The organism is Streptomyces sp. Root1310, assembly GCF_001426425.1.
In the GTDB taxonomy this organism is placed as follows: domain Bacteria; phylum Actinomycetota; class Actinomycetes; order Streptomycetales; family Streptomycetaceae; genus Streptomyces.
Genome location: NZ_LMEQ01000023.1, coordinates 55803 through 111970, shown reverse-complemented (window position 1 = coordinate 111970; position 56168 = coordinate 55803). Strand labels below are relative to the sequence as shown.

Genomic DNA, 56168 nt, shown 5'->3' with positions numbered 1-56168 from the left:
GCGGTTGCGTGTCGCGTCCGTGGGCCGTTGGTCACTTCCGGTGGGCCGTTGGTCACCTCACCGGTCCGGTCGGCCCCAGGACCGGGGCCCTGCGGCCGGCGGCCCGGTCGGCCGACCATGGCCGACCGGGCCACCACCGCCGCGTCATGTGGCGCCGGAGCCCTGTGCCGCGCTGCCGGGGCCCGTCTCGGGAGCCGACCGCGCGTCTCCGCCGCGCCATGGCGGGGCCGTCGTCCGGTCCACGTCGTCCCGGACGCGGGCGGCCGCCTTGTCCGCCTGGCGGCGCAACCGGTCCTGGAGCCGGTCGACGACCTCCGTGCCCGTGGCCTCCTCGGCCGTCGCCACCACCTGACGTCCGGCGATGCGAAGGTCGGCCGCGGCCGACCAGGGACGGCCCGCGTGAGGGGTGGCCGCCCGCTCGAGGTGCACCTCGCCGGTGACGGCCGGCAGTCCCGGCCTGCCGACGACGGCGTCGATCTTCGTACGGGCGTAGGCCAGGGTCTCGTCGTCCACGGCGCCGTCCGAGCGCAGCAGGACCCCGGGGGTCGCCTCGGTGTGGTCGCTGGTCATGTGCGGTCCTTCCTCGGGGGATGTCAGGGACGCGGCGCGCTGCACGCGGCGGCGTCGGGGAGCCACAGGTCGGGGCCAAAGACCTCGTAGCGGATACGGCGGGCGGGAACGCCGGCACGGAGCAGCCGGTCGCGTGCCACCCGCATGAACGGCAGCGGGCCGCACAGGAACACGACGACGCCGTCGGGGAGTTCGATGTCGCTCAGCTCCATCGGGCCCGTACGGGCGTCGGGTTCCTCCGGCCCGGGGCGCTCGTACCAGAAGACGGTGCGCGCACCCGGCAGTTGTCCGGCGAGGTCGTGCGTGTCGGCGCGCAGGGCGTGCTCGCCGGGGGAGCGGTCGGCGTGCAGGACGAGCACCGGGCGGGTCGAGCCGAGGGCGGCGAGGTGGGCCAGCACGGCGATCATGGGGGTGCAGCCGATGCCCGCCGAGACCAGGGCGAGCGGGGCGGCCGAGTCCGCCCGGTCATCGAGGAACACGTCGCCGAACGGCGCCGACAGCAGCAGTTCGTCCCCCTCGCCGACGCTCTCGTGCAACAGGGTGGAGACCTCGCCGTCCGGCCCGCCGGCGTCGCCGGTGACCCGCTTCACGGTGATCCGGCGCAGTCCCCCGCCCGGTGCGCAGGACAGGCTGTACTGGCGCAGTTGGTGCACCCCGTCGGGCAGTTGCACGCGGACGCTCACGTACTGTCCTGCGCGGGCTCGCGGAGCCGGTTCGCCGTCCGCCGGGCGGAGCACGAAGGACACCACGTCGGGTGTCTCGGTACGGCGCTCGACGACCGTCCAGGGCCGCCAGATCCCGCCGGGCTGCACGCCCGCGTCCTGGTAGAGGAGGGCCTCCCGGCTGATCAGGGCGCCGGCCATCAGCCAGTACACCTCGTCCCAGGCGGCCGCCACCTCCGGGGTGACCGCGTCGCCGAGGACCTCGGCGATCGCGCCGAACAGGTACTTGTGCACGATCGTGTACTGGTCGTCGGTGACGCCGACGGCCGCGTGCTTGTGGGCGATGCGCGACAGCAGCGCGTCCGGCCGCGCGGTGGGATTCTCCAGCAGCGCGGAGGCGAATCCGGCGATCGAACCGGCGAGGGCCCGGCGCTGGGCGCCGCTCGCCTGGTTGCCCCGGTTGAACATCCCGTCGAGCAGTTCCGGCCGGTCGTGGAACATCGTGGCGTAGAAGCGGGCGGTGATCTCGTCGAGCGCTCCGGCCACGGCGGGCAGGGTGGCCCGTACGAGGGCGGCGGACTCCGCGGACAGCATGGAACCTCCTGGGAGGAGCGGGTAACTGGGAGAAAGGAAGGGAGAGGCGGACTCGCGGTCAGGCCGTGTCGGCCGGAGCGGTGCCGCCGGTCTGCGTGCCACGGCCGTAGTAGGCGGTCCGCATGAGCTCCCGCATGTCGTCGAGCATCGGCATCCGCGGGTTGGCGGGCGCGCACTGGTCCTCGTAGGCGTTGAGGGCCTGTCGGGGCAGAGCGTCGAGGAAGGCACGCTCGTCGACGCCCAAGGCCCGGAACGTGGGCTCGATGCCCAAGGTGTCCCGGAGCCGTTCCACCGCCGAGGCGAGTGACTCGACGCCCTCGGCCGGGGTGGCGGCGGGCAGGCCGAGGGTGCGGGCGATGTCCTGGAAGCGTTCGGGGGCGCGGTAGCTCTCGTACTTCGGCCAGCCGGTGAGCTTCGTGGGGGCCGTGCCGTTGTAGCGGATGACGTGCGGCAGCAGCACGGCGTTGGTACGGCCGTGCGCGAGGTGGAAGGTGGCGCCCAGGGTGTGGGACATGGCGTGGACGATGCCGAGGAAGGCGTTGCCGAAGGCCATGCCCGCGATGGTGCCGGCGTTGTGCATCTTCTCCTGGGCGTCCGGCCGGGCCGCGCGGTCGTTGACCGCCGCCTCGATGTTGTCGAAGATCAGCCGGATCGCGTGCAGGGCGAGGCCGTCGGTGAAGTCGTTGGCGTAGACGGACACATACGCCTCGATGGCGTGCGTGAGGGCGTCGAAGCCGCTGTCGGCGGCCAGCGCCCGGGGCAGCGCGGTGGTGAGGAGCGGGTCGATGATGGCCACGCTCGGAGTGAGCGCGTAGTCGGCCAGCGGGTACTTCTTGCCGGTGGCCGGGTCCGAGATGACGGCGAACGGAGTGACCTCGGCGCCGGTGCCGGACGTGGTGGGGATGCACACCAGCCGGGCGAACCTGCCCAGGACGGGGAAGCGGAAGGCGCGCTTGCGGATGTCGGAGAACTTGTGCCGCATGTCGGCGAAGTCGACGTCCTTGCCCTCGGCCTGCTGCTCGTACAGCAGCCACATCACCTTGGCGGCGTCCATGGGCGACCCGCCGCCGAGGGCGATGATCGTGTCCGGGCGGAAGTCACCCATGAGGCGGGCGCCGCGCCGCACGGAGTCGATGCTCGGCTCGGGCTCGACGTTGTCGATGACCTGGACGGTGACGGGCTCGCGGCGGCGCCGCAGCACGCGCTCGACCCGGTCGACGAGTCCGAGGCGGGTCATCGTCGCGTCGGTGACGACGGTGACCCGGTGGACGTCCGGCATCGAGGCGAGGTAGCGGATGGACTGCGGCTCGAAGTAGATCTTCGGCGGCACCTTGAACCACTGGAGGTTGTTGCGCCGCACCGAGACGCGCTTGACGTTCAGCAGCTGGGCCGCGGACACGTTGTTGGACACCGACGTGCTGCCCCAGGAGCCGCAGCCCAGCGTCAGCGACGGCAGCAGGCTGTTGTAGATGCCGCCGATCGCGCCCTGCGAGGACGGTGCGTTGACGATGATCCGCACGGTCTTCATGCGCTGTCCGTACGACTCGGCCAGTGCGAGGTCCCGGGTGTGGATGACGGCGGTGTGCCCCTGGCCGTGGAAGGCGACCATGTCGGCGGCCAGGTCGAACCCCCGCTGTGCGGAGTCGGCCCGCAGGACGGCGAGGACCGGGCAGAGCTTCTCGCGGGTGAGCGGCTCGTCGGGGCCGACCCCGGCCACCTCGACCAGGATGACGGAGGTGTCGGCGGGCACGCTGAAACCCGCCTGTTCGGCGATCCACGCCGGGCTCCGCCCGACGGCCGCGGCGTTGACCTTGGGCTCGCACCCCGCGCCCGCGGCGCCGACGGGGAACAGGAAGGTCTCCAGCTTCGCCTTCTCCTCCGCGGTGGCCACATGGGCGTGCAGGGCCCGGAACTCGGCGAGGACCGCGTCGTGGATCTCCGTGTCCAGGATGACCGCCTGTTCGGAGGCGCAGATCATGCCGTTGTCGAACGACTTGGACAGCACCAGGTCGTTGACGGCCCGGCGCACGTCCGCGCTGCGGTGGACGTAGGCGGGGACGTTGCCGGCGCCCACCCCCAGCGCGGGCTTGCCCGCCGAGTAGGCCGCCTTGACCATGGCGTTGCCGCCGGTGGCGAGGATCAGCGCCACGCCCGGGTGGCGCATCAGGGTGCCCGTCGCCTCGACGGACGGCGTCTCGATCCACTGCACACAGTGCTCCGGCGCCCCGGCGGCGACCGCCGCGTCCCGCACGATGCGGGCCGCCTGCGCGCTGCACCGCTGGGCGGAGGGGTGGAAGGCGAACACGACCGGGTTACGGGTCTTCAGCGCCATCAGCGCCTTGAAGATCGTGGTGGAGGTCGGGTTGGTGACGGGTGTGATCGCGCACACCACGCCGACCGGCTCGGCCACCTCGGTCAGGTCCTCCAGGTCGTCGCGGGCGATGACGCCGACGGTCTTCAGCGGGCCCATGCTGTGCGTGACGTACTCGCAGGCGAACATGTTCTTGGCGGCCTTGTCCTCGAAGACGCCGCGCCCGGTCTCCTCCACGGCGAGCCGCGCGAGTTCGGTGTGCTGGTCCAGGGCGGCGACCGAGGCCTTCTTCACGATGTGGTCGACCTGCTCCTGATCGAGCGCTTCGTAGTCGGCCAGCGCCTTGAGCCCGTTCGTCACCAGGCGGTCCACCGCGATGGCGATGTCGGACGGCGCGGCGGCGGGGTCGGCGGCCGAGGTGCGGTCGTGGTGGCGGGTCATGGGGGCGAGCCTCCGTCGTCGTTGGGGCGCCGCACGGGGTGGCGGCCCGGGGCGGGAGCGGCACTCGGGACCGGTGCCGCCTCCACCCGGAGCGTCTCTCGTCAGACGGGTCCCGCCCCAGGTCCCGTCGGTCCCTCCCTGGGGCCGACCGGCCCTGAACCGGGGCGGACGGTCAGCCTGTTGACGACGCCCACCACACCGTCCACCCGGTACGTCAGCCGGATCGCGAGCGGAATGTCGTCGCCGCTGTCCAGGTCGCCCTCCAGGGTGACCATGCCGTCCCGGACCCTGACGGACGCGCCGTGGACCGGCCGGCCCACGGCACGGGCCAGCACCTCGTCACGGACCTCCCGGCGGATCTCGTCGTCCGTGCGCAGGAAGACCCGCAGCAGATCGCGCCGGGTGGCGATGCCGATCAGCCGGTCCTCCTCGTCCACGACCGGGAGCCGTTCGACGCCGTGCCGCTCCATCACCCGCGCGGCATCCGCGACGCGCTGTTCCGGATGCACGGTGACCGCGGGCGTCGACATCAGCTCCTGTGCCGTGACGGCGCCCCCGGTGCCTGCCGAGTCGGCGCGACGGGCGGAGCGGCCGAGCGGCGGCAGCCGGAACCGCCGAGCCCGGGCGGCCGGGGGCCCGGCCGCCTGACGCCTGATCAGATCGGTCTGCGAGATCACTCCGACGACCTTGTCGTCGTCGTCCACGACGGGCAGTCCGCCGATCCGATGCCGGTCCAGCAGCCGTACGACGTCCTTGAACGGCGTCTCCCGGTGTGCCTCGACGACGTCCTGGGTCATCACCTCACCGACGATGCGGGCCATGCCGGCCACCTCCCTCGCTCTCCGCTCACCTGCTGTCGCTCGTTCCCGTCCCGGACAGCGCGGCGCGTCCGGCCTCCAGCCGGGCGACCGGGACCCGGAACGGCGAGCAGGAGACGTAGTCCAGTCCCGCCGCGTGGAAGAAGTGGACGGATCCGGGGTCGCCGCCGTGCTCGCCGCACACGCCGATCTTCAGGTCGGGGCGGGCGGCGCGGCCCTCGTCGACCGCGATGCGGACCAGCCGACCCACCCCGTCGCGGTCGAGGGTCTCGAAGGGGGAGGCGGCGAAGATGCCCTTGTCGAGATAGGCGGAGAAGAACGCCGCCTCGACGTCGTCGCGGGAGAAGCCCCAGGTCGTCTGGGTGAGGTCGTTGGTGCCGAAGGAGAAGAACTCCGCCTCCTCGGCGATCCAGCCGGCCGTGAGCGCGGCCCGGGGCAGCTCGATCATGGTGCCGACCGGGCAGTGCACGGGCACGCCGGACTCCTCGGAGACCTCGGCGAGGACGCGCTCCACCTCCTCGCGTTCGATGCGCAACTCCTCGACGGCGCCGACCAGCGGCACCATGATCTCCGCCCGGGGGGAGCCCCCGGCCCTCGTCCGTGCCACGACCGCCTCGGCGATCGCCCGCACCTGCATGGCGACCAGTCCCGGGACCACCAGGCCCAGCCGCACCCCGCGCAGGCCGAGCATGGGGTTCTCCTCGTGCATACGGCCGACGGCGTCGAGCAGTTCGGTGTCGTGCGGGTCGGGCACCGCGCCCCGGGCCTCGGCGGTGGCGAGGCGGACGGCGAGGTCGGTCCGGTCCGGGAGGAACTCGTGCAGGGGCGGGTCGATGAGCCGGATCGTGACCGGCAGACCGTCCATCGCCTCCAGGATGCCGACGAAGTCCCGGCGCTGGAGCGGCAGCAGCGCGTCCAGGGCCTTCTCGCGCTCGGTCTCGTCGCGGGCCAGGATCATCGCCTCGACCAGCTTGCGGCGCTCGCCGAGGAACATGTGCTCGGTGCGGCACAGACCGACGCCCTGTGCGCCGAACCGCCGGGCGCGGGCCGCGTCCTCGGGGGTGTCGGCGTTCGCCCGCACCTCCAGCCGCCTGGCCCCGTCGGCCCGTTCCATCGCGCGGGCCACGGCCTCGACCAGCCCGGCCGACCGTTCGCCCCGCTCGAAGTAGCGCATCACCGCGGAGTCGACGAGCGGCGCCGCGCCCAGATAGACGGCTCCTCCCGAGCCGTCGACGGACACGACCGTGCCCTCGTCGACGACGGTGTCGCCCACGGTGAAGCGACGCGCGGCGGTGTCCACGGTGATCTCCTCCGCACCGCACACGCACACCGTGCCCATGCCCCGGGCGACCACGGCCGCGTGGCTGGTCTTCCCGCCCCGGCTGGTCAGCACCGCCTGCGCGGCGATCATGCCCGGCAGGTCGTCCGGGGTGGTCTCCTGACGCACCAGGACGACCTTCTCGCCCGCGCCCGCCCGGCGGACCGCTTCGGCCGAGTCGAACACCGCCGCGCCCACGGCCGCGCCCGGTGAGGCGGGCAGTCCGTGCGCGAGCGCCTCGCCGACGGCGGAGGTGTCGAACCGCGGGAACATCAGCCGCGCGAGGCCGTCCCCGTCCACCCGGGCCAGGCCCTCGTCGGCGGTGATCAGCTTCTCGTCGACGAGTTCGGCCGCGATGGCGAACGCGGCCTCCGCGGTGCGCTTGCCGACGCGGGTCTGGAGCATCCACAGCCGGCCCCGCTCGATGGTGAACTCGATGTCGCACAGATCCCGGTAGTGCCTCTCCAAGACCTCCATGTGAGCGCGCAGTTGGCCGTAGGAGACCGGGTCCAGATCCTCCAGCGCGGTCAGCGGCACGGTGTTGCGGATCCCGGCGACGACGTCCTCGCCCTGCGCGTTCGCCAGGTAGTCGCCATACAGGCCGGGGCGCCCGGTGGCCGGGTCGCGGGTGAAGGCGACGCCGCTTCCCGAGTCGGACCCGAGATTGCCGAAGACCATGGTCTGCACGTTGACCGCGGTGCCCAGGTCGTCGGCAATGTGCTCGCGGCGGCGGTACAGCCGGGCGCGCTCGCCGTTCCAGGACTCGAAGACGGCGAGAACCGCCCGACGCAGCTGCTCCGCCGGGGACCGGGGGAAGTCCTCGCCGGTCTCCCGCCGGATCAGGTCCTGGTACGTGCCGACGAGCCCGGCCAGGTCCGCCGCGCTGAGCCCCAGGTCGTTCGTCGCCCCCCGGGACCGCTTGAGCGCGGCCATGGCGTCCTCGAACAGAGAGCCGTCGACACCCATGACGGTGCTGGCGAACATCTGCACCAGGCGGCGGTAGGAGTCCCAGGCGAAGCGTTCGTTCCCGGAGACCTTCGCCAGGCCGAGCACGGACTCGTCGTTCAGGCCGATGTCGAGGATCGTCTCCATCATGCCGGGCATGGAGAAGCGGGCCCCGGAGCGGACGGACAGCAGCAGCGGGTCGTCGGCCTGACCGAGCCGCCGGCCCGCGGACCGCTCCAGCGCGCCGAGGTGCTCGGAGATCTCGCGGGCCAGGGTCTCCGGCTCGGCACCGGTGGCCAGGAAGGCCCGGCAGGCCTCGGTGGTCACGGTGAAGCCGGGGGGCACGGGCAGGCCCAGCCGGGTCATCTCGGCCAGGTTCGCGCCCTTGCCGCCGAGCAGGTCGGCCAGGTCACGGCCGCCCTCTGCGAAGTCGTACACGTAACGCGCCATGACACCGGTCTCCTCGGTCGGGCGGCTGGCTGGATACCTCACCAGCGTCCGGCCGCCGGGACCGGGGACGGCAGGTGCCGTCGGTCCCCTCCACCGGGCCGGTCGGCCCAGGCGGTGTCGCCCCCGGGCACGGCCGTGCCCCGGACGGCCCGGCGCGGCACGAGCCGTGCGACGACGCCCGGTCCGGGCCGGGACCACCGACCGGTCGGGGAGACCCCGAAGCGGAGTCCCGGGCGCGCGCGTCTGGATCTACTACCGCGCGCCCGTGCCGACCACTACCGTGAGCCATGACCGGGCCGGTGGGTGTCCGTGCGGCGAGGGGACCTGGAGGACTACCGGTGGGAAGCCCCGAGGAGGCTCGCGTACGGCTGCCTCAGCTGCGGCTGGACGAGCTGCTGGAGGAACTGCAGGCACGGCTGGACGCGGCCCGTGGCACGCGAGACCGGGTGCACAGCCTGCTGGAGGCGGTGATGTCGGTCGGCCGGGAGCTGGATCTGGAGCAGGCCCTGCACCGGATCGTGGAGGCGGCCGCGGTGCTGGTCGACGCGGAGTACGCGGCGCTGGGCGTGATCGGCCCGGACGGCAGGCGTCTTTCGGCCTTCCACACGGTCGGGGTGAGCGAGGAGCAGATCGCCGCCATCGGCCCGTACCCGGAGGGCCACGGGATCCTGGGGGAGCTGATCCGGCACCCCGAGCCGCTGCGGCTGGCGAAGATCTCCGACCACCCGGCCTCGTACGGCTTCCCGGCGCACCACCCGCCGATGAACACCTTCCTCGGCGTCCCGATCCGGGTGCGCGACCAGGTCTTCGGCAACCTGTACCTGACCGAGAAGCGGGGCGGGGGGCAGTTCGACGAGGAGGACGTCTCGGTCACCCTCACGCTGGCGGTGGCGGCCGGCGTCGCCATCGACAACGCGCGTCTGTACGAGGAGTCCCGGCTGCGGGAACGCTGGCTGCGGGCGAACGCCGAGATCACCCACAGCCTGATGTCCGGGAGCGACCGGGCCGAGGTCCTCGCCCTGATCGCCGAGCGGGCCGGTGAGATCACCGGATCCGCCCTGGCGGCGGTCGCGCTGCCCATGAAGGACACCGCGTCACTTGCCGTGGAGATCGCCGTCGGGGTGGACTCCGAGGCGCACCGGGGACTCGTGCTGCCGATGGACAGGAGCCTGATGGGGCTGGCCTTCGCCGGCGAGGCCCCCGTCACCAGCGAGGACGTCGCCCATGACGAGCGCATCTCGCGGGAACCGCCGCGATTCGGGGGACTCGGCCCCGCTGTCGCCATGCCCATCGGCACGGGCGAGGCGGGCGCGCGAGGCGTCGTGCTGCTGGCGCGCGAAGCCGGTCGGCCGGGGTTCACGGTGACGGAGACCGAGACGCTGCAGAGTTTCGCCGCGCAGGCCGCGGTCGCGATGGAGCTGGCGGAACGCCGCCAGGACGCGGCGGCGGTCGCGGTGCTCATGGACCGTGACCGGATCGCTCGTGATCTGCACGACCTGGCCATCCAGCGGCTCTTCGCCACCGGCATGACGCTCCAGAGCGCCGGCCGCTTCATCGAGCACGAGGAGGCCGCCGAGCGCGTGGTGCGCGCGGTCGACGACCTGGACGAGACGATCAAGATCATCAGGTCGACGATCTTCGGCCTGCGTACCCGCGAGGGCGCGGGGGAAGCCGGCCTGCGCGCGCGTGCCGTACGGGTGGTCGGGGAGGCGGCGCCGGTGCTGGGCTTCGCCCCCAGCGTCCGGATGGAAGGCCTGCTGGACACCGACGTGCCCAAGGAGATCGCCGATCACGTCGTGGCGGTGCTCTCCGAGGCCCTGACCAACATCGCCCGGCACGCCCACGCGGACCGCGCCGACGTACTCCTGGCCACGGACGGACGGGAGATCCGGCTGTCGGTCACGGACAACGGGGTGGGCATCCCCGCCGACGGCCGCCGCAGCGGACTGCGCAACATGGCGGAGCGCGCCGAGCAGCTGGGCGGCCGACTGGAACTGGCGGAGCCCGCGGGCGGCGGCACCGCGCTGGTGTGGCGGGTGCCGGCGTGCAAGGCGTAGGCCACGGGGCGGGCCGGAGGCACGGGCTGCCGGGCACGGGCGGGCGTCAGCCGGCGGCGGCGTCCAGTGCAGACTGGAGCGACTCGCGGTAGCCGTCGCTGGTGTACGTGGCTCCGGAGACGGTGTCGATGTCGGCGCTCTGGGCCGTCAGCGCCTCCCTGGTCAGCTGCGGGATGGCGTACGCGTTGATCTGCTGGTCCCTTGGGTTCTCCTGGGGGTAGGTGACCGCGGTGACGTCGGTGAGCCTGCCGTCCTTGAGCGTGACGCGGACCTGGACGGGGCCCCAGCGGGTCTGGACGGAGTCCCCGGTGAGGGTCCGGGTTCCCGTGGCCGCGGATCCGCTCGACCCGCTCGTTCCGCTCGACCCGCTCGTTCCGCTCGACCCGCTCGTTCCGCTCGACGCGCTCGAACTGCTGGAGGGCGCGGGGGAGGACGCCAGTCCCGCGACGGCCGGCGTCGTGTGCGGCTTCAGCGACAGCAGCAGCACCATCCCGGAGACGGTCGCGGCGCTCGCCAGCACGATGCGGCGCAGCGGACGGTTCTTCTTCAACGTGTGCAAGACGGCCTCACAGCTCGAAGGACTCGTGGTGGATGCGGTGGTCCGGTACCCCCGCGGCGCGCAGTGCCTCGTAAAGGTCCCGCGCGAACCCGTGCGGGCCGCACAGGTACACGTCGTGGGCGTCCAGGTCGGGTACCTCCGCGCGCAGGGTCTCGGCCGTGAGGTCCGGCCGTCGTCCGTGCGGGCCGTTCAGCGCGTACAGCACCTTCGCCCCGCGCCACCGCGCGACGGTCTCCAGCTCGGCGCCCAGCGCCAGGTCCTCGGCCGTGCGGGCACGGTAGAGGAGGGTGACGTCGCCCGGCAGCGTCTCGAACAGGGCCCGCAGCGGGGTGATGCCGACGCCGCCCGCGACGAGCAGGGACTTGTGCGCGCTCTGCCGGTCCGCGGTCAGCGCCCCGTACGGCCCCTCCGCCCACACGCGGGTACCCGGCCGCAGCAGGCCGACGGCGGCACTGTGGTCGCCGAGCGCCTTCACGGTGATGCGCAGCAGGTCGGGGCGCGGCGGCGCCGACAGGGAGTACGGCGTGGACGTCCAGCGCATGCCGTCGGTGAGGAACCGCCAGCGCAGGAACTGCCCCGGCCGCGCGCCCATCTCGTCCAGCCGCCGGCCGCGGACGACGACGGAGTACACGCCCGGCGCCTCCCGGTGCACGGAGTCGACCCGCAGCCGGTGACGCAGGTTGAGCCGTACCGGAGCGAGGATCCGGAACCACACCACCAGGGCCGCGACCCCGAGGTACAGCGTGTACCAGGCGGCCTGCGCGGGCCGGCTGCCGACGAGGTCGGACCCCAGGGCGAGCTGGTGGCCGAAGGCGAGGAAGACCGCGGCGTACGTCAGCAGGTGCGTGTAGAACCAGAACTCGTGGCTGACCCGGTGGCGCACCGCGCGGGCCGAGGTGATCCCGACCGCGAACAGGATGACCGTGCCGGCGGTGGCCTTGAGCATCTCCGGATAGTCCAGGACCACCGTGAGCGTCTCGTCCACGAACGACGAACCGTCCTGGGCGGCGTACCCGAGCAGGATCAGCACGACGTGCGCGACGAGCAGGCAGATCGTGTAGCGGCCCGCCATGGCGTGCCAGCGCGTCACCCGGTCCGTCCCGATGCGCCGTTCCAGGAGCGGGACGCGGGCCATCAGCCCGACGAGGACGGCACAGGCGTACCCGCACAGCAGTCCCGCGATTCGCCCGGCCCCCGTCAGCCAGCCCGCGGCGCCCACGACCGACCCGGTGTCGAGCCACCACAGGGCGATCACGGCGACGGCGCCGCCCCACAGCAGGGCGAGCACCGGTCCGACGGGGGAGCGCCGTGGGGCGGGAGGCGCCGGGGCCACCCTTCGTCGCGCGTAGGCCGTCGTCATCCGCATGTCCCTTCGCCGTCCGTACGACCCCCGTTCCTCGGCCGTCCGGGACGACACTGTGCCGCCGCAACCTCTGAGCCGGCTCTCAGCGCCCGGTGGCCGGGGGCGGTCCCGCCGCAGGTGGGAAGGGCCGCCGAGGCGACCGGCGCCGAGAGGCGCACGGCGCACTCATAGGGAACTCAGAGGTCGAGAAGGCAGCCCCCGTCACGCAGAGACCGCATCCTGGTAGCTGAGATGAACACTCCCCGCCCCCGCGGCTCCGGCCGCCCCGTGCTGACCCGGACCGACGGTGCCCCGCTCCGGGTCCTCGTCGTCGACGACGACCCCGACCTCGCCGAGGTGCTCTCCGGCGCCCTGCGCTACGACGGCTGGGAGGTGCGCACCGCCGGTGACGGCGTCTCGGCCGTCGCCGCGGCACGCGAGCTGCTGCCCGACGCCATCGTCCTCGACGTCATGCTCCCGGACACCGACGGCTTCGCCGTGCTGCGCTCGCTGCGCGCCGTGCGGCCCGACGTCTGTGTGCTCTTCCTGACCGCCAGGGACGCGGTCGAGGACCGCATCGCGGGCATCACGGCGGGCGGCGACGACTACGTGACGAAGCCCTTCAGCCTGGAGGAGGTCGTCGCCCGCCTGCGCGGACTGCTGCGCCGGGCCGGCATGGCCCGGCAGCTGGCGGACGGACCGCGGCTGACCGTCGGCGACCTGGTCATGGACGAGGAGGCCCGCGAGGTCACCCGCGGCGGCGAACTCGTCGAGCTCTCCCCGACGGAGTTCGAGCTGCTGCGCTTCCTCATGCGCAACCCGCGGCGCGTCCTCAGCAAGGCGCAGATCCTCGACCGCGTGTGGTCCTACGACTTCGGCGGGCAGGCCCATGTGGTCGAGCTGTACATCTCCTACCTGCGCAAGAAGGTGGACGCGGGGCGCCCGCCCATGATCCACACGGTGCGGGGCGCCGGATACGTGCTCAAGCCGGTGGCCCGGTGAGGGCGCTGGGGAGAGCGACGGCGGGGCTGCGACAGCGCCCCGCACGACGTCCTCTCCGGCGCGCGGCGGGGCGATGGGCGGCCCGGCTGCCCCGGCCGCACACCTTGCGGGCCAGGCTCACCGCCGGCCTCGTGGTGCTGCTCGCGGTCAGCTGCGCGGCCGTCGGGGTGGCCGCGGTGGTGGAGCTGAACGGCTTCCTCACCGGCCGCCTCGACCAGCAGCTGCACGACGCGGGCGAACGTTTCCCGGCGAGCCTGGAGCACGGCGGGACGCTGCCGTCCGATCACGACGGCGACCAGGACGGGGGCGGCGACAAGGACGGGGACGGCGACACCCGCAGGCAGACCGTCGGCACCTTCGGCGCCCGGCTCGTCGGCGACACGGTCACGAACGCCGCGGTGGTCGGCTCCGGCCCCGGCGCGGGCACGGGCGCGCTGGACGTCACGCTGGGCGCCGCGGACCGCAGGACGCTCGCCGCGGTCCCGGCCGACGGCAGAGGACACACCGTCGAACTCTCCGCGCTCGACGACTACCGCGTGATGGCGGTCCGGGGCAGGGACGGCGATGTCCTGATCACCGGACTGCCCACGGAACCCGTCGAGGCCACCGTCCACCGGCTGGAACTCGTCGCCGCGGTCGTCTTCGGCGCCGCGCTGGCCCTGGCCGGCTTCGCGGGAGCGGTGTGGGTGCGCTGGTCGCTGCGACCGCTCAGCAGAGTGGCCGCGACCGCCACGAAGGTCAGCCGGCTGCCGCTCTCCAGCGGCGAGGTGGGGCTCTGGCCGCGCGCGCCCGAGGCCGACCCGCGCAGCGAGGTCGGACGGGTCGCCGACGCCTTCAACACGATGCTCGGTCACGTCGAGGACGCGCTGACCAAACGGCAGGCGAGCGAGGAGCGGCTGCGCAGTTTCGCCGCCGACGCCAGCCATGAGCTGCGTACGCCCGTCGCGTCGATCCGGGGGCACGCGGAACTGGCGCTGCTGCACCCCGGACCGGTGCCGCCGAAGGTGGCGCGGGCCCTGGAACGCATCGAGGCGGAAGCGGCCCGCATGGGTGAGATGGTCGACGACCTGCTGCTGCTGGCCCGCCTCGACGCGGGCCGTCCCCTGGAGCGCCTTCCCGTCGACCTGACCCGCCTCGTCCTGGACGCCGTCACGGACGCGCAGGCCGCGGGCCCCGGACACCGCTGGACGCTGGAGCTGTCCGAGGAACCGGTGACGGTGACGGGTGACGCCCACCGGCTCCATCAGGTGCTGGCCAACCTGCTGGCCAACGCCCGCCTGCACACACCCGTCGGCAGCACGATCACGATCTCGCTGGAGACCGAGGACGGCACGGCGGTGCTCAAGGTCCACGACGACGGCCCCGGCGTCGCCGCCGACGTCCGCCCCAGGGTCTTCGAGCGCTTCACCCACGGGGACCGCCGCCGCGCGGAGGGCGTGGAGAACGGCACCGGCACCGGCACCGGCCTCGGCCTGTCGATCGTGGCGGCGGTGGCGGAGGCCCACGGCGGCGGTGTCGCCCTCGACAGCGCCCCCGGCTCGACGACCTTCACGGTGCGGATACCCGTCGGCAACGGCTGACCGCAACTCGATCAGCCCTGAAGGCGCTGGATGGGTGCGGCCCGGCGGCGGCTGGGGCAAGGGACACGACCAGGGCGCCGACCACGGCCACCGACGCGCACGTACGTCCCGCCGCCGTCGCCGCGCCGTGGGCCGTCGACGGCGACCCGCAGGCCGCGGGTTGATCTCCACCCCGTCTGACGGTCACTCATCGACGGTTCCCGTTCGGCGCAGTGACCACAAGGATGTTCCGGCCCCTTCTCCTTCGATCGGGCCCGGGCATCCGTGCGTCACGGAGTGTTCTCGACGATCCTCTTGTTCTCGGCATCGACCAGGTGATTCCCGGCGACCAGGTCGTTGATGCCCTCTTCGTCGACCTCCGTTTCGAGCACGGACTGCCCTTCCCCGCTCTGCACAATGACGTTCGCGCCCTCTGTGGGGCGTGAAACCGACACGATTCTCCCCGTGTCGTCGTGGACGATTGAAACCCGCACAGTTGCCATGTCGCTTCGCGCCTTTCAGCCGGTCAGAAATCCTCAGAGGGACTCGACCTGGGCGAGGATGTGAACATTGACAGAGTTGAATGCTGCATTGTTCTGCACGTACACCTTGTAGGCTTTTGTGCCATCGACATGTTCGTATGCCTCGCCCTGCGAGAGCGTCGCTTTCCCCAGAGGAGTGGGGAAGCCTCCGACTCCGTAAACCACGATGCTGTAGTGCACCGAGTCCTGGGCTGTGTAGCCGTGGTTGAACCAACTGCCGGAGCCATTGGGGCCGATGGTCAGCCAGCCAACATCAAGAACCGCCATTTCCTTATTCCCTTCCGGTATGTCTGAGGGTCAGTTTCCATCGTCACTCCGGACGCAGCGGTACGCCACTTGGGTGTATCCCATTCACTAAAGGCTTCGTTGGTCCGCGCCGCCCGTAGTCCGATGGGAACGTCGAACCGAACTCCCGTGGCCTCATCCGCCGGCGGCGACCGTCGCCGAGTCCAGCGATACGGCAGGCTCGCCTCGTCGGACACGAGGCGGCCGCACTGGCCGCAGTCCTGAACGCGTGGCTGCGAACGGCAGTCGGGCCGTTGCTCACCAATCGCGGGTGGCGATCAGCTCCTCCACGTCCGCGTCCGCGAACCCGTAGGCCGACGCGACGAACCAGAAGTCCTCGGCGATCTCCTCGCGCGCCACCGTCTCGATCTCGCTCCCTGCCGCCTCGAACTCCGCCTCCAGCAGGTTGAACTCCTCAGTCGCGGCCTGTGTGAGCACGTACAAGGCCGCCAGATCCGACGGCTGCTCGGCCTCGATCCGCTCGCACAGCCGCAGCAGAATCGCCTTGCCCTGGTCGACGACGTGATCGGGGAAGTACGAGTCCGCGTACAACGGCCGCAGAAACGTCCGCCCCGCTACCTGCTCGTTCGTGATCGGCACAGCCGCCCCCAGCCCCGTAGATGAACCGACGCGCCGATCATGCACCACACCACTGACAAGTGACGCTGCCCATGCGTGCCCGGACAAGCCGCGACCAGCACTTTCGCAACAGGCCCTGATCCCGCCTGCCGTCGCCGGCACCTCCCCGGGTCGCGTCCGCGAGCGGACGGGCTGACGCAGCGTGGGTCGTGGCAGGCCTCTCAGTTCTCGATGAAGACGAGGTCCTCGGGCGGACGGGTCATCCGCACCTTGCTGTCGATGACGTCGACGACTTCGTTGAGGCCTGTGGTGGGGTGGCTGGTGGAGATGATCCAGAACTCGTCCGCGGCCTGGTCGAGGAAGGCCGGGAAACCGGTCAGGTCCGGGGCGTCCGGGTCGCCCAGGTACAGGTAGTCCACCAGTCGCCGGAACAGCTTGGGCAGGATCACGACGTCGTCCTGGAGGGAGTCGATGCCGGTGACGGTCGCGCCGTCCAGCGTGTCGTCGTCCTTCCACAGGCCCTTCCTGGGTACGGCCTCCTGCGCCAGGCGCACCGCGGCGGTCAACTCGTCGCGCAGGTCGGGGAAGAGGTTCGTGTAGTACGTCGGGTAGGCCAGGCCCTCCGCGAGCGCGTGGTGATTGAACGTGGTGCGCAGCAGCGCCTCGTCGACGTGGATCTGCGTGCCGCTGGTGCCCGGGGGCGTGCCCTTGCCGACGAGGGCGATGCAGCGCTTGTCGCGGGCCGCACCGCGGGTGAGGATCCAGCCGGGCCGGGTCGTGGGAGTGGCCGCGGTGACGGTCTCGTCCTCCGAGCGCTCTACGGTGGTGAAGCCGAGCCAGTTCGTGAGCTCGTTGCGGGCGGCACGGCCGTGGAGCCACGGCTGGTGCACCTCGGGGTTGCCGTTGCGCGTGTAGTGGGTCTCCAGCGTGTCGATGGCGTCCAGCCGCAGCTTGGCCTTGCCTGCTCCGTTGTGCTCGACCTTGTGGGGGCCGGGGACGAGGTTCCACTCCTCCTTCTTGTCCGGCATGAAGTGAATGGTGTCTCCATCCGACCGGCCTCCGATGAGGTGGTACGAACCCTTGATCAGCAACATGGGCATGACGATGCGGCTCCCTCGCGACGGGCACGAACACCGAACAGATTCTCACTCAGCGTTACAGGCTAGGGGTGTTTGATACACAGCGGGTGAAACCACGCAGGGTGTTCGCTCGTTAAGGCCCTTGCGGATCCGGGGCCTTCGCTCGGCAACCACCGCCAGGACGGCAGCACCCACCCCACGGGGCCACCGGGGGTCCGCCGACCGGGTGGTGGGCGGCTGCCGGATGGCGCGGTTGGTGAGGATCACCCCGATCCGGCCGTCGAGCAGTTCCGGATCACCTGGGTGCGGGGCTCGGGGACGAGGTCCGCCAAAGCGGCCGCCTGCGCGGGGGAAGGGGTACGGAAGGCGGCGCGCTCGGGCCGGCGACCCAGTCAACGGTCGTGCGGGACACGCCGTGGAAAAACGTGGGTGGCGCTTGTCGATCCCTCCCCGTCCCGTTCGACATCCTGATGGAGGACGCATCGCCCTATGGGGATGCGACAGGACCTGATGAGGGAACTCATGGATCAGCTGCTGCGAGTGCAGAACTTCACGATCTCCAGCGATGGTGTCGCCGCCGGCGAGGACCAGAGCCTGGAGCGGCCTTTCGGCCATCACATCGATCCGGGAAAACTCTTCGCCTGGGCCGGCGCCACGGCGAGCTGGCCCAACCGCACCGAGCCCGGAGGAAGCCGGGGCCTGGACGACTACTTCACCCGGGACTTCAGCCACCATATCGGCGCCGAGATCATGGGCCGCAACAAGTTCGGACCCCAGCGCGGCCCCTGGCACGACCACGAATGGCGCGGCTGGTGGGGTGACGAGCCGCCCTTCCACACGCCGGTGTTCGTCCTGACCCACCACAAGCGTCCGTCCTTCACGCTCGGTGACACCACATTCCACTTCGTGGACGGCGACCCCGCCACCGTCCTCGCGCAGGCGCGACAAGCCGCCCAGGGCATGGACGTCCGGCTCGGCGGCGGCGTGAGCACCGTCCGGCAGTTCCTCGACGCCGACCTCGTCGACACCCTCCATGTGGCCGTCGCGCCGGTGAAACTCGGATCCGGGCTACGCCTGTGGGACTCGCCCGACCAGCTGCTGGACCGGTTCCACATGGAGGTCGTGCCCAGCCCGAGCGGTGTGACGCACCACCTCTTCTGGCGCAGGTGACACAAGAGGCGACGCGGGACCGTCCATACGCCGACGCGAGCGTTCCCGGCGACCACCGGCCGACAGCGTAGCGACTGCGCCGGTGGTGCAACGCGCCCGCACGACGACCTGCTGCGGCAGACGCTCCCAGGCGCCGTCGGCCGGCCCGGGCGGTGGCGTTCACAAAGGGTCTTCCAGGGGCCGTACTTCCCTGGAGGACCCGCCACCGCACGCCGTCCCCAGCCCGTGCAGGATCCCGTCGATTCCCCTGCCGGTGATCCCGCCATCGGCCGCAACGGCCCCTGCTCACCGGCAGAAGCGGCCGCAGCGCTTCCCGCGCGAGTGGGACGGCAGGGTCTGCGTCTACGCGGACCGCCAATTACCTTGGCCGAAGCAGGCATTGGCACTCCTCGGCCACAGGATTCCCTTGAGCCGCTTTCCGCGCAGCGCCCACTCTGATGACTGGCTTCCGCTCACCAGGCCGGAAGTGTCGTCAGTGTTCAGGGGAGGATGCCACCCATGCGAAGACACCACGCCTTCTGGGCCGTGGCAGGAGCGGCCGGACTGCTCGCGGGCGCGATCACGCCCGCCGCGGCCGGTTCCGGATCGCAGGTCACCGCACCGGAATCCACGCCCGTGCGGAGCGGTACCGGTACCGGCACCGGTGCGACGAGTACGCAGACCGTCACCCTCATCACCGGTGACACCGTGTCCCTCAGCGCCGGCCCGGACGGCAGGTACGCCGTCGACGTCCGGCGCGGCAAGGGCCGCGAGACCGCCACCTTCCTGTCCGGCGAGAAGGACGGCGAGGTCAGTGTCCTGCCGTCGGACGCGATCCCGCTCGTGAACGCGGGCCGTCTCGACCCGGCCCTCTTCAACGTCACCCGGCTGGTGAAGCAGGGGTACGCCGACGCGAAGACCGGCGACACCCCGGTGATCGCGACGTACACGAAGGGCGACGCCACCCCCGACGGCGCTCGCCGCATACTCAGGCTGCCCGCGATCGGCGGCGCCTCGCTCAGCGCGAAGAAGTCGACCGCCTTCTGGACGGACATCGCCCCCGCCCTCGGCACCGAACCGACCACGAAGGCCGCACGGCAGCTCGGCGAGGGGATCGGTCGAGGCGTCCCTCGACGTCAGCGTGCCGCAGATCGGCGCGCCGGAGGTGTGGAAGTCGGGCTACGACGGCAACGGCGTCAAGGTGGCCGTCCTGGACACGGGCGTGGACGCCGGTCATCCGGATCTCGCCGGGAAGATCGCCGCGTCGACGAGCTTCGTGCCGGACCAGGCGGTGCAGGACGGCCACGGTCACGGCACCCACTCGGCGACCGCCTGGAGGATCCGAAGGTCCTGTCCCGCGCCTACAGGATGGTCGAACTCGGCGAACAGGCAAGGGTGTTGCCGTCCGTGCCGCTCAAGCTGCTGGTGGTCGACGGATGCCGGGCGCTGCTGCCGCTGACCGCCTCCGCGGCCGGCGGCTACTGTGCCGTCGTGGTGTGGCACTCGGCGGTGACCGAGGCCCTGCAGAAGCTCTTCGAACTGGCCTGGCGGCAGGCTGCGCCGCTGGGTCAGGCGGCCGACGACGGTGGACTCTCCGAGAGCGAGAGGACGTTGATCCGGCTGCTGGCGGCCGGAATGAAGGACGAGACGGTGGCTCGCCATCTGGGCGTGAGTCTGCGGACCCTGCGGCGGCGGGTGAGCGAGCTGCAGGAGCGGCTGGGCGCGGCGAGCAGATTCCAGCTGGGGATGCGGGCTTCCCAACGGGGCTGGGTGTAGCAGCGGTACCGGCCCTGCCCCGGCTGGACCGCCCGCACGCGGGAACGGCCACGCGGGAGTGCTTGCGTGCCCCCGTCCCGCTCGTACGGCACCGTGCCTATGCCGTCGGGTCCGTGGCGCATGCCGAGATCATGTCCGACTGCCGACCGCGGCAGTCGGCTGCTGCCTGCTGCCTGCTGGCTGTCGGCGAGGGCGGTAGGACGCCGTGCACGATGGCGGGAAGAGGCGGGAAGAGGCGGGACGCGGCGGGGAGGGGCGGGGTCAGGCGCTGCGCGGCCGTCGTCCGTGTCCGGTCGTCTTCTTGGCTGCGGCGGTCTTCTTGGCCGGCTGCTTCTTCCCCGCCGTCTTCTTGGCCGCGGTCTTCTTCGCGGCCGTCTTCTTCTTCGGCAGCTCGTGGACGTCGGCGTCCTCGCCGCGGGAGGCCTTCGCCTTGGACACCGATTCCTCGAGCGCGGCCATCAGGTCGAGGACCCGGCCCGGCTTCTCCGGCTCGGGCATCTCGGGCAGCGGCTTCTCCTCCCGCTTGGCTTCGATGATCTTCTCCATGGCCTCGGTGTACGTGTCCTTGAAGTCGTCGCCTTCGAGGTCGTCGCGGGACATCGACTCCATCAGGGCGAGCGCGCCCTCGATCTCCTGCTCGGAGACGTCCACCGGTTCGGGGAGGAGCTCGGAGGGGTCGCGGATCTCGTCGGGCCAGTGCATCGCGTGCAGGACGATCGCGTCGCCGCGGACCCGGAGCATGCCGAGCCGCTCGCGCCCGGACCACGCGTATTTGGCGATGGCCACCTTCGACGAGCGGGCCAGGGCCTCGCGGAGCAGCTTGTAGGGCTTGGCCGCGACCTGGCCGTCGGGGGAGAGGTAGTAGCCCTCGCCGATCCGGATCGGGTCGATGTCGTCCGCGGCGACGAAGGCGTCGATCTCGATCGCCTTCGCTGTCGGCAGCGGCAGGTCGCGCAGTTCCTCGTCGCTGATGGCGACGACCTGGTCCTTGGCGTACTCGTAGCCCTTGCCGATCTCGGTGTTCGACACCTCGCGGTCCTCGAGCTCGCAGATCTTGCGGGTACGGATTCGGCCCATGTCCTCCAGGTGGTACTGGTGGAACTGGATCGAGTGGCTCTCGGTGGCGGACTGCACGCGGCAGGGCACGGTGACCAGGCCGAACGAGATGGCGCCGGACCAGATGGTTCGGGGCATGGCAGACCTCCGCGACAGGCCCCGAGCACTTCGAGCCTACGAGGGGCGCCCGCGGTCCGCACCAGCTGCGCCCGGGCAGTCCGCGTGGTCTCCCCGTGGGGAGCCGGGAGCCGGGAACCGGAGGCGAGGCGGGGTTTCGCCGTCCGCGGTGGGGCGGCAGCGCTAGGGCAAGGGGATCCGCCGGGGGCCGCCAACCGGGTGGTGGGCGGGGGCGGTCGCGGGATCGCCATGCCCTGGAGGTTCGGTTGGCGAGGATCACCAATCCGGCCGTTGAGCAGTTCCGGATTACCTGGGTGCGGGGCTCGGGAACGAGGCCCGTACGAGCGGCCGCCTGCGCGAGGGATACGGGAAGGCGGCGCGCTCCTGAGCCCCCGTGCACGGCGGTGCGTCGGGGGCTCAGTGCGCCGTCGGCCATCACCTCCGCCCCGGCGAGCTCCTGCACACCGTCCGCCGCGCGTCCGCTGCGAAGTCGATGGCTCCACCGAGTTGCTGCTGCCGTCGCCGGTGGAGCCGTCCGAGGACGAGACCCAGGGCGCGCCGGCGCCGGCCCGCGGGCCGCCGGGGCCGTCGTCGGCCTGGCGCGTCGATTTCCGGGTCATCTGCGACGGCAGCCGGGGGCTCGGCGGCGGAGCCATGCCCGTCCCCTCCCTGATCGGCGGCGGCGTGTTCACCGACGAGGAGGCCAGGGCGATCCGCGAGGCGATCGGCGGCGCCAGAATTCGGGAGCCCTTCGCCGTCAGGCCGGACGGCCGAGCGCGCCGGCGATGATCGCTTCGAGCTGCTGCGCCACCTGGTCCAGCGGGTCCATGCTGCGCTTGGCGCGGCACATGGCGATGGCGCCTTCGACGGACGCCACGATCAGGGCCGCAAGGCCCGGCGCCTGGCCGGATTCGGCGCCGTGCGTCCGCAGCGCCTCGGTGAGCAGCCGCTCCCAGTCCTCGAACGCCTCGGCCGCCGCGGCGAGCGCCGGCGGGGTCTCGTCGGTCTGCGGCTCCTCGACGGACACGGCCAGCACGGGGCATCCGGCCCGGAAGTCGCTCTCGACGACGATGCCGCGCCACAGCGACAGGAAGGCCCGCAGCCCGGGGACCGGGCCCGCTTCCAGTTCCTTGCGCAGGACGCGGGCGACCGACCCTCCCGCATGGCGCACGGCCTCGGTGGCCAGCTGCTGCTTGCCCCCGGGGAAGTAGTGATAGGTCGAGCCGAGCGGGGCCTGCGACTGGTCGCCCCGCACCTGAGGAACAAGCCAGGCGCCCGCGTCCTGGTCGTCGCCCGCGGCAGCATCGGCCTGTACGTCTGCGACATCGCCTCCGCCCTAGGCGCCTCCGAGGTGCTGTACGTCGACCCCGACGCGACACACCGCGAGATCGCCCGCGGCTACGGTGCAGCCACCGCCGAGACCCTCGAGCCCGTCCCGCACGGCTTCGACATCGCCGTGGAGGCCACCGGCCGCGTCGACCAGCTCGCCCTGACCATCAAGTGCCTCGCCCCGGAAGGCATCTGTGAGTCCGCCGGCAACCACTTCCGCCCCGGCGAGCTCCCCCTGCTCGACATGTACCTCACCGGCGTCACCCTGCGCATCGCCCGCGACAACGTCCGCGACCACATCCCCCACGCGCTGGCCCTCGCCGCCTCCGGCAAGGTCGCCCCCGAACGAGTCGTCTCCCACGTCCTCGGCTGGGAACAACTCCCCGACGCACTGCCCGAGAAGCACCTCAAGCCCGTCTTCGTCCGCGCCGACACCTGAACCGATCCGGATCCGGATCCCGAGCCCTGCCCGCCACGCCACGCCACACCACGCCACGCCCCGACCGAGACCCCGACATCGGAAGGCGGGTCTTCGGTGATGCCATCCCTCCGGTGGGTCCCTCCGGTGGGTCCCTCCGGTGGTGCCGTCCCTCCGGTAGTGCTCCCGCCGGTGGCCTGTGCGGGTTGGGCGCAGGGCATCCGCCTCGTACCGGTGCTTATCAGTTCCGGCAGAAGGCCCTTCTGATCAGCACCGTTGCGTGTATTTCAATGAGCAAGGCCGAGATGATCCGTGCAAGGAGCAAGTCGGATGAGTTGCCGAGTTCCGGCCGTCCCGGATGCTGTGGCAGGACGGGGCCGATCGGCCTTTACTGGAAGGTGAGGATCAGCGGAACAGGCGACCGAATCAATTCGCCCGACGCCGGATGCTTCGCCAAGGCAGGAGGTCGTGCCATGGACCCGCCTCTGCGAGAGCGCGACCTACCGCACCTCGTGGTCGACCGCCCGGACCGGCTGCGCGGCCGGGTCTTCGTCCTCGACGACCAGCCGATGCTGGTCGGGCGGGACTCCGACTGCCAGATCCAGGTGGGCGATCCGGGCGTCAGCCGACGGCACGCGGTGGTGTGGCGGGCCTCGGGCCGGACCACCGTCGAGGATCTGGCCTCCACCAACGGCACCATGTTGAACGGTCACCCGGTGCTCGGGCAGCAGGTGCTGCACTCGGGCGACGTGCTGGATTTCGGGCCCTTGGAGGTGCATTACGAAGAGCTGCGCCCCGCCGACCGGACCGTTCAGACCCCGAGGCCCGGAGCCGGCCGGACCCCGGCCGGTACCTCGGACACCATGCCGGGCTGGGGCCCCGGCTCTGCGCCCGGGCCCACGCCTCACGGCGCTCCCGCCGCAGGGCCGCCACCCTCCGGGCCGCCGGGCCGCCCGGTACCGCGCGAGGCGGGCCGTACGCCGCCCGGCGGCGAGCGGCGGTTCGACGTCGGGGAGCAGCAGGCCGACTGGCTGAGCAACGTCGCCGGGAACCAGTACAACTACGTTCAGCAGGCGCAGCGCGAGAGCTTCTTCAAGGAGATCGCTGCGACCCGTACCAGGGCGCGACACCTGATCATGCTCGGCTTCCTGCTCTTTCTGGTCGGGGTCGGGATCTACGGCTGGGTGGTCATTCGATTCATTGCCAGGACCAACGACGATATTTCGTCGGGGAGTTCGGACTTCGACTCCTCCCCGGAGCTGCTCGGACCGAAGGTGGCCGGGGTGCCGGTAGGGGCGGTCGGATTCGCGATGGCGGCTATCGGGATGGTTCTGACGGTCATCGGGATCGTTCTGCACATCGTGACGACGTCCCGGCGCCGCCGCTTCGAGGATGCCGAACGGCAGGCGTCCTGGCGGCAGCGGTGAGGAGATGGGGAGCCATGGCCTTCAACATCGGCAACCAGCAGGGCGGCGTGGTCAACAACGTCGCCGGGAACCAGACCGTTGACGGTGGCCAGTCGGCCGTCTTCACGGCGGGCGGGCAGGAGGTGCGCGGCCTGGTCCGGGATCTGAGGGCGTCGATCGAGCGGACGGCGCTGCCGCCGGCAATCGAGCCCGAGGTGCGGGCCGAGCTGGACTCGTTGGACGAGGAGGTCGCCCGGCCGGAGCCGGACCGGGAGGCAGTGGCGGGCCGCCTCGGCCGGATCACCCGGCTGCTGTCCTCGGCGGGTGCGCTGGCCACGGCCGGCACCGCGCTGATCGGGCCGCTCGGAGCGCTCGCGGGCTGGCTCGGCGCACTCGGCGAGCCGATCTTGCGGGCGATCGCAGGCTGACGGGAGAAGGCTGACGGAGAGGGCCTTGACCCAAGGCCGGGTAGTTGGCGTTTCCGTAGGTGACGCAAGTGGGGCTGAAGACCGTGTCCCGGTCGCCGATTGCGCAGGACCGGGGCGCTGGACGGCGGCCGTGCCCAGCCGGCCCTCCCGCGCAGTGGGCAGGGGAGTGGCCGGACACACGTCTCCAGGCTCTGCGCATGCTCTGCGCCACGCTGTGACCCGTGTGGTCGGGCCTGTCGCCGGAGGCGCTGGAGGCGGCAAGCGCCCGCCGGCAAGCGAGTCCCGGCCGGGGTGGGCTGGCGTGCGCGGCCTTCCGGCGCCGGCCCGGCGGAAGGCGGGCGTCAAGCCGCTGCCGCGCGAGGTGGACGACAAGCTCGTGCCGCTCTTGTGGCGCGAGGCGGTCTCCGCCCATCCTGAACTGCCGCAGGGCGCGGAGGACCGGGACGCGTACGTGGTGTGCATGCTGGAGCCGTCGCACCGGGACCCGACGTGACGGACGCACGGCCGGTCCGACCCGCGGCCCGCTTGTTGGAGGGCCCCCGAGTGGGACGCCGTGTGCGGGGGACGGCCTGGCGGCCCTGAGCGTGGACCTGCCTGTAGTTGCCGATCGTTCCCGTACGACCGAGACCGGCCCCGTTCCTTCGATCGGGGCCGGTCTCGGTGCGTCAACCGGCGAGGGCGGCCAGGTTGCCGGGCACGTAGGATCCACCCTGGTTGTTGAGGATCACGCCGAGCCGGTTGGTCGCGTTGATCATGGCGACGAGGGAGACGAGAGCGATGGCCTGCTCCTCGTCGTAGTGCTTGCGCACCCGTGCCCAGGTCTCGTCGGAGACCCCCGCATACCCGTCGATGATGCGGGTGCCCTCTTCAGTGAGGGCCAGCGCGGCCCGCTCGGCGTCGGTGAACACGGTGGAGTGCCGCCAGGTGGCGACGAGGCTGAGCCGGGCCGCGTCCTCGCCGGCCGCGGCGGCGTCCTTGTTGTGGATGTCGACGCAGAAGCCGCAGCCGTTGATCTGGCTGGCTCGCAACTGCACCAACTCCTGGGTGGCGGCAGCAGCCGGAGTGCTATGCGCCTGCATGCTCCCAACGGGGATCGCCAACGCCAAGAGTGCCCCAACCGCACCGTCTGGCCTGCGCGTGGCAGCCACGGCTAACAACACATTCCTTCTGACGTGGCGAGACAACTCAAGAAACGAAACCGGGTTCGAGATCACCGACGGTATTTCGTATCGCCGGACGAGCGCGAACGACACCGCCGACAATTGGCACGTTACGCCCGGAACTTACAAGTGTTTTCGCGTGCGCGCCATAAACGGTGATGGTCCCTCAGCTTGGTATCCCGGCGGTACATACGTCTGCGGTACAACGCCGCGCTGAAAGAGCTAAGTGGCGTGGCTGAGGCCGGTGGGGGCGCAGCGAGGCACGCGCGCGCCTGGTCGGTCGGCGAACCCGCCGTCGTGGCCGGCTGTCGTCGGCTGAGGAGCAGACAGGCCCCGCATCGGATCCGGAATGACGACCGGGATCGCTGTTTGAGAGAGTGAGAGGCGAACTTGTCAAGCCCGGCCATAGTGGCTGACACCAACGCCTGACACCAAACAGCCTCGGACAGCGACGGTCGGTGCCGAACCTTGGTGGACGGTCAGTCGGGGACCACGGCCGGTTGACCAACTCGCCGACCCGCATGATCGACCTGATCAGGATGAGCACTCCCAAAGTCTCGGCCCATGCACGGGGCGCAGCCCTCTTGCCGGCCAATGACCGGCGCCTTGACGGAGGGGCCTGGTCGAGAAGTTCGGCGACATGGCCGGTCACTTGGATCACCTACGGGCTACTAGCGGCAGTGGGTCCGGTCACTCTCCACCACCAACGGTGGATTCGAGATATCAACGAGTAGTAGCCCAATATTCGACTCAAAGTTATTCTCCTCGGGGAGGCACTGAAGAGCAGCTCGGAGCGATTCACGCCGCTGTGAATCCGCCCACAAAGCCAGCCAATTTGTATGGCTAGCTCCTCGAAGTAGATAAATCCGGTACTGACCGAGTATCTTTCCTCGTCCCACCTTCGGATCTGTTGAAGGTAAGCACGAACGCCGTCATTCTCCCACGACCGAAGCGCGGCGTATCCTATGGTGGTCGGCATGATGTCGGCGATCTTGACCACCCCGCGGCACCAGTTGTGACCTACTGCATTGAAGTAATCCAGGTACTGAATCAGGTCTAACTCTTTATCGGTACCAAGCATGCTCGCGTCGTAGCGAAATCTATCATGGTCTATATCCATGAAAATGGACGTCAGTGCCCTGCTGCCGTAAAAGTCGTTCGTGCAATTTCTGATAAATTCAGCCCTTTGCGTGAGGCGAGACGCTCTACTGTTTAAAGCCCATGTGGCGACGGTAATACCAGCTGCCACAATTGCCACAGTCGCTTCAGCTTGCACAGCTTGGCCACCCCTGGGTTAGAAAAACGTCCTGCCTGCCAAAATAGCGGAGCATGTTGATTCAAGAAGCCAGAAATCGCAGAGACCTGGTACGGCCCGAGCTGAGAGCTGCACTGGCAGGGCAACTCGTATCTATTCGCTCGCGACCGGCAGCGATGCCAGCAGGATGCCGTGATGGCCACTCCGTTCGTCAACATCCAAGGGAGGGCCGAGGACGGTCCGCACCCCTGTCCCTGCTGCGGCTTCCTGACACTCGGCGAGCGCAGCAACTTCGAGATCTGCCCGGTGTGCTTCTGGGAGGACGACGGGCAGGACAACCACGATGCTGACCGAGTTCGAGGCTGCCCCAACAGCCGGGGGTGCTTGCGACGAGCGACGTACTCAGTTCGTACGTGCCCCGCTTCCAAATGAACACCCCACGATCTGCATCAACGGCGCCAGGCGACAACGGATCCCAGCGAATGGAGCTGGACCACGGACCGCCACGCGAACATGAGTCCGAGCCAGCCCCACGGAGGAGGGATCGAACCCTTAAAGCGGTGCTCTGAGAAGCCGTGCCGCACTCGGCGCGCGGTGGCTGTCATCATCATTGGATGGCAGGCAGGCAGCTTCCGGCGGATTGGACTCTGGAGGAGATCCGTAAGGTCTCCGGCGACTGGGAGGCCACTCCTCTCGACACCGATCGAGTCGTGACGGGCTGGCCGGCACAGGGCGAGCGGCTCCACCCCGAAATCGTCCTGGGATGCCACGGGCTCTGTCTGGTGAAAGCCGTCAACGATGACGACTGGTACATGGGCAGTATGAACGACGACGGCAGTGTCACCTGCTGGAGCGCCTATGGCGACCTCCACGAGGCACTTCGCGGCTTGTAGCCCGACGACACCTGTACCCGCCCGGACGCCAACGCCCGTCTCAGTTCCCGTCTCATTCAGCACCGTTCACGGCCGTTCAGACCGGACCGGAGGCGGTAGGCGCCCAGACCCGGCCGCCCATGAACGCAGGTGAACCGGCCCGTCCGGGGCTCCCGGGACCACCACCGCAGTTGGAAAGCGTGTTCGCAGGCACACAGCGACCTACGCTCCGGCGGGTCAGCCCTGCGACTCCAGGCCGGCCGGGTCGCTCGTGTCCTGTACAACCTTGGGGATTACGGCCGTCAGCCACCTCTCGGCGTCCGTCCACCCGGAGGACGCGTCGAGCGGTGTGAGGCCGAGCATGAAGGACCCCCGGAACACCGTGGGGGCCCGTACGTGTAATGCTCCCTGCCCGAGGTCCGCGGCGGCGGCTGCCATTCCGCGTGTCGAAGTCTCGCCGAGAGCGGTGCGTCACAACCCCGCCACCTAAAGACTGCGAACACCACTCACCCCGGGCCTGATCTCTCCATTACTCGCAACGCTATCGCTGGCACTCCAGATGCCCAGCCCGCTCGCTGCGGTACAGCAGCGAAGTACAGCAACCCCAGCAACCGTCTGTGCCCAGTAGCGGCTCCGTATGGCCGTGACGCGACCGGTGCGACCCTCAGCGACCGATCTCTGTCGAGCTACGGATCAGAAGGTTGCAGGTTCGAATCCTGCCGAGTGCACAGCTGACCAGAGGCCCTGGGGATCACTCCTCAGGGCCTCTGGCTTTTGCGTTGACGGCAGTGTTTGACGGCAACCGCCTCAGCCGACGGGAAGTGCTCTGGCCGGCCACTGCTTGAAGAAGCGGGGATACCCGCACCCGGCCGGAGCGTGTGCGTCAGACGGTCGCGGCCAGCCAGCCGATGGTTTCGGTGGTGTGCTTGCCGTCGCTCTTGGCGGCACCGGCGTACACCTCGTTCAGGCGGATGAGGAAGCCCGTGTTGGTGACGTCATGGACGCGGATGCCCGGCGTCTCCGGGCCGTTGAAGGTCTGGGTCAGCGGGAAGACGACGACATTGGAACCCGGCGGGAAGGGGCTGGGGAACGTGACGCGCGTGAAGGTCGAGGTGTTACCGCCGCTCGTCTCGATCGGGTCGTCAGACCTCAGGTCGATCTTGCCGGTCTGGATGAAGCTCATGGTCGACTTCCTTCGTGTGAGGGGTGCGATTGCCTGGCCGTCTTCGGCGGCTGACGGGAGGCTTGTCACCAAATCGGCCCTATATGCCGAAGTCCTGCGAACGAGTGATCGCATTTCGGACAGCAGCGGCCGTGTGCTTCCTTGCTGATTCATGGGTTGAAGGCGGCTGCACAGCTGCGAGGGCTCCGGCCGAGCCATCGTCATCGTCCGGATCGTTGCCATCACCCCTCAGGGCATCACTCACCCGGTTGAAGGCAGTGCGCTGCGAGTCGAGCCGACGAAGGTGTAGATGTCCAGGGTCACGCGGATCGAGCTGTGGCCGAGGACTTCCATGATCATGCGGGCGTCGGGGCCTTCCTTGCGGAGGCAGATCGTCCCCTCGTTGTTGGCGTTCTTCTTCGGCTGGGCCATCAGGCGGCTTCCTGTTCGGTGCGGAGGGAGTTGTACCAATCCACGGCGGCTTCGCTGATGCGTCGGCAGCGGCCGATCTTGAAGGAGGCGAGTTGGCGGGAGCGGATCAGGTCGTGGACCTTCCAGCGGCTGATGTCGAGACGCTCGGCGGCCTGGTCCACGGTGAGTACGGCCGTCGTCGTGCAGGCAGCAGCCCTTCTCGTTTGGCGCGTTGGGAGTGAGCGATGTCGTGACGGACCTGTGCGGCTAGGCCCCGGCGTGCGCGTTCCACAGAACGGCGCCGGTGTAGTCGTAGCCCGCCGGGCGGAGTGGAGTGCCGAGTTCGGGAGCGTCCTGGGGGTGGTTCTCGCCGCACGCGCAGGGGCAAGGCTTGCCCGCGTCGGTCGTAGGGCGGTTGTGGACGGGGCCGAAGCACGGGGCGGTCCCCGAAGCCCTTCAGTGCGAGGTCCTCGAACCGTGGGCCCGGGAGATCGGGTTCGCACGGCCGGGGTCTCGGCATGGTCAGTGCGATCGCCCACCGCGTCGTGATCCACGACAGCTACGGCGGCACACGGTGACCGCGGAGCTCTTCACGGACGTACGCCGAGGAGGACACCCATGCTGAAGACGACGACCAGCCCCGGTTTCTGGTGCGAGTGCTGGACGGAAAGGCTAAGTCAGTGAGCAAACCGTCCCCCCACTGATCGCAGCTTCCCAAGCTGAGAGCTCGGCCGACCGCCTCGATCGTTGGACGCTTGCACATGATCTTCCTTGACATGTTCCTGCACCCCGTGAGGGAATCGCTCCTTCATTCGAACGCAAGGGGGACAATCGATGCAGGGTTACGCAGCAGCACCGCTCTCGCCGCCGGAGACCTACTTCCAAACAGCGGCTTTCTGTCTCCTCGTTGCCATCGTGCTCATCTGGGCCGGCCGGACCCAGCGCCGAACCGGCCGAGGCATCTTCCGGCCGGACAGACCGGTGGAGATAGGCGGCACTTTGGTGCCAGAACAGCAACCGAGCAAGAGCAAGCGGGCCGCGGGCCGTGCGTATCTCTTCTTCGGCTGGTTCCTGGTTCTCGGCACAGTCGTCAACCTGATCAACGGTTTCAGATCGGCTCGAGGCGGGGGCTGAGGCTCAGGCGGATCTCTTGGGCTCACGACAGATCGATGGCTCCTCCTGCATGTCTACACCGCTAACTCCAGCCGCTGGCCCCATGCAGCGTCATGGGCCAGGCCGGCCACGTCCGTCGCATTGAGGCCCGTTCACCGCTGTTCAGGCGAGGCCTGCAGCCGTCCTCATCACGGCAGCCAGCCGCCCATGAACCCAGGTGAATGCCCCCGCACGCAACCCGACACCCCACCACCACAGTTGGAAAGCGCGCGGCAGCGGCACTGTCAGAGCCCGGGCTTACCGTCCAGGGCATGGCAATCAGACCATCAGCACGTTGGTGTGCGCGCGTGGACGAAGAGGCAACAGAGATCGCGGCGGGAACCCGCTCACCGAGCGATGCCTTCCTGTCGGAGCTCTTCCCGGAGTCGCTGCTTGCGTCGACCGATGAGGCACTGCGCGCGTTCGAGTTGGATGTGGAGGTGCTCCGGGACCAGGACGACGAGCAGGTCTTCGAGGCGATCAAGCGGGTCGTTCTGGTGTCGAACGAGATCAACGAGGAGCACGACGGTGCTGGCTACGAGACCCAGGAGCGTGAAGAACTGTGCCTCTACATCGATCAGACCTTGATGGAGCACGGCATCGACGTCCCGGCTCTGGCAGCCGGGCGAGGCATCAGCCGTACCGAGATCACCGATGACTGGCGGGACTGGTAGCCCGTTGCTGTACAGCAACGAAGTACAGCAACCCCAGCAACCGTCAGCGACCGACCCCGGCCCGCACGACCCTCCCCGCAGCCCGTATGACCTCCAATGACCGATCTCCACAGAGCTACCGATGGGAAGGCTGCTGGCATCCACGGCTGACGTCAACGACGCCGGACGAGGACGTACACCGGCGACTCGGCCCGGCTTGCGGGTTCTGGAGGCGGTGACGTGCCGGGATTGGCTTCTCGAAGGTGCCGCCAGTGTCCGGTGCTCCCGTCATTACCTGGGATCGGCATGTAGGCGGCGTTGTGCGGGAGGAGTCGGGCCTGGCCGTCCACGCGCTTGAAGTGCTTGACCGTGGCCTCGCTGTCCAGCATCGCCGCCACGATGTCGCCGTTCTTGGCGACGGACGACGGACGACGGACGACGGTGGACGGTGACCCGGTCGCCGTCGCTTCGGGTGTCTGCCTCGCCAACCTGACCCTGCGCCGGCCCGTACGGCTCCACGCGCACTGGTAGATCGGGGCACGCTCGCCGCCCACGGCGTCCTGTACCGCTTTCGTCATGGGTACAGGCACCTCGCCTTGTCCGAACGGCGCTGCGGAGGCTGGCCGTTCGCGCCGCCGACCTGCGAAGGGCGGGGGCGTCAGCGCCAGTCGCCGAACGTCTCGAAGTACGCCTTCAGGGGGCGCACACTGGTCGCCTCGACGGCGGCCCGCTGCGCCTCCCAGTCGCTGGCGAACGCTTCGACCAGCGCCTCGGCAGCCCTCGGGGTACCGATCACCTTGCGCAGGCACTCCTCGCGCCGGGAACCGCCGAAGTGGACGAGCGCGGTCCGTGCCAGGTTGTAGGCGCGGCTCGTACCGCTCAGGCGATACGGCGGATACGGGCGGAAGCGGTGTGCCAGCCGCGCCCCCGGTACGGCCAGCACATCGAGCCCAGCCCGCCATGCCCGGAGACTGAAGTCCACGTCTTCGAGCCCGAGTTCGCGGAAGGCGCCGAAGCCGCCCAGCCGGTGGAACGTCGCCCGGCGTACCGCGAGGCAGCCGCCCGGCGCGAGCGGCACGGCGTAGGGGCCGGTACCGTCGGGTCCGGGAGGCAGCCAGCGAGCCCGCAGGTGGGCGTTGATCAGCCGCGCCCCGCAGCCCGCCGCCGTGCCGGTGGCGTCGCGCACCGTGGGCGCGAGGACGGCGTCGGGCCCGGCGTCCAGGGCCGCCCGCAGGCGTCCCAGGCAGTTCCGCTCAACTCGGCAATGTGCGTCAAGGAATACCAGGTGCGTACCGCCGGCGAGCCGGGCGCCTGCGTTGCGGGCAGCAGCGACGCCGCTGCGCCGGATGCGGTGTACGACGACGCCGCGGGCCCGCCACTCGGCCCGTTCCAACAGGGCACAGCTGCCGTCCGTGCCGCCGTCGTCGACGACGATCGTCTCGTCCGGGACGACGGATCCTGCGTACACCGACTCGAGGGTCGCGTGCAGCTCGGCGCCCTCGTCCAGCGTCGAGACGACCAACGACACCGTCGACACCCGTGTGCCGTGCGGCGCCTGCCCGGATGAGGACGCCGTACGGTTCATGTCAGCGGTGGCCCGGGAGTGCCGGGCGGGACGCCCCCGGGCGGCAGCGTGGCGACGAGGTCGATCAGGCCCGGGAGAAGGGCCGCGTTCCTGAGCGAGTCCTGCAGGTAGGCCGTGAGCCCGGCGGTGAGCGCGAAGTGGTAGGAACCCAGCCGGTCGAGCTCCCCACCGTCCAGGCCCAGCGCCAGGAGGTCGCCGACCCGTAGTGCCGCCAGGCCCAGAGCGTCGAGGACCTTGTCCGGCGAGGCGGCGAACTCCAGGTAGTCGGCGAAGTCGGTGGACGACCGGAAGTCCGCCTCGGCGAAGCCGGCGCGCTCGAGGGCGTGCTCGAGTGCCCGGTCGCCCTGGCGCACCAGATAGCCGGCCGACGGGACGTCCGCCTCGCGCAGGTGCTCGAGCAGCTGTTTCGTCAAGGCGCCGACGAGACCGATGTTGGTGGCGTTCCTCCGGTCGGTCAGGACCGGGGTGAGATGGGCCCGGCCCTCGGTTCCGATCATGGCGATGCCCACTGCCTCGATCGTCCGCGACCCGATGCCCTTGGGCGGCCACGGCCGCTCCGTCACGGCCAGCGCCAGGACGAGTCCGTGCTCGGACAGCAGTGGCTCCAGTACCTCGGTGAAGAGGTACGGGTAGCCGTTGCGGCGGCAGAACGCCGCGAGCGCGGTCCGCGTCTCGGGGTCGGTGTCGCGGGACACCCCCATCCGGACCGACTCGTTGGCGCAGGAGTGGTAGGTCATCGCGGGCCTCCGAGGGCGGGGGAGCTGGCACTGGACATCCAACCGGCGACTGCGTACCGCGTGCCGTCCAGCACGGTCGCCACCTCGTGCATCAGAGAGGAGCGGAACAGCAGCAGCATCCCCGGTTCGGGCACGACGACCACCCGGCGGTCGCGCAGGCGGGGATCTGTCTCGAAGACGGTGAGCGCGCCACCGTCGAACGTCGGCAGGGCCCCGGTGGCGCGGCGGCCGTTGAGGTACAGCAGCAGCGACCAGCGGTGGGCGGCGAGCCGCGGCGGATCGTCCTTGTGGTTGGCGACGTCGCGGTGCGCGCGGAAGTAGCTGCCCTTCTCGTACGACATGAAGTACGGGCCGTAGAGGTAGTCCGCGTCCGAGTCGAACGCCGCGCGGTGGTCGTCGAAGTAGGACGCCATGCGCTCGCCGATACGCCGCTTGTGGTCCTCGGGGAAGTGGTGGTCGAAGCAGAAGCGCAGCGAGGAGTCGAGGACCGATTCGCCGGCGCGGACGACCTGAGCCGGCTCGCGGGGTGACTCGTCCATGGCCCGGATGGCGTCGGCGCACTCGGCGGCCGAGAGGAAGCCCGGGGCCGACGCCACGTTCTGCGTCCTGAACTGGGGTCGCATGAGTACTGACGCCTCCCGGTGGGGTACGTCGTGTGGGATGCGTCCAGACTCCGGTACGCGGTCCCGGCCTGCGGGGACCGGCACGCCGGACTAGCCCGCGTGGCGGAACGGCGGGCGGGCCGGACGTCGTCCCGCTCGGCCCGGCCCTGCCGGCCTCCTGATCACTCCGGTCCTGCTGTGTCCTCCCGCCTACCTCGGCCGGCTGATACGTCGGACGGGTCTGGCCACGTCCCAGCCACACGTGGTGCCGGCCCGCCGCCTCCTTGCCGGTCGGGTCCTCGCCCTGGGCGACGACCGCGTTGACGAACCGGCGCTGCTCCCCGGGATCGGTGAACCGGTGCTGCGGATAGGTGATGGGTGGCTTTGTTCACGTGCAGCAGCAGCGTTTGGCTGCTGGTTTTGGGCCGCAGTTGCGGATCTTGGGGCCCTTGGATGTTGACGAGGGATGTTCACGAGAAATAGCAGATCGGATGACCAGTTGATTCGTGATCTCGTCTGAGCAGGCAGGCGGAGCCCTGGTCACCGAGGCGGTCCCCGTTGGGATCTGTCGTTATCGTGCTGTCGTGACTGGCTCTGTGCAGCTTCCGCTGCTGTTTCTCGATGTCGATGGACCGCTCATCCCGTTCGGCGCGGCGCCGCAGCAGTATCCGACCTATGAGAGGAGTCCTGAACCGCTTGGTGCCGACGCGAACCCCCTCCTGACCAGGATCAACCCCGAGCACGGACGCCGGCTGGCAGCGCTCCCGTGCGAGGTGGTCTGGGCGACGACATGGATGGCTGACGCGAACGACTGCGTCGCCCCTCGCATCGGTCTGCCGGAGCTGCCTGTGGTGGTCTGGCCGGAGCCGTCCGCCATGGATGACCAGGACGAGCGGAACGGGCTGCACTGGAAGACCCGCGCCCTTGTCGAATGGGCGGCCGAGCGGCCGTTCGCGTGGGTCGACGACGAGGTCACCGACGCCGATCGAGCCTGGGTTGCCGCCCACCACCAGGGACACGCCCTGCTCCATCGCGTCGATCCCCGCCATGGTCTGACCGACAGCGACTTTGCGGCTCTCGATTTGTGGCTGCGGAAGCTGGTCTGACGCTCCGCTGGAGAACGTCAAGAGGCTGCGAGGGGGACCCGGCGGCCGGCGAAGTCCGTGTTCTCCCTTTGGGTACCCTGGCGGCCCGCCCGGATGTTGCAGTGGTCCACCGGTTCCGGGACCTTGCCTCCAGGCACCGCCACCGTCCCTACCCGGAGCAGGCGCTCCCGGGACGCAGCGCAGGAACACGGGAGATGTCAGTGCCTGCTTCTAGGATCCACCGCATACGCACCGGTTCACGGAAGGTTCCCCGCATGCCCATCGCCGCGCCCGACTACTCCCGGTACTTCACCGACGGGACCTCCTTTGCTTGCGGACGCGACCTGACCGGGACGCTGTCGGTGGTGCGCGTGGGCGAACTCGCCCTGTACTCGGGTCAGGTGGTGGCGTGTGACCCGTTCGTGTACCTGGGCAGCGGGGACGTAGGACCATTCACGGTCGCGGTGGAGCCCGGCCGTTACGCCGTGGACGCTGCCGTCGCCACGCTGGTTCGTCCGGGCGCGGAGTCGGGGCCCCACCCGCACACTCGTGTCGCGGCCGTCCGGCTGGTGATACGTGACGTGGAGGTGGCCGGATGGGAGCTTGCGCTTCTGCCCGGGCAGGATCCGGCGGAACTGGGTGACGAGCAGTACTTCGGCTACGGCGTGGACGCCGGTACCGGTTGCTTCTACGACGCCTCGGCCGAGAACGCTTTTCCGGGGACGCAGGACGAGGAAGGGGCGGTGTGGGCGGCCATGGAGTCTGTCGGGCACGGACCCGACGTCTTCATGGCCCAGGGCGAGGGCGGCCACAACCTCGCCGGGTTCACGTCCGGGTGGGGCGACGGCGCATATCCGACCTGGATCGGCCGCGCGGCGGACGGCAGCGTCGCCTGCTTCCTCACCGACTTCTTCGTCATACCCCACTCGACCGAGGCCGACGCGCAGGCTTCGTAGCCCGCGAGGGCGGCGAAGGCCTGCGCTGCACGGCGGGTCCGTCGGTCGAACACGGCGGTCACACCGGAGTGCTCTTTCCAGTGCCCCCGAACCGGTGCCCGGCAGTCGCCGGGCACCGGCCCCAGGCCGTTCACGGCCTTCCCGGACGCCTCCGGCATGGCGGCCCCGGCCGCGGGTTCACCGCCGCCGAGGCCCCTGTGCCCTCTGCCGCGCAGCGGTTCCAGCCCCGGCCGACCGCAGCCCGCCTCGTCCGCGGTCGCGGACAGGGAGCTGCCGTCGGCGCACGGCGTTCCGACGCGGGCGCTGCCGGGCCCTGCGTCAGAAGGTCAGGTTCCAGGCGTCGATCCTGCCTGTGTCGGAGGCGGCGTTGTCGTTGACGCGCAGTTTCCAGGTGCCGTTCGCGACCTCCGAGGAGGCGTTCACGGTGTAGGTCTGGGCGATGTTGTCGGCACTGCCGCCGGCGTGGTTGTGCAGCGTGTAGACGGTGCCGTCCGGCGCCACCAGGTCGACCTTCAGGTCACCGATGTAGGTGTGCTTGATGTCCACCCCCACCTTGAGGGTGGCCGGGGCGTTGCCGGTCACGCCGGTCACGGCGATCGGGCTCTCCACGGTTGCGTTGTCGTTGACGGCGAAGTCCGCGAGGTTCTCGAAGTACTTGCCGGGCGGCGGGGTGGTCCCGACGGCCTTGAGGGCGTCGACCTGTCCTTCGCCGAAGAACGAGTTGCTGGCCGTCGTGCCCGTGCAGCGGCTGTCCGAGGGGCAGGCGATGTCGTTGGCCTGGGTGGCCAGCTTGGCGCGGATCTGCGCCGGGGTGATGCCCGGGTCGGCGCTGGCGATGAGTGCCGCCACGCCGACCACGTGCGGGGTGGCCATCGAGGTGCCGCTCTTGCTGCCGTAGCCGCCGCCCGGCACGGTGGAGTACACGTTGCTGCCCGGCGCCGCGACGTCGATGACGCCCTGCCCGTAGTTGGAGAACGAGGCCTTGGTGACGCCCGTGCCGTTGGCCGCGACCGTGACCACGCCCGGCAGCTCGGTCGGGATGTCGAGGCAGGCGTTGGTGATGGTGCGGGTGACCGGCGTCGAGTCGTTCGGGCTCGCGGAGTCGGTCGTCTTGTGGGCGAGGTCGTAGTTCTCGTTGCCCGCCGCGGCGATCTGGAGGGAGCCCTTGCCCTCGGCGTACTCCTGGGCGCGCTTGACGCCCTCGATGATGGCGGCCTGGTCGATGTTGTCCGGGCAGTTGAACTGCCACGGGTCCGTGTAGTAGCTGTTGTTGGTGACCTTGAAGCCGTGGTCACCGGCCCAGACGAAGCCGCAGATGGTGTTCTCGGCGAAGAAGAAGGAGTTGCCCGGCTCGGCGACCCGGACCGCGGCGATACTCACCCCGGGGGCCACGCCGACGACGCCCTTGCCGTTCTTGGCCGCGGCGATGGTGCCCGCCACGTGGGTGCCGTGCGTGTCGACGTCCCGCCAGGCGCCGGCACGGGTGTCGGGCTTGCCGTAGGCGCAGGAGACCGAGTCGGCCGCGTCGAAGTTGGGCGACAGGTCCTGGTGCCGGTCGTCCACACCGGTGTCCAGGATGCCGACCTTGACCGAGGCGGAGCCCGGGTTCACGGCCCAGGCCTGGTCGGCCTTGATCTGGCTCATGTCGGCCCGGACCGGTTCTCCGGCAGGGGTCGACGCCTGGGACGGATCGGCCGGGAGCGCCGGGTTGTAGGCGTCGGCCGGGACGTCCGAGGTGCGCGTGGCGCCGACCTGCTGCACGCCGGCGACGCCCCGCATGGTGGCGGCGAACCCGCTGGACGCCGAGTGGGCGACGATCACGCCGATGGCGTCGAAGTTCGAGAAGACGGTGCCGCCGTTGGCCGCGATCGCGGAACGGACCGCCGAGCTGTCACCGGGGGCGGTGATCACGAGGTAGGCACGTGTGCCGGCCACCCAGGTCGCAGTCCGGGAAGCCGGCACGGCGGCCGGAGCGTGGGTCTTGGCGGCCGACGCGGTGGAAGGGGTGACGGGGAGCGTGCCCGCGAGGGCGCCCGGGGCGCCGAACGCGAGGACGGCTCCGAGCGTGGCCGCCAGCACCAGCGTGCGTCTGGGGCGGCCGGATATGGGGGGTATCAATGCGTCCTCCGGAGACGGCCCGGCCGCGCTGAGGGCACCGGCGGGCCGTACGAAACGAATGGTGGATGCAAGATGTCAGGTGCATGCTCCTGTGCGGAAGTACCTTTCCGCGCAGGGACGTCATAGGGGCATGGCTGAAAAGAGACACACTCCGGGCATCGAGGGGTCGAGACCCTCGGGAGGCCGTCGACGCCGACCGGACCCTGGCATACGCCGCGGCCGGCCCGAGCACTCGACCAGCAACCAGCAACCAGCAACCAGCAACCAGCAACCAGTAACCAGTAACCAGCACGACCGGCGCGGGGCCGCATCCACCGCGGCACCAGCGCCTTGCGGAAGTCGCCGCGGACTGTCCGTCCTTAGCGGCCCCAGCTTCCGGGCGTGTCGGGTCGGCGTGGGGGCCGGTGGGAGGTGCGCGAGGGCGGTCCGGTGCGGTTGTGGGAGCGGATTGAGACGGTGCTCAGCGCCTACGACGAGGCGGACCGACCAAGGCCGGAGACGTTCATCCTGCCCCTCTGCGGCGGTCAGCAGCACCAGCGGCACCCGCACCTTCCCGGCCTGCCGCTGCCGAGGCCCTGAGCGAGCCCTAGAGACTTCAGGTGCGCAGGCGGGGAGCGTGACGGACCCTGTCCGGGCGCCTGGCCTTGTCCCGTTCAGGCAGCCCCTGCTTCGCGCACGCCCCGACGACGTCAAAGATGCCGAGGACTATCACCGTCGATCTTCCCGACGCGGGCGAAGCCGAAGCGGACGCACTCCCGGCTGGGCGCCGGCGGCGCAGTGAAGGCAGCGTGGGTGAGCCGGCCACCCTGCATCCAGCGGTCAGACAAGCCTGTCACCGGCCGCAAACCTCAGGTCAGGAGAGCGGTGAGGGTTGTGGACACAGTGGCGGCGAGAGTGATGGCCGTGGCGAAGGTGATGGCGGCGCGGGTGAGGGCGGCGGGGTAGGTGGCGCCGTCCATGCGGGCGAGCTTGCCCGTGCCGGCTGCGGCCAGCGGCGCGATGACGAGGACGAGGGCGATGGTCAGTAGGACGACGGCGACGGCCACGGCGGACTCCCGGTACACGGTGGGGTGTTGACGTGGTTGAAGGTCGCCGAATCGCTGTGCGCCGGGGTGCACCGGGACGAAGATGGGCACCGGCGAACACACCAGGGGGCCGGGGGCGAGCACGTGTACGACGAGCAGGGCGGCCACGAGGCGGCGCTCACCGAACTGCGCAGGCGGCTGGCCGACGGGCTGGCGCAGGTTGGGGGCGTCGGCCTCAGCCCGCGACCTGCTGTCGATGCGCCGGGAGATCCTCGCGGAGTTCGGGGCTTGCGTGGAACAGTCCACCGGGTCCCGGACGGTATGAACCTGCCATCCCTCTCCAACTAGCTGGTGGTCGCTGCCCTAGGCGGCCCTTTCACGCCGACTCTCGTTTGCAACGTGGGTCTGAAACCAGATTCCGCTTCCGCTTCGTCTGGCCGCCCGATGAACCAACCTGGTTGGTCTCGGGCGAGTATCGCGTCACGCCGTGCTGACATCACCAGTTGACATCAACACCCCTGGGCGCAGGCGGCCTTCAGCGATCACACACGCCAAGCCGGTAGCGCTGTGAGGGGCCCCGGGAGAGCCGCTCGATCGAACTCCTGAAGCGGGTGCCGCCACTCCCTCCGGCGCACCCAGCACCCACCCATGTCAGTGCCTCGCCTGCCTTGGGTACGGTGAGCGGGTATCGGACCTCCCCAACTGGCGGGCGAGCATGAGTCGGCCGGGCCCGGGCGTGACCGTCCGCAAGAGCCGTAGGGGGATGGGGAGTTCGCGACAGCAGCCTACGTCTGCCCCGGCTACGCTCATGCCTTGTCATGCCCGCCGCCGCTCGCGGGCAGACTCGAACAATTGACCGAGTTCTTGGAGGTTTGATGAAGTCCGTCATCCGGAAGGTTGCAAGCTTCGCGGGGGTGAGCGTGGCCGTCGCGGCCATCTCCGTGACCGGCGCATCCGCAGCCCATGCGGAGGCCCCCACTCACGGCTGTCCGTACCCCTACGTCTGCTTCTACGTGGACAACAACGCCCTGCTTGCGGGCACGCCGATCTCGAAGTACAAGGACGTGACCAGTACCTACCAGGCCGTCACGCCCCGGCCGCACTACGGGGTCATGAACACCCGGAACGACGACGTGGTGTACCTGCGGCTCCAGGACGGCACCTCGATCTGCCTTCCGCCGAACACCTCAACCGTGTTTGCCAACGCCTACAGTGTCACCGGAATTAAGATCTCCAGCCGGTCCACCTGCTGAATTCGCTGGCAAGGCCAGCAGGCGCCCTTGATCGCGCCCGCTGGCCGGACGACGGGCAGGGCTGCGTCGTTCTCGCGATCTCACCCGGTTTGATCATGTGATGTCTGGAGTGGGGAGTAAGTAAGCGGGTTGCGGGCGCGGTAGCGAAGGCCTCCGGCGATGTCGGTGCGGCCGGCGAGTCGGAGTGCGCCGATGATCAGGCGCCTCAGGGTGGCCATCGCCCAGGACGGGGCGCCGGTTCTCACGCGGGAGGCAACCTTCTCCGGAGTTGACGTCTCTGGCGTGACGGAGAAGACGATCACCAGGCGCACCGCCCGTGAACAAGTGACGCGCAGGTTCACCGAGATCCCCGGTGAACCCCAGGGCAAAAGAAGCCGAGGACAGAACAGTAATCAGGTGGCCAGGACGGCTCGTTGCTCTCACGATGGGCCGCATGGACCGGTTGCAGCACAGCGCTTGGCGGTATGTGGCGGAGGTACTCCCACCCGAGGAGCTCCCGATGCTCGCTGCTCATACGCTCGTCGACGGCCGTGATTCTCCCGCCCTGCGTGAACTGGCCGGCCTGCCATGCAGGAGCGACGAGACCGAGATCCGTGAGCTCTACGTCCAAGCCCTGCACGAACTCGGCATACGCCTTCCCGAGGAGGAGACAGCCGGCCGATGGCTCCTCGTGAACCTCGCGTTCGGTCTCGCGAATGGCGAGCTGGGCCCCAAGGACGTAGCCGACCGGCTGTCGATGACGGTCGCAGCCCGCACACCGGAGGAGACGCAGTTCCTCTCCGTCGCAGCGGACTACAGCGAATGGATGGAACCGGACGAACTCCCGGGATGGGAGAACGACCTCAGAACCGCGGCCCAGTCGTTGACCGCCTCCACCGGCCTCGGATCCGTTGGCAGCGTGCCGGGTTTGCGGCGCGACTGACCCACCCGCCTGAACACGCCCCGTGCCAGAAACTGCGGGGAACTACGGGGAACAGCGGCCACCCACCCATAAGCGCCCCCAGGTCATGACACGGCTCGACAGCAGGTCCGTGGGGCTATCGAGCCCGTAGAACCCAGCTTCCCAAGCTCATGGCGCAGGTGCGATCTTCTGCAGGCAGCCCTCTCAACGCCCCAGTGTCAGAGCCGGATGGCAATGTATGCGGACAACCATGCGGATGGGGGATCGGGACATGACGGTGATTCCGAGTGGGCGGCGGATGGAGCAGGCAGCAGTGAACGCTCTGCGCACTCTCCTCCAGAGTCACGATCACGTCGTAGAGGAGATCTCGGGGCAGAACGACTATGGCGAGGACCTGTATGTCACCTTCGCTGACGCCGGGCGGGTGACCAACGACGTCATCAAGGTCCAGGTGAAGGGCGGTGTCTCCTGGAGACGGTCGTACGGCTACGCAGTACCGGTGCGGCAGCACTCCGAGACGTGGGCAAACGGCAATGTGCCCGTGTTCTGTGTCGTCTTTGACCCGGAAACAGAACAGTTGTACTGGGCGAACGCTACGAAGCAACTCCGTGTTGGAGGGCAAAAGGGCCGCCGGCCGCGCACCATCAGGCTGCCTGCGACATCGGTGCTTGACGCCACCACCTTGGCGGACTTCGTGAATGAAGCCCGCGCATACGTCGGCGGGTATCGGGGACGGAACGCTGTGCTGAGTCATCTCGGAGAGATGGCAGGCGTCGTCTTCGATCGCTCAGACCACGTCCTGCACTGGGTCAATGAGTTCGATGAGCAGTTGATCTTCTGGCAGCGCCCTGGGGAGTCTTACGCCACGCTTCTGCACAGTGACCTCGACTGGGATCCGATCCCGATCACGCCCAGTGGGTTGCTCCTGCCCGGCGCGTGGGCTCAGGGACTCCATTTCGGCGGAGACTTCCCAGAGGAGTTGCGGCGGAGTTCGCCAATCCCGGTCATCAGTGGCGTGATCCTGAACATGCCGGAGGCCTTGTGGCTCGCCTCCTGCTTCTCCACGACGGAGCGGTTCCGGCGTGCTGTTGAGGTGCTGAGATGAGAGAGCTGCCGACCACACACACTTGGCTAACGGGCTGACAGCGACGGTGTCACGGGCTCGCGTAACCCACCCCTAGAGCGATTCGTACTGGGCACACTGAGTGTCTAACTGCGTGACAACCGCAACGCACAACCGCGAACACCCGTAGACGTCAGCGGGCCATCAGCGCAGGTGACAGACGCTGCAGGCCAAGGAGGGCGAGCATCCCAAGTTGCTTCGGGACGAAGCGGTCGCTTCGTTAGGCTGCCCCGCATGACCGACGACGCCCCGGCCTGTCCCGAGTGCAGCCAGCCCATGAAGTCCGGTGGCCTTGTCCTCGTCAAACGGGAGGACGATGGTCGGCGGACCTGCCGGGCACTGTGGCGGTGTGCCGGTCGGCATCTCTGGTGGAGCTGGGCAGACCGGCCGGACGAACCACTGGAGGTCTGTCCCTTCCCGGGGCTGTTCCGCTGACATCCAACGAGCACGGACGGCGGCGACAACCGGCGGCCCTGTACAGCGCCGGTGCGCGAGGCGAGTCCCCACCACGCCGGGCCCGGATCGAACTCCTAAAGCGGAAGTCGCTTCCCCGCCCGGCCCGGCTCGAACGGGCTGGTCCCCTCCACAACGGGCCGGTACTGGGGGAAGCAGCCACCGGCCGACGCAGGTCGTGTCAATCGTAGGCCCGATGCTGATTGCCTATGGGGATGATGGAGTTGCTGTACAGCAGCGGAGTACAGCAACCACCGAAACCGCCGGTGACCGACAAGGTCCGTCAGCGGCCAGCTGACCAGCCCAGCAGACCCTGATGACCCCCCTGCCGAGAGTTCGGGACGAAGAGGTCATTCCTCAAGGTCTGACCGCCGCGCTTCCGCCGGCGCAGCTTGCTCTGGTCGACGGCATGGCAGCGTGGCTGAGGCCGGTGGGGGTGCAGCGAGGCACACGCGTGCGTGATCGGCCGACGCGCCCGCCGTCGCGGCTGACTGTCGTCGGTTGACGCACAAACGCCACACCAAAGAGATGAGCCCGCCCGCCCAGCTAGACCGAGACCGCCGCCCCCACGGCACATCGTTGCCGCCGCAGCAGGACCCGGGTCCTGCACACGGCACGCGCCTTGACAACTCAGTTACTAATTGAGTTATCTACTGCCTTATGGACTTCACTGTGATTGCGAACGCGGTAGAGGTGGACCACGGCATCAAGCGCCTCTCGATGCGCTTCATCAAGAAGTACGCCGCACCGGAGAGAGATCGGCTCAGCGCGGCACTGCGCGAGCAGATCAGCAAGGAGCTTGACAGGCATGGCTTGATGACGCTGCCGAAGACGCTTCCTCCATCCGAGAATGACTTCGTGTTCGTCATCCAGAAGGGCAGCCCCCTAGGGCAGGTCGTGTCTCTGGCTGCCGTGGTCGCAGGCATGGAGAAGCTCGGCATGACGTCGTTCCCGCCGGGCATGTTCGACAGCATCCCTGGGACCTTGAAGGACCTCACGTGACATCCATAGATGACATCAACGGTGACGAACACCGACAGCCACCTACGACCCTTAATAGCCGGTGAGTCCGTGCGGATCCACGTCGTAGCCGGGTAGTGATCGGACTCCTAAAGTGGTGCTCAGCTCCCGCCGTGCAGTGCGCTACTGATCTCCAGAAGGCGCCCCTCGGGCAGAGCGAATGCGTTGCTTGGGTTCCGGTAGGAGTGCCCACCGTCGTTGGTCCAGACGCCGCCTGCCGACCTCCACCGAGCGGGAGCCCATTGGCCCTGGTTCTCAAGGAGCATCCTTGCCACCTCGGCGGGCTCTTCGATCAGGGTGAGAGCCGCGAGCGAAGTGGTGAGAGCCGCGGCTGCATCGTCGGGAAGTAGCGCGTCGCCGAGTGTGGGGAAGAGCAGCAAGAGACGGGCGTCAGCATCACCAATGCCTTCTGTCGCCGACTGCCGAGCAGCGGACAGCAGTTCCGGCCAGGCCATGCCGGGCCCCATGAAGTGACCGTCGACCACAGCGAGGGTTTCCGCTTCGGACCAAGCCGACTGATGGATCAGATAGTCCACGCCCCATTCGTCCACGAAGTTGCGGTAGACGACGTAGATGGTGTGACCGGAGCACAGCGGCACACTGAATACCGGCCACTCATGCTCGGCGGACAGTGTGCGATACAGCTCCATGGCCGCATCCCAGTCAGCGCCGAACGCGGCTCGTTGAGCGTCCTCCCCACGCAGGCAGGAACCGAGGTGCACAGGCCAGAACAACGGGTCGTCCAGGTAGGCGTCGCCCCGAACCAAGGGGCCGCCTTCGTATCCGGGGATCTTGAGCACGTGCAGATGATGGCACGCGGGACAGCCACCGCGTCAGGAGCGAGGTTCGGCCCTCTTCCGTCTCAGTTTCCGTCTCATTCAGTGTCGTTCGCGGACGTGCAGACGAGACCAGAGCCAGTAGCCGCTAGCTCAACCGGCCGCCCATGAACGCAGGTGAACGGCCCCGCCCAACGCCCCTGGGGCCACCACCACAGTTGGAAATCGTGTTGGCGTGAGAGCAGAGCGGGTATGCGCCCGGGTCGGCGATACGTGATGAGCTTGGGGTGTGGAGACCATCATCGCCAGTGCCATAGCCGTTCTGGGGACCTTGCTCGGCTCGGGGCTCACCCTGGCGTTTCAGCACCGCACCACCGACAAGGGGCATCAGTTCACCCGCCATGAGAGGCTCCGCCAGGAGCGACTCGATGCTTACTGCGCCTACGCCGGCGCACTCATCAACTACCGCCGCTGCCTGGTACATCTCTGGTTATGCGAACGCGAACAACCACCACACGAGGACCCCGGCGTGGTGCGAGTCCGCGCATACGACCTGCGCTCCAGCGCCCAAGAAGCTCTCTTCCGGGTGCAGATGCTCACCGATGACGAGACCTTGAGCGAGACGGCAGAAGCTGTACTTGAGGACGTAACAGCCCTGCGCAAGACGGATAGCAGAACCGAACTGGACCAGCGCAGGGTCAAGACCCGCGACGACATCAGTCGACTGGTCAGAGCGTCCAAGCGCCATCTCTGATGCGCCTGCCAATGCGCCTGCACGTACGGTCAGTCCGTCAGAGCCGGGCGGGCCGCACCACAAGCGCACCAGATGAGGCGGGGAACAGCGGGGAATCACGGTGAAAGCGGCCCAGCCTGAGGAGGCGGCAAACGGGGGCGTTCCTCCAGGTCATTGCCCGGCTAGGCAGCGAATGCTCGCAGCTTCCCAAGCTGAGTGTGCTTGGCCGGCACCGCAGGCCGGACGTGCTGGGTAGGGTTTTCAGGATGCGCTACCTGACAGAGGCTTTCGTTGTTGGGGCCCTGAAGCGAGGCCGGCCGGTGGAACAGTTTCTCGGTCCGGTCGGTGGTCCGGATCGGCTCGGGGTCAGCTACGTCGAGGTCCGCCCAACGAAGGCGTCATATGAGGTCTACGTCCATACCGTTGAGGACGTCGGTCATGAGGGGTTTTCCGATCTGGTGGAGTTTCCACCATTCGACGCCGACCATGACGAAGAGGAGTTCGGCCGACTCGTTGCCACGGCCGAGGACCCATCTACCGCACTGGCGGCTGCCGAGGAGGCCACGGGCGCAGTGCGCGGGAGTTGGGTCAACGAGGGCATGGTCCAGGACGAATATGGTGACTTCGTTCGATCGGGCCGGCCTGCGGACCAATCTCCCGATGGACGGCCTTGGCCAAGTCGCAGGGCACGCAGCTGACCTGCCGCAGCAATGAGTGTCTAACTGCGTGACAACGCGCACGAACAGCGACGAACAAGCACGGACGCCAACGGACGATCCGCGCAGGTGAGAGCGCCACAACCCCAAGGCAGCGCCCCCGCCCGAGTTGCTTCGGGACGAAGAAGTCCTTGCTCAGTGCTTCGCTACCACGGTTCCGCCGTCGCCGCTTGCTCTGACTGGCGGCACTGGGAAGCGTGGAGGAGGCCGGTGGGGGCACGGTGCGACACCGCCTGATCGGCTGGCGCACGCCGTCGTTGTGGCTGGCTGGCTGTCCTCGGCTGAGGCCCGAGCGAACCCTGCTTTCCGTCCACCAAGGGACGCATTGGGCCAAGTTGTCAGCGGCGTCTTGCTGGCGGGATGCCGAGGAAGAAGATCTGCCGTGACGTCGATTCCCCGCCGTTGACAAACTGCGGCAGGTCGCAGAGGAAGAACAGCAGTCGGCTGGGTTGTCCTCCGTCCAGGTCCGCGGGGTGGCGCCGTCCTCCGGTCCTTCGAATGCCGCTGACCCCGGTTGTGCCGCATTAGGTTCACGGCGCCCGCATCACCTTGTGCGGGAGCGCCTCGCCTGTCAGGCCCGCCATGTGCGCGCGGTCCTTTTCCTGCGGGCCGGCGGACCGGAGTTGACTGCCCATCAGTAATTTCTTCCCAGGCCTGATCGGGGCGGTGCCAGGCCAACCGCCCCGATGGGGCGGTCACGGCCATCGCTGCACCCTGTCGGTGGGCAGGTGGGCAGGTGGGCAGGTGCGCGTACCGGACCTCATGGCCTGAGGTAGCAGGAACCGCGAGCACGATCCCGTCGTCAGGCGGGTCGGCAGATGCGCATCGGCCGGCGTGGATGGGGAGCGCCGGGCTTCGGGGACCGCGCGTGACGGAGAGCAGCGACGCGTCAGCAGTAGTCGAGCAGGCTGTAGACGTTGTCCCAGCCCCACTGGTCGAGGTAGACCTCGCTGACGTAGACGTTGCGGTTGCCGCTGTCGTCGTCCGTGAGAAGCCAATAGCGGCTCCGGCGCCCATTGTCGGAGTAGTAGACGCCTTCCTTGATGCAGTAGAAGTAGTTCGATCCCGCGTACAGCCACCCCGCGTGAGTGGAGTCGTAGTAGTCCGGGGTCCAGTGCGTCCACTGATTGACCACCGTGTTGAGGTACACCTGGGGGTACGCGGCGGCCTTGGCCGCCGTTGCGGATGTCTGAACCGAGGCGGCCGCCGCTGTGCCGGAATCCGCTGTTGCGGCATGCCCCGCGCCAGCCGTACCCATCACCAGGCCGACCGCGAGCAGACCTCCAAGAAGGCGGCCCGTCATACGAGTTCGCACGTGAAATCTCCCTGTTCCCGAAGGGCTCTGACAGTCCGGGAGCCTACGACGCGCACGGTCGGCTGCCTTCTGGCAACTGCCGGGTTGTGGTGCCGCTCTTCGGCTGGTAAGGCCGTGACGCACAGGAGACTGCCCGAGCCCGCTGCGTCGCGGGTCCTGCTTGCGGCATCGCGGACTCGCCGATGGTGAACGCTTTTCGAAGCGCTGCGATCCGGGCGCGTCACCGCCGTGCCCGCGGTCCACCGCCGACTCCTCGACTTCTGAGCTGGGCGACGCGCTCGGTCACGACGCCTCCTGACGGATCGCCGAACGCTGCGGCTTCCGGGGCGAGGGGATCCTGCGCGGCGCGATGTGGGAGTCGGAGCGCCGGGACGACTTCCGGGACGTCCACCCGCACGCGCGACTGGCCCCGGACCCGGAGCCGGAGTTCCTCTGAGGGGCCGGACAAACGGGAGGCGGTGGACGGCCCCCACGCGCGACGATGGGGCATGCGCCCCGACGACTGGCATCTCACCCACGACCTCGACGCGTTCCTCGACCGCGCCGGAGACTTCCTGCGTTTCCGCCCCGCCCTGCATACGGTCCCGCTGACCGTGACCGAAGGCCTGCGCCGAAGGGGCCCGCGTGTGTACGGGGAGGACGATCCGCTCTTCGGCACGCTGGACACGGACGGCGGGATCCGCGCGGTGTTCTTTCGCACGCCACCGCACCGGATCTACCTCACCTCCCTGACGGAGGAGGAGGCCGAGGCCCTCGCCGCGCGCTTGGCGGCCGCCGGTCATCGGCTGCCCGGCGTCACGGCCGACCGCGACACCGCAGCGGCCTTCGCGGCGGCCTGGCAACGGCGGACCGGCACGGCGTCGCGACTGAGCGAGCGCCAGCGCCTCCACCGGCTCGCCGAGTTGGCGGCGCCGGGGCCGGCTCCGGGGGGCCGGGCGCGCGTCGCCACCGCGGCCGACCGCGACCTGCTGGTGCGGTGGCACGACGCGTTCTCGGACGACATCGGCGGGCGCAACGCCCAGGACAGCGCCGGCTGGGCCGACTCCCGGATCGCTCACGGCGGCGTCACCCTCTGGGAGACGGCCGACGGCACCCCCGTCTCCATGGCCGGCGTCACCCCGGAGGTGGCCGGCCAGATCAGGGTCGCCCCCGTCTACACCCCTGCAGGGCTGCGCGGCCGGGGCTACGCGGGCGCGGCGACGGCCGAGGTGAGCCGCGTCGCCCTGGCCTCCGGAGCGCAGGTGCTCCTCTTCACCGACCTGGCCAACCCGACGAGCAACGCGCTCTACCGGCGCATCGGGTACCGCCCGGTCGCGGACTTCGCGGTGTACGACTTCACGGCGCAGCCGGGGTCTTCGCCGTGATTCAGGGCGGGAGCGCCCACCGGCACGGCTTCGGGCGAGAGCCCCCGTGGGTGGGCACGCGGTCGGGGGATCGGGGCGGCTGGAGGTTGGTTGCGCGTCGGCGGGGCCTCCGCGCATGCTCCCGGAGCGGGCCGGAGCGGGCCGGAGCGGGCCGGAGCGGGCCGGAGCGGGCCGGAGCGGGCCGGAGCGGGCCGGAGCGGGCCGGAGCGGGCCGGAGCGGGCCGGAGCGGGCCTGAGGGAGCCGCGAACGACTGCCCGCCACGGTGTTACCGGCGCCCCTGGGGCTTGTCCGGGCGATCACGAGGTGGTCGGCGGCAGGTTCTTCATCAGGACGATGCTGTCGTAATTGGTGACGTCCCACCGCCAAGTGCCGATCGGCGCGTAGCCTCGGCGGCGGTACCAGTCGACGAGGTCCGTGGCCTGCGAGGACGTATCGATGACGACCTGGGTCGATCCGAGGGCGGCGATGCGTGACTCTGCGAGAGCCAGCAGTCGCTGTCCCAGGCCGGTGCCCCTTTGCGACGGCTCGACAGCCAGTTGCCAGAACGAGCCCCCTCCCGCCGGCGCGGGATATCCGGCGGGAGTGGTGTGCGGAGCCGACACGGTGACGGTGCCGACCAATGCGTTTCCGTCCATCGCGACCCAGCACTCGCCTTTGCTCAGGCGGTGCTGCGTGTCCTGCGGACTTTGGTAGGAGGCGAAGAAGACCCGACCGGCAGCGGCGTGGTCTGCGTAGGCGCGGTGGAGCAAGACAGTGAGCTGCTCCACCGAATCGCCGTTACCAAAGCGCCTGACCTGCACAGACGGGCGGCCTGCTTTCGTCGAGTCGATGTTCATCCTGGCAGTCAAGCGCCCTTCTGGGATCTGTCGAGCTCAATCAGGTGACTCGTCTCCGGGCCAGAACGGTGCAGGGGGCGGGGTGATCTGACTGATGCCGAGTGGGAACGGTCCTAGTCGGCGGTGACCCCCCAGTAGCCGATATGCGCGGGCCTGCCGTCGTGGTAGAGCACGGTGCAGTTCCCCTGCGCGCGGCCTGGGAAGTCCAACCGCTCGGAATCGAGAGCGGCGTCCCACTCCTCGTACGTGGGCCGGCCGTCAGGAGCCCACGCACGGACCTCATCCTCCGTCAGCGGCCGCATGAACGGACCGTCGTCGGTGTCCGCGGCCTCGATCATGAGAGGGAAGTCCAGCACGGTCCCCGTGCCGCCGGTGAAGATGTACTCCTGCCACTCCGGGTCGCGCCACAGTTCCTCGACGGACCGGCCCTCGAAACCGTGGTCGTCCCGCGCCAGCTCGTCTTCCTGGGCCTGCCGGAACGCGGCCGCCAGATCACGCTGATACGGGCCCGTGTCACTCCACGCGTTTCCACCCATCCGCGTCCCCTCACCATTCGAAATGCTTGATCAAGAGCGGAGCGTAGGGGACGGCACTGACAGGGCACCACGTCCCGACGGTGATCACCTGTGTAACCGGCCCACCCGATCCACCATCGATCAGACCGGGAGTGCGGCGTTGTCACCCCAGCAAGGAGCCTCCGAAGCCGTGCCGACGCTCCACCGGAGCTTGCGGGATTCAGGTCCCAGTTGTCGGAGGCGGGGCCTGGGCGGCGATCCTGCGGTGTTCGTGCTCGGCCAATTCGGACAGGGCGAGAGCCCCACAGGTATCCGCCAAGGCTTTCACCTGCTCCAGCTCGGCGAGTGCTTCGGCCTGGCGGCCGGCGGCGGACAGTGCGGTACCGGCGGTCAGCCGGGCCGTGGCCTCGTTGAGAGGCATCCCCGCCGCGCGGAACTCGGCTGCGGCCAGGCACGCGGTGGGACCCGCCGCAGGGTTCTGCCGGGCGAGCTGTACCTCGGCGCGGGCCAGGAACGCGAAACCGCGCCGGCCGGTCGGCAGGTCGAGGGCCGCAGCAGCGGCTGCGCGGTCGGCCCACGTCTCGGCGACTGTCACGTTACCCAGGGCCAGCTCCGCGACAGCCAGCAGCCGGAACCACATCGGGCGGACCGGGGCTTCGAACCCGAGCAGGCGCGGACCGCCGCCCGCTTCGAGCACCTTGCTGACACAGCCCTGCGGATCGCCGTTGAGCAGCAGCGTCTGGCCGAGCATCCCGACCATCGCCGACCGGTGCGCACCCGGTGCGGGGCCGGCCGGAGAGAGTGACTCCTCACAGATCTTCAGTGCCCCGGCGAAGTCTCCCCGCCACATCAGGACTGCTGCGCTCACCACCTCGGCCAACGAGCGCGGCTCGCTGCTGCCGACGAGTGACGCCGCCTCCAGGGCGTCGTCGGCGTAGGTCGCCGCCTCGTCCAGGCGTCCGAGCCACAGGTAGGCGTAGGCGGAGGCGGCGAAGAGATCGGCGAGCACGAGGCTCTGGCCGGTTCGGCGGGACACTTTCAGACCTCGGCGGAGATGGCGTAGTGCGAGGTCGTATCGTCCATGGAGCATCTCCGCCCAGCCCGTCATGACGAGCGTGTCCATCTGCCCGGCCAGTGCCTGATCGTCGGTCTCGGCGAGCGCTTCCACCACAGGGTCGAGGTAGTCGGCCGCCCGGGCGTCGCCCGCGAAGGTATGCGCCAGTGCCAGCAATGCGCGGACCGCGGTGCTCTGCAGCGGGTCGCCGATACGTTCCGCCGAACGCAAGGCGCGTTCGCCCCAGTCGATCGCCGTGGAGAAGTCGTTCTTACGGAGCGCCACCACCGCGACGCCCAGCTGCAACGTGGCGGTCTCCGGCTGAAGTTGGCCCTTGTGGTCCGCCAACTCCCGCAGCAGCAGAGCCGTGGCCTCTTCGTACCGGCCGAGCGCCCACTCCATGGTGGCTCGCAGGGCAGTAACCCGGGCTCGTCGGCCGCGGGCCCGCGCGGGCAGGAGGGTGGCGGCCGTGCGCAGAACGGCGCGGCTTTCCAGCAATCGTCCTGCCATGCCCAGCGCATCGGCCTGCTGGAGCCACAGTTCGGGCCGCAGCCTACTCCGCTCGCCGAGCAACCGCAGGGCTTCCTGTGTCCAGTGCGCGGCGGTGGCCGGTGCGATCGTCATCACCTGACGGGCTGCCCGCACCAGTAGGTCGACGGCGTGTTCGTCCCCTGCGCGCGCCGAACGCTGAACGTGCGACGCCTGGGCGGTCAGCGGTGCGCCGCGCAGCGCCAGGCCGTCCGCCGCCCGGGTGTGCGCCTCGATCCGCCAGCCGGCGCCCGCACCCTGGTACACCGCTGCCCGCACCAGCGGATGGCGGAACCGGAACTGGCGCGTGGAGCCGATCTGGCGTACCAGGTCCCGCTCCGCGACCTCGTCAAGGGCGGCCAGGGCCTGTGCCTCACCGGTTCGGGCCACGACTGCCACCATGTCGGCTTCGAATGAGTCGCCGAGCACCGCGGCCGCCTGTGTGCAGATCCGCGCGGTGGCCGACAGACCTCCCAGCTCCTCCAGCAGTGCGGCACGCACCGATCTCGTCAGATCGTCGGCGACAGGCACCGAGCCGGCCGGGACCGCCCGGGCCACCGGGACCGCCGGCAGGCTCTCGTCCCCGGTGCTCCGGGTCAGCGCCTCCAGGTAGAACGGGTTGCCGCCACTGACCTCGTACAGCCGTCGGAAGCGCCAGTGATCCGGCCTGGCCCCGCACAGCTCCGCTCCCTCGGCCGGGGACAGCGGCCCCGGCTCGACCCTGGCCAGCCTTCCCTCCGTTCCCGCCCGGGCCAGTGCCGCGGCCAGTCGCGGCGGAGCCTGCCGGGGTCGGTAGGCGAGAGCGAGGAGCAGCGGTGTCCTCGGCGGGTGGCGTACCAGATGGTCGATCAGTTCGGCTGTTCCGTCATCCGTCCACTGCAGGTCGTCCAGGCTGAGCACGAGCCCGCCGTCAGCACTCAGCGTCTCCAGCAGCGTCCGCACCGCCCGGTGGAACCAGTAGCGTTCGACCGTCACCGGCTCCGGCCCGGCCGGAAAACGGTCACTGAGCGCGGGGAAGACCGTACTCAGCAGGGCGAACGCGCCAGGCTGTGATCCGTCGTACCGGAGTCGGCGGAAGTCCACCGTGCCCAGGTGGTCGTCCAGGGCGTCCACGAACGCACCGTACGGGGCCCGGTCGAACTCCACGCTGCGTCCGGCGAGGGACAGGAAGCCGCGCTGGCTCGCGCGCTCGCCCAGTTCGCCGAGCAGCCGTGTCTTTCCGATACCCGGTTCCCCGACCACCTCGACCACCCCTGGCGCACCGGCCAGGGCATCCTCGATCGCACCGTCGAGGACCGTCAACTCCGCCGCGCGTCCGATCAGACGGCTTCCCGGCCGGGGGCGCTGCCGTGTCGGTGGGCCGGGGTCAGCGCCGCCTCGTGGGGTGCACACCGGCGGGGACGCGGGTAACGGGTGCGGCACGAGAGCGAGCGCGGATCCCGGAGCACGCCCGGAGGCCGGGACGTTCAGTGCGGGGTCGGTGGTGAGGATCTGTTGGTGCAGTTGCCGCAGCGGGAGGGCGGGGTCACAGCCGAGTTCCTCGGCCAGCAGCAGCCGGATCCGCTGGTAATGGCTGAGGGCATCGGCCGGGCGGCCGCCGCGGTACAGGGCGAGGATGAACTGGCCGGCCAGCCGTTCGTCCAGTGGGTGCGTCTCGACCCGGGCGGACAACTCGGCCAACAGTCCACCGTGGTGACCGCAGCGGAGCCGAACGTCGGTGTGGTCCAGTTCGGCCGCGACCCGTTCTTGGTCGACCGCGTCGCGGAAAGCGTTGATCCATGGGGTGTCCAGACCCGCGAGGGCGTTTCCCCGCCAGAGGCCGAGTGCCTGCGCGAACAAGGTGGCGGCCTGCTCGTCCTGCTCGCTCCGGGCGGCCGCGCGGGCCTGTGCCGTGACGCCATGGAACCGGTGCAGATCCACTGCGGTCGCCTCGACGTCGAGGACGTACCCACCGGATCGCCGGACGATTTCCGTCCCCTCGGCGACGGCCAAAGTCCGCCGCAGACGGGAGAGGTAGCCGTAGAGCGTGTTCCGGACCCGCTGAGGAGGACGGTCGGCCCAGACACGCTCGACGAGCTGGTCCACCGAAACCACCTGGTTGGCGTCCACCAGCAGTACCGCGAGCACACACCGCTGCCGGGCGTGACCCAGATCGACGATCCGGCCGTCCACGCGCGCCTCGACGCTGCCGAGCAAAGCGAAGTCAACCGTCACAGCAACGCCCCCCGAGTCTCAAGTCGCACTCTGGCACAGCACCTTCGACCACCCATTCAACGTTTGTCCAAGGTTTGCCGAGGGTCGGCCGCGCACCGTGGTCCAGGACAGGAAACGGCACGACACACCAACCCCCTGCGCAATGCAGGCAAGCAGGCCCTCGGCCCCGTCAAGCAGCATGTCGATCCGACGGGACATGACGACATGACCTTCAGGTCCGGCACTCCGATCCGAACCTCCATCCGGACGTCGATCGGATGCCATGTCAGACCCTCACTCGAAAAGAGGATCAGAAGATGAAGAAAGCCCTCGCCGGCGTGTTCGCCGTCCTTGCCCTGGCCGGCTCCGGTCTCGCCGCCTCGGCTGACAGCGCGTCCGCAGCCCAGGTAAAGGCGATCACGTGCACGAAGCAGTTCCAGGACGCCAACACGGTCGGTTTCCGATGCACGGGTGGGGGCCCCTTCTACACACAGGCGCTGTGCAAGAACGGGAAGTGGGCCCACGGCGCCGACGCGGCGGCGGGCACCACGTCTTACGCCTACTGCACCAGCCTCAACTCATCACTCGCCGTGCCCCTCCAGGCCTACGGCCGCGGCGCCGCCTGACAGAGCGCGGTACTCCACGTCCAGTCATCGAAGAGTGTGTTCACGATCCCGGCGGAGCTGTCCAGTCCTGCTGAGAGCGCGACACGCAATCCGGAGGCCCAGCTCGGCAGGCGTCCAGCCAGCCGCACAACGAACGGACGTCTCCGACAAGCGGGCAGTCAGCCAACCCGGGATACGCACCACGACCCGGCAACGGCCCACAAAATCGCGCCCAACCCCTCAACGCCTACCGAAGAAGAAGGTCCCCACCATGCGAAATGACATTCTCAAGGGCACGCGGCGGATACTGGCCACCGCTGTCACTGCTGTCGGCCTGTTGGCCGCGTTTACCGGTGGCGCCCACGCCGCGGGCGGAACCTTCTCGGGCAGAACCGCAGACGGTTGCGGTGCCGCCTCCGGCACCTACCACTGGTACGAGACCACCGTGTACAACAACAAGCAGGCCTTCAAGACCGACTGGGACATGGCGGTCGTCGACCACTGCTCGGCCGACGGGGTGGCCGAGAGCCTCTACACGAAGTACTCGAAGTGGAACGGTTCTGCCTGGGTCAGCGACAACAAGTTCCACAAGATCGCGTCCTCAGGTACTGGCACCAATGTGGCCGATGTCCGGCTGTACATTTGCCACGTCGGAAACGGCAACAGCTGCGTGATGCTGTAGCGCTCACGCACGCACCACCCGAACCCCGTCACTGCAACTGCTTCGCAGCCACGCGGTTCCGCGTCCGCCTGGGATGGGCCCGCTCGGCATCACGCCGGGCGGGCCCGTCCTTCGTGGGGTGGGCCGTGCCGTGGACGAGCTGTTCGTCCATCGATGTCATGCGCGTGCTCGTGCCAGGAGGCACGGGCAATCCGTTCGCCGGTTCGTTGCCGCCCCGTGCAGAGCGAGGCTCGGGGCGCGGGGCGCGCTCCGGCTCTGCGCGCCGGGGCAGAGGCGGTTGGCCCGGCTGGTGGACCGCCCGGCCGTGCCCGGTTACCCGAAGGGTGCCTGCCGGCTGTGGTCCCTGACCGACTTCTCGATGATGTGCGCACACGCGGTGAACACTTCGACCTGATCGGGGGTCAGATCGCGCACGGAGACCTGCTCCAGGGTGCGCCACATGCCGGCGATGGGCTCCCGCAGGGCGCGGCCGGCCTCGGTGAGGCTGACCACCATGGCCCGCCGGTCGTGGGGAGCGGGCGTCCGGGTGAGCAGT

General features: G+C 69.7%; 52 protein-coding genes and 6 pseudogenes (1 of these 58 only partly in view). 27 read left to right on the top strand and 31 right to left on the bottom strand.

Annotated elements, in window-relative coordinates:
• Positions 1-144: 144 nt before the first annotated feature.
• From ASD48_RS24645 to ppdK, 5 genes are all read right to left on the bottom strand, one after another.
• Positions 145-570 carry a hypothetical protein gene (locus ASD48_RS24645; RefSeq protein ID WP_063887497.1) on the bottom strand — a complete coding sequence of 142 codons (426 nt, stop codon included), beginning with the start codon at positions 568-570 and terminating at the stop codon, positions 145-147.
• Between the two features lie 23 nt (positions 571-593).
• Entirely contained in the window at positions 594-1826 is a 1233-nt protein-coding gene (locus ASD48_RS24640; RefSeq protein WP_057603891.1) for a globin domain-containing protein, read from the bottom strand.
• 58 nt (positions 1827-1884) lie between these two features.
• Positions 1885-4578, bottom strand: a complete 2694-nt coding sequence (gene adhE / locus ASD48_RS24635) for a bifunctional acetaldehyde-CoA/alcohol dehydrogenase (protein WP_057603890.1) — start codon at positions 4576-4578, stop codon at positions 1885-1887.
• Between the two features lie 101 nt (positions 4579-4679).
• Entirely contained in the window at positions 4680-5399 is a 720-nt protein-coding gene (locus ASD48_RS24630; protein WP_057604337.1) for a CBS domain-containing protein, read from the bottom strand.
• Positions 5400-5424: 25 nt separating this feature from the next.
• A complete protein-coding gene (ppdK, locus tag ASD48_RS24625; RefSeq protein ID WP_057603889.1) occupies positions 5425-8109 on the bottom strand; it encodes a pyruvate, phosphate dikinase in 2685 nt (894 codons plus the stop codon).
• Positions 8110-8447: 338 nt separating this feature from the next.
• Here ppdK and ASD48_RS24620 point away from each other — a divergent pair, with 338 nt between their 5' ends.
• Positions 8448-10166: a GAF domain-containing sensor histidine kinase gene (locus ASD48_RS24620; RefSeq protein WP_057603888.1), complete on the top strand. Its 1719-nt coding sequence runs from the start codon at positions 8448-8450 to the stop codon at positions 10164-10166.
• 46 nt (positions 10167-10212) lie between these two features.
• On the opposite strand, the gene ASD48_RS24615 is transcribed toward ASD48_RS24620, so the two are convergent.
• Both ASD48_RS24615 and ASD48_RS24610 read right to left on the bottom strand, forming a co-directional pair.
• The gene (locus ASD48_RS24615; protein ID WP_057603887.1) at positions 10213-10725 is read right to left on the bottom strand and encodes an FMN-binding protein; all 513 of its coding nucleotides are present in this window, start codon (positions 10723-10725) and stop codon (positions 10213-10215) included.
• 7 nt (positions 10726-10732) lie between these two features.
• Positions 10733-12085, bottom strand: coding sequence for a ferric reductase-like transmembrane domain-containing protein (locus ASD48_RS24610; RefSeq protein WP_057604336.1), 1353 nt, complete (start codon positions 12083-12085; stop codon positions 10733-10735).
• 234 nt (positions 12086-12319) lie between these two features.
• Here ASD48_RS24610 and ASD48_RS24605 point away from each other — a divergent pair, with 234 nt between their 5' ends.
• Together ASD48_RS24605 and ASD48_RS24600 are read left to right on the top strand one after the other, a co-directional pair.
• Positions 12320-13069 (top strand): response regulator transcription factor, encoded by a 750-nt coding sequence (locus tag ASD48_RS24605; protein ID WP_057603886.1) that lies wholly within the window; start codon positions 12320-12322, stop codon positions 13067-13069.
• A gap of 131 nt (positions 13070-13200) precedes the next feature.
• Positions 13201-14649, top strand: a complete 1449-nt coding sequence (locus tag ASD48_RS24600; RefSeq protein WP_242432724.1) for a HAMP domain-containing sensor histidine kinase — start codon at positions 13201-13203, stop codon at positions 14647-14649.
• Positions 14650-14918: 269 nt separating this feature from the next.
• Here the strand turns inward: ASD48_RS24600 and ASD48_RS44410 are convergent, their stop codons facing one another.
• From ASD48_RS44410 to ASD48_RS24585, 4 genes are all read right to left on the bottom strand, one after another.
• On the bottom strand, positions 14919-15131 hold the full coding sequence (locus ASD48_RS44410; RefSeq protein WP_157880697.1) for a hypothetical protein: 213 nt from the start codon (positions 15129-15131) through the stop codon (positions 14919-14921).
• 33 nt (positions 15132-15164) lie between these two features.
• Positions 15165-15437, bottom strand: a complete 273-nt coding sequence (locus ASD48_RS24595; RefSeq protein ID WP_057603885.1) for a hypothetical protein — start codon at positions 15435-15437, stop codon at positions 15165-15167.
• Positions 15438-15713: 276 nt separating this feature from the next.
• Positions 15714-16055: a DUF5713 family protein gene (locus ASD48_RS24590; protein ID WP_057603884.1), complete on the bottom strand. Its 342-nt coding sequence runs from the start codon at positions 16053-16055 to the stop codon at positions 15714-15716.
• A gap of 200 nt (positions 16056-16255) precedes the next feature.
• Positions 16256-17062: a nuclease gene (locus tag ASD48_RS24585; protein ID WP_348983230.1), complete on the bottom strand. Its 807-nt coding sequence runs from the start codon at positions 17060-17062 to the stop codon at positions 16256-16258.
• Positions 17063-17635: 573 nt separating this feature from the next.
• On the opposite strand from ASD48_RS24585, the gene ASD48_RS24580 reads away from it, so the two are divergent.
• Positions 17636-18283: a dihydrofolate reductase family protein gene (locus ASD48_RS24580; protein WP_057604334.1), complete on the top strand. Its 648-nt coding sequence runs from the start codon at positions 17636-17638 to the stop codon at positions 18281-18283.
• Positions 18284-18762: 479 nt separating this feature from the next.
• Here the strand turns inward: ASD48_RS24580 and ASD48_RS45545 are convergent, their stop codons facing one another.
• Positions 18763-19317 carry a hypothetical protein gene (locus ASD48_RS45545; RefSeq protein WP_242432723.1) on the bottom strand — a complete coding sequence of 185 codons (555 nt, stop codon included), beginning with the start codon at positions 19315-19317 and terminating at the stop codon, positions 18763-18765.
• Between the two features lie 86 nt (positions 19318-19403).
• On the opposite strand from ASD48_RS45545, the gene ASD48_RS46040 reads away from it, so the two are divergent.
• Together ASD48_RS46040 and ASD48_RS46035 are read left to right on the top strand one after the other, a co-directional pair.
• Complete coding sequence (locus ASD48_RS46040) at positions 19404-19721, top strand: S8 family serine peptidase (protein ID WP_348983229.1); 318 nt, start codon at positions 19404-19406, stop codon at positions 19719-19721.
• On the top strand, positions 19631-20038 hold the full coding sequence (locus ASD48_RS46035; protein ID WP_282438289.1) for a helix-turn-helix transcriptional regulator: 408 nt from the start codon (positions 19631-19633) through the stop codon (positions 20036-20038). Before ASD48_RS46040 ends, ASD48_RS46035 begins: the two co-directional genes overlap by 91 nt.
• 261 nt (positions 20039-20299) lie before the next feature.
• Here ASD48_RS46035 and ASD48_RS24570 read toward each other — a convergent pair whose 3' ends face one another.
• On the bottom strand, positions 20300-21232 hold the full coding sequence (locus tag ASD48_RS24570) for a Ku protein (RefSeq protein ID WP_057603882.1): 933 nt from the start codon (positions 21230-21232) through the stop codon (positions 20300-20302).
• Positions 21233-21718: 486 nt separating this feature from the next.
• Between ASD48_RS24570 and ASD48_RS24565 the strand changes: the two genes are divergently transcribed.
• Positions 21719-22000 (top strand): hypothetical protein, encoded by a 282-nt coding sequence (locus ASD48_RS24565; RefSeq protein ID WP_057603881.1) that lies wholly within the window; start codon positions 21719-21721, stop codon positions 21998-22000.
• On the opposite strand, the gene ASD48_RS24560 is transcribed toward ASD48_RS24565, so the two are convergent.
• Positions 21969-22466, bottom strand: a complete 498-nt coding sequence (locus ASD48_RS24560; RefSeq protein ID WP_057603880.1) for a hypothetical protein — start codon at positions 22464-22466, stop codon at positions 21969-21971. The genes ASD48_RS24565 and ASD48_RS24560 overlap by 32 nt on opposite strands.
• Here ASD48_RS24560 and ASD48_RS24555 point away from each other — a divergent pair.
• The 4 genes and pseudogenes from ASD48_RS24555 to ASD48_RS46205 form a co-directional block, all read left to right on the top strand.
• A pseudogene (locus ASD48_RS24555) lies at positions 22449-22979 on the top strand (dehydrogenase); the annotation flags it as partial. The gene ASD48_RS24560 and the pseudogene ASD48_RS24555 sit on opposite strands and share 18 nt — an antisense overlap.
• A 452-nt stretch (positions 22980-23431) precedes the next feature.
• Positions 23432-24385 (top strand): FHA domain-containing protein, encoded by a 954-nt coding sequence (locus ASD48_RS24550; RefSeq protein WP_057603879.1) that lies wholly within the window; start codon positions 23432-23434, stop codon positions 24383-24385.
• Between the two features lie 14 nt (positions 24386-24399).
• Positions 24400-24792 (top strand): hypothetical protein, encoded by a 393-nt coding sequence (locus ASD48_RS44405; RefSeq protein ID WP_057603878.1) that lies wholly within the window; start codon positions 24400-24402, stop codon positions 24790-24792.
• 295 nt (positions 24793-25087) lie between these two features.
• Positions 25088-25391: pseudogene (locus ASD48_RS46205) on the top strand (hypothetical protein); the annotation flags it as partial.
• Between the two features lie 66 nt (positions 25392-25457).
• Here the strand turns inward: ASD48_RS46205 and ASD48_RS24535 are convergent.
• Positions 25458-25871: a carboxymuconolactone decarboxylase family protein gene (locus tag ASD48_RS24535; protein WP_079073964.1), complete on the bottom strand. Its 414-nt coding sequence runs from the start codon at positions 25869-25871 to the stop codon at positions 25458-25460.
• 1950 nt (positions 25872-27821) lie between these two features.
• On the opposite strand from ASD48_RS24535, the gene ASD48_RS24530 reads away from it, so the two are divergent.
• Positions 27822-28100 carry a hypothetical protein gene (locus tag ASD48_RS24530; protein ID WP_057603875.1) on the top strand — a complete coding sequence of 93 codons (279 nt, stop codon included), beginning with the start codon at positions 27822-27824 and terminating at the stop codon, positions 28098-28100.
• 862 nt (positions 28101-28962) lie between these two features.
• On the opposite strand, the gene ASD48_RS24525 is transcribed toward ASD48_RS24530, so the two are convergent.
• From ASD48_RS24525 to ASD48_RS45530, 4 genes and pseudogenes are all read right to left on the bottom strand, one after another.
• Positions 28963-29262 (bottom strand): hypothetical protein, encoded by a 300-nt coding sequence (locus tag ASD48_RS24525; RefSeq protein WP_057603874.1) that lies wholly within the window; start codon positions 29260-29262, stop codon positions 28963-28965.
• Between the two features lie 240 nt (positions 29263-29502).
• Positions 29503-29673, bottom strand: coding sequence for a hypothetical protein (locus ASD48_RS44860; RefSeq protein WP_199875948.1), 171 nt, complete (start codon positions 29671-29673; stop codon positions 29503-29505).
• Positions 29673-29834 (bottom strand): helix-turn-helix domain-containing protein, encoded by a 162-nt coding sequence (locus tag ASD48_RS24520; RefSeq protein ID WP_057603873.1) that lies wholly within the window; start codon positions 29832-29834, stop codon positions 29673-29675. Before ASD48_RS24520 ends, ASD48_RS44860 begins: the two co-directional genes overlap by 1 nt.
• A 91-nt stretch (positions 29835-29925) precedes the next feature.
• A pseudogene (locus tag ASD48_RS45530) lies at positions 29926-30105 on the bottom strand (replication initiator); the annotation flags it as partial.
• A 47-nt stretch (positions 30106-30152) separates the two neighbouring features.
• Between ASD48_RS45530 and ASD48_RS45525 the strand changes: the two are divergent.
• The 3 genes and pseudogenes from ASD48_RS45525 to ASD48_RS24515 all read left to right on the top strand — a co-directional run.
• A pseudogene (locus ASD48_RS45525) lies at positions 30153-30277 on the top strand (ATP-binding protein); the annotation flags it as partial.
• Between the two features lie 209 nt (positions 30278-30486).
• Positions 30487-30786 carry a hypothetical protein gene (locus tag ASD48_RS44395; protein WP_157880694.1) on the top strand — a complete coding sequence of 100 codons (300 nt, stop codon included), beginning with the start codon at positions 30487-30489 and terminating at the stop codon, positions 30784-30786.
• A gap of 326 nt (positions 30787-31112) precedes the next feature.
• Positions 31113-31478 carry a hypothetical protein gene (locus ASD48_RS24515; protein ID WP_242432722.1) on the top strand — a complete coding sequence of 122 codons (366 nt, stop codon included), beginning with the start codon at positions 31113-31115 and terminating at the stop codon, positions 31476-31478.
• Between the two features lie 260 nt (positions 31479-31738).
• On the opposite strand, the pseudogene ASD48_RS45520 reads toward ASD48_RS24515, so the two are convergent.
• The 4 genes and pseudogenes from ASD48_RS45520 to ASD48_RS24500 form a co-directional block, all read right to left on the bottom strand.
• Positions 31739-31922 (bottom strand): annotated as a pseudogene (locus ASD48_RS45520) (S24 family peptidase); the annotation flags it as partial.
• A 193-nt stretch (positions 31923-32115) separates the two neighbouring features.
• Complete coding sequence (locus ASD48_RS24510; protein WP_157880693.1) at positions 32116-32985, bottom strand: glycosyltransferase; 870 nt, start codon at positions 32983-32985, stop codon at positions 32116-32118.
• Positions 32986-33038: 53 nt separating this feature from the next.
• Positions 33039-33779, bottom strand: a complete 741-nt coding sequence (locus ASD48_RS24505) for a hypothetical protein (RefSeq protein WP_057603870.1) — start codon at positions 33777-33779, stop codon at positions 33039-33041.
• Positions 33776-34402: a 2OG-Fe(II) oxygenase gene (locus ASD48_RS24500; protein WP_057603869.1), complete on the bottom strand. Its 627-nt coding sequence runs from the start codon at positions 34400-34402 to the stop codon at positions 33776-33778. The genes ASD48_RS24505 and ASD48_RS24500 overlap by 4 nt, the downstream gene beginning before the upstream one ends.
• Before the next feature lie 563 nt (positions 34403-34965).
• Here ASD48_RS24500 and ASD48_RS24495 point away from each other — a divergent pair.
• Positions 34966-35487, top strand: coding sequence for an HAD domain-containing protein (locus tag ASD48_RS24495; RefSeq protein WP_057604333.1), 522 nt, complete (start codon positions 34966-34968; stop codon positions 35485-35487).
• A 254-nt stretch (positions 35488-35741) separates the two neighbouring features.
• Positions 35742-36422, top strand: a complete 681-nt coding sequence (locus tag ASD48_RS24490; protein ID WP_057603868.1) for a DUF4241 domain-containing protein — start codon at positions 35742-35744, stop codon at positions 36420-36422.
• A 318-nt stretch (positions 36423-36740) separates the two neighbouring features.
• Here the strand turns inward: ASD48_RS24490 and ASD48_RS24485 are convergent, their stop codons facing one another.
• Positions 36741-38501, bottom strand: a complete 1761-nt coding sequence (locus tag ASD48_RS24485; protein ID WP_057603867.1) for a S8 family serine peptidase — start codon at positions 38499-38501, stop codon at positions 36741-36743.
• Between the two features lie 887 nt (positions 38502-39388).
• Positions 39389-39871: a hypothetical protein gene (locus tag ASD48_RS45510; RefSeq protein ID WP_242432721.1), complete on the bottom strand. Its 483-nt coding sequence runs from the start codon at positions 39869-39871 to the stop codon at positions 39389-39391.
• Positions 39872-40440: 569 nt separating this feature from the next.
• On the opposite strand from ASD48_RS45510, the gene ASD48_RS24475 reads away from it, so the two are divergent.
• From ASD48_RS24475 to ASD48_RS24460, 4 genes are all read left to right on the top strand, one after another.
• The gene (locus ASD48_RS24475) at positions 40441-40818 is read left to right on the top strand and encodes a hypothetical protein (RefSeq protein ID WP_057603866.1); all 378 of its coding nucleotides are present in this window, start codon (positions 40441-40443) and stop codon (positions 40816-40818) included.
• A gap of 499 nt (positions 40819-41317) precedes the next feature.
• Positions 41318-41740: a hypothetical protein gene (locus tag ASD48_RS24470; protein WP_199875946.1), complete on the top strand. Its 423-nt coding sequence runs from the start codon at positions 41318-41320 to the stop codon at positions 41738-41740.
• A 250-nt stretch (positions 41741-41990) separates the two neighbouring features.
• Positions 41991-42824, top strand: a complete 834-nt coding sequence (locus ASD48_RS24465) for a DUF4365 domain-containing protein (RefSeq protein ID WP_063887503.1) — start codon at positions 41991-41993, stop codon at positions 42822-42824.
• 1131 nt (positions 42825-43955) lie between these two features.
• Complete coding sequence (locus ASD48_RS24460; RefSeq protein WP_057603863.1) at positions 43956-44297, top strand: hypothetical protein; 342 nt, start codon at positions 43956-43958, stop codon at positions 44295-44297.
• Between the two features lie 119 nt (positions 44298-44416).
• On the opposite strand, the gene ASD48_RS24455 is transcribed toward ASD48_RS24460, so the two are convergent.
• Positions 44417-45115, bottom strand: a complete 699-nt coding sequence (locus ASD48_RS24455) for a hypothetical protein (RefSeq protein ID WP_057603862.1) — start codon at positions 45113-45115, stop codon at positions 44417-44419.
• A gap of 265 nt (positions 45116-45380) precedes the next feature.
• Here ASD48_RS24455 and ASD48_RS24450 point away from each other — a divergent pair, with 265 nt between their 5' ends.
• Both ASD48_RS24450 and ASD48_RS42375 read left to right on the top strand, forming a co-directional pair.
• Complete coding sequence (locus ASD48_RS24450) at positions 45381-45845, top strand: hypothetical protein (RefSeq protein ID WP_057603861.1); 465 nt, start codon at positions 45381-45383, stop codon at positions 45843-45845.
• Between the two features lie 245 nt (positions 45846-46090).
• A complete protein-coding gene (locus tag ASD48_RS42375) occupies positions 46091-46522 on the top strand; it encodes a hypothetical protein (protein ID WP_242432720.1) in 432 nt (143 codons plus the stop codon).
• Between the two features lie 907 nt (positions 46523-47429).
• On the opposite strand, the gene ASD48_RS44390 is transcribed toward ASD48_RS42375, so the two are convergent.
• A complete protein-coding gene (locus ASD48_RS44390) occupies positions 47430-47855 on the bottom strand; it encodes a hypothetical protein (protein WP_157880691.1) in 426 nt (141 codons plus the stop codon).
• A gap of 262 nt (positions 47856-48117) precedes the next feature.
• On the opposite strand from ASD48_RS44390, the pseudogene ASD48_RS45505 reads away from it, so the two are divergent.
• Positions 48118-48291 (top strand): annotated as a pseudogene (locus ASD48_RS45505) (GNAT family N-acetyltransferase); the annotation flags it as partial.
• Between the two features lie 52 nt (positions 48292-48343).
• Positions 48344-49219, top strand: coding sequence for a GNAT family N-acetyltransferase (locus tag ASD48_RS24435; RefSeq protein ID WP_057603858.1), 876 nt, complete (start codon positions 48344-48346; stop codon positions 49217-49219).
• Positions 49220-49516: 297 nt separating this feature from the next.
• On the opposite strand, the gene ASD48_RS24430 is transcribed toward ASD48_RS24435, so the two are convergent.
• From ASD48_RS24430 to ASD48_RS44855, 3 genes are all read right to left on the bottom strand, one after another.
• Complete coding sequence (locus ASD48_RS24430; protein WP_079073960.1) at positions 49517-50056, bottom strand: GNAT family N-acetyltransferase; 540 nt, start codon at positions 50054-50056, stop codon at positions 49517-49519.
• Positions 50057-50169: 113 nt separating this feature from the next.
• Positions 50170-50592, bottom strand: coding sequence for a hypothetical protein (locus ASD48_RS24425; protein WP_057603856.1), 423 nt, complete (start codon positions 50590-50592; stop codon positions 50170-50172).
• Between the two features lie 199 nt (positions 50593-50791).
• Positions 50792-54367, bottom strand: coding sequence for a BTAD domain-containing putative transcriptional regulator (locus ASD48_RS44855; RefSeq protein WP_199875944.1), 3576 nt, complete (start codon positions 54365-54367; stop codon positions 50792-50794).
• 296 nt (positions 54368-54663) lie between these two features.
• Between ASD48_RS44855 and ASD48_RS24415 the strand changes: the two genes are divergently transcribed.
• Both ASD48_RS24415 and ASD48_RS24410 read left to right on the top strand, forming a co-directional pair.
• Entirely contained in the window at positions 54664-54972 is a 309-nt protein-coding gene (locus tag ASD48_RS24415; RefSeq protein ID WP_057603854.1) for a hypothetical protein, read from the top strand.
• 250 nt (positions 54973-55222) lie between these two features.
• On the top strand, positions 55223-55633 hold the full coding sequence (locus ASD48_RS24410; protein ID WP_157880690.1) for a hypothetical protein: 411 nt from the start codon (positions 55223-55225) through the stop codon (positions 55631-55633).
• Between the two features lie 312 nt (positions 55634-55945).
• Here the strand turns inward: ASD48_RS24410 and ASD48_RS24405 are convergent, their stop codons facing one another.
• Positions 55946-56168: the 3' portion of a MarR family transcriptional regulator gene (locus ASD48_RS24405; RefSeq protein ID WP_057603852.1), read on the bottom strand. Its footprint extends 257 nt past the window's final position; the window shows 223 of its 480 coding nt (coding positions 258-480); the start codon falls outside the window, past its right edge; its stop codon occupies positions 55946-55948.

Coding starts and splice junctions, on each gene's coding strand:
- ASD48_RS24465 (WP_063887503.1), top strand. CDS start 41,991: ATGACGGTGATTCCGAGTGGGCGGCGGATGGAGCAGGCAGCAGTGAAC.
- ASD48_RS24500 (WP_057603869.1), bottom strand. CDS start 34,402: ATGCGACCCCAGTTCAGGACGCAGAACGTGGCGTCGGCCCCGGGCTTC.
- ASD48_RS24595 (WP_057603885.1), bottom strand. CDS start 15,437: ATGGCGGTTCTTGATGTTGGCTGGCTGACCATCGGCCCCAATGGCTCC.
- ASD48_RS24580 (WP_057604334.1), top strand. CDS start 17,636: ATGGATCAGCTGCTGCGAGTGCAGAACTTCACGATCTCCAGCGATGGT.
- ASD48_RS24505 (WP_057603870.1), bottom strand. CDS start 33,779: ATGACCTACCACTCCTGCGCCAACGAGTCGGTCCGGATGGGGGTGTCC.
- ASD48_RS24490 (WP_057603868.1), top strand. CDS start 35,742: ATGCCCATCGCCGCGCCCGACTACTCCCGGTACTTCACCGACGGGACC.
- ASD48_RS45545 (WP_242432723.1), bottom strand. CDS start 19,317: ATGTCCGTCCAGAAGGCGGTCGACTTCTTCGCGCTGAGCGAGGCGCCG.
- ASD48_RS24610 (WP_057604336.1), bottom strand. CDS start 12,085: ATGACGACGGCCTACGCGCGACGAAGGGTGGCCCCGGCGCCTCCCGCC.
- ASD48_RS24550 (WP_057603879.1), top strand. CDS start 23,432: ATGGACCCGCCTCTGCGAGAGCGCGACCTACCGCACCTCGTGGTCGAC.
- adhE (WP_057603890.1), bottom strand. CDS start 4,578: ATGACCCGCCACCACGACCGCACCTCGGCCGCCGACCCCGCCGCCGCG.
- ASD48_RS44395 (WP_157880694.1), top strand. CDS start 30,487: ATGCAGGGTTACGCAGCAGCACCGCTCTCGCCGCCGGAGACCTACTTC.
- ASD48_RS24425 (WP_057603856.1), bottom strand. CDS start 50,592: ATGGGTGGAAACGCGTGGAGTGACACGGGCCCGTATCAGCGTGATCTG.
- ASD48_RS24475 (WP_057603866.1), top strand. CDS start 40,441: ATGAAGTCCGTCATCCGGAAGGTTGCAAGCTTCGCGGGGGTGAGCGTG.
- ASD48_RS24640 (WP_057603891.1), bottom strand. CDS start 1,826: ATGCTGTCCGCGGAGTCCGCCGCCCTCGTACGGGCCACCCTGCCCGCC.
- ASD48_RS24605 (WP_057603886.1), top strand. CDS start 12,320: ATGAACACTCCCCGCCCCCGCGGCTCCGGCCGCCCCGTGCTGACCCGG.
- ASD48_RS24410 (WP_157880690.1), top strand. CDS start 55,223: ATGCGAAATGACATTCTCAAGGGCACGCGGCGGATACTGGCCACCGCT.
- ppdK (WP_057603889.1), bottom strand. CDS start 8,109: ATGGCGCGTTACGTGTACGACTTCGCAGAGGGCGGCCGTGACCTGGCC.
- ASD48_RS44405 (WP_057603878.1), top strand. CDS start 24,400: ATGGCCTTCAACATCGGCAACCAGCAGGGCGGCGTGGTCAACAACGTC.
- ASD48_RS24530 (WP_057603875.1), top strand. CDS start 27,822: ATGGCAGGCAGGCAGCTTCCGGCGGATTGGACTCTGGAGGAGATCCGT.
- ASD48_RS24630 (WP_057604337.1), bottom strand. CDS start 5,399: ATGGCCCGCATCGTCGGTGAGGTGATGACCCAGGACGTCGTCGAGGCA.
- ASD48_RS24645 (WP_063887497.1), bottom strand. CDS start 570: ATGACCAGCGACCACACCGAGGCGACCCCCGGGGTCCTGCTGCGCTCG.
- ASD48_RS24460 (WP_057603863.1), top strand. CDS start 43,956: ATGGACTTCACTGTGATTGCGAACGCGGTAGAGGTGGACCACGGCATC.
- ASD48_RS24570 (WP_057603882.1), bottom strand. CDS start 21,232: ATGCCCCGAACCATCTGGTCCGGCGCCATCTCGTTCGGCCTGGTCACC.
- ASD48_RS24585 (WP_348983230.1), bottom strand. CDS start 17,062: ATGCCGGACAAGAAGGAGGAGTGGAACCTCGTCCCCGGCCCCCACAAG.
- ASD48_RS24470 (WP_199875946.1), top strand. CDS start 41,318: ATGCTCGCTGCTCATACGCTCGTCGACGGCCGTGATTCTCCCGCCCTG.
- ASD48_RS24435 (WP_057603858.1), top strand. CDS start 48,344: ATGCGCCCCGACGACTGGCATCTCACCCACGACCTCGACGCGTTCCTC.
- ASD48_RS24535 (WP_079073964.1), bottom strand. CDS start 25,871: ATGCAGGCGCATAGCACTCCGGCTGCTGCCGCCACCCAGGAGTTGGTG.
- ASD48_RS44860 (WP_199875948.1), bottom strand. CDS start 29,673: ATGGCCCAGCCGAAGAAGAACGCCAACAACGAGGGGACGATCTGCCTC.
- ASD48_RS42375 (WP_242432720.1), top strand. CDS start 46,091: ATGCGCTACCTGACAGAGGCTTTCGTTGTTGGGGCCCTGAAGCGAGGC.
- ASD48_RS46035 (WP_282438289.1), top strand. CDS start 19,631: ATGGTCGAACTCGGCGAACAGGCAAGGGTGTTGCCGTCCGTGCCGCTC.
- ASD48_RS24415 (WP_057603854.1), top strand. CDS start 54,664: ATGAAGAAAGCCCTCGCCGGCGTGTTCGCCGTCCTTGCCCTGGCCGGC.
- ASD48_RS44410 (WP_157880697.1), bottom strand. CDS start 15,131: ATGGCAACTGTGCGGGTTTCAATCGTCCACGACGACACGGGGAGAATC.
- ASD48_RS24525 (WP_057603874.1), bottom strand. CDS start 29,262: ATGAGCTTCATCCAGACCGGCAAGATCGACCTGAGGTCTGACGACCCG.
- ASD48_RS24430 (WP_079073960.1), bottom strand. CDS start 50,056: ATGAACATCGACTCGACGAAAGCAGGCCGCCCGTCTGTGCAGGTCAGG.